Raw genomic sequence first — 57,485 nt, 5'->3', positions numbered from 1 at the left:
CGGCGCTCGTGAGCCTGCCGCGCGAAGTCCCGGGCCACGGAGCCAGCTTCTCCTGCTCGTAGCGCGCGAGCAGGGCGCCGAGCTCCACGGCCTTCTGGGAGACCTCGGTCTGGCGCGGAGGCGGCACCGTGGGCGCCAGCTCCGGGAAGGGGCCGTTGACGGCCAGCAGGTTGTGGGACTCCAGCGGGTCCGTCTGCAGGTCGTACAGCTCCCACTGGTCCGCCTCCACGCCGTGCGGGTCGAAGTAGCGCGCCAGCTTCCAGGTGCCGCTTCGCACGCAGCGGATGTGGTTCGGTTGGCGCACCGGTCCTGGCGCCAGCTCGGGAACCCGCTCTTTGCGCAGCACCTCCACGACCTTGCAGAAGAAGGCGTAGTTCTCCAGGTCCTGGACGGAGTGCGGGTCTCCATCCGGCGGCAGGGGCTCGGTGATTTCGTCGTCCGTGGCGAAGAGCACGCCCGCGCGCTCCGAGCCGTCGGGCTCGCGGACCACGCTGTCCTCGCCCTTCACCACCGGGGTCAGGTCGGTGCCCACGAAGGGAGGCACCACCCGCTGCAGGCGCAGCTGCTCGCGGGCCAGGTCCAGGTTCTTGCCCTGGACGCCCATGAGGCCCAGGAGCGTGGGCACGAGGTCCACGTGGCTGGTCAGCGCGTCGACCTGACGGGGCGCGAGGTCCGAATTGAGGGATGGGTGACGGAACACCACCGGCACGTGCAGCGCCTCCTGGTAGGCCGCGTGCCACTTCTCCATCATCATGCCGTGGGCGCCGCCGTACTCGCCGTGGTCCGACATGAAGACGACGAGGGTGTCCTCCTGCAGGCCCACCTGCTCCAGCGTTTCGAGCACGCGGGCGATGTGCCCATCCACGACCTGGTGCAGGTACGCGTAGTACTGCACGAAGGCGGCGACGGAGTCCTCCGGGTTCACCGTCAGCTGGAACGGGATGTTGGACGCGAGCGTGACGCCGAGCGCGACGGCCTCGGGATTCTCGGGCGTCTTGCCGGCCGCCACGAGTCCCCGTAGCGCGCCCATGCCCGTCTTCGCGGCGAGCCCGAGCCCGACCTTGTAGGAGTAGTCGAGCTGGCAGGACGGCTTGTCGGGCCCGAGCGCCATCGCGGCCCGAGGCGGAGGCCGGGCGCACGTCGCGTCCATGCCAGCGGGGTTGAGCGGGTAGCGGAAGGTGCCGCCCGCGGGTGTGGTGGACAGCGTGTGCTTCGCGGGGATGCGCAGCGGTCCCACCGGCGCGGCATCGGGGTCCAGGGTTCGCGGCAGTGCCGGGTAGGTGGCGATGTCGTGGGGATTGGCGAAGGACACCACCGCCATCCACGGCGCCTGCTCCGAGGGAGGGGAGGGTTGCAGGGGCGCCCGCTCGGTCGCGACGGCCTGGACCCTGTCGACACCGACGGCCAGGGCCTTGCGCCTCAGGAAGGTGCAGGCCAGGTCGGCGCAGCCGAAGTCCCGGTAGAAGGCCAGATTGTTGGGGCTGGAGCCGTGCGGCTCGGGGTAGCTGAGCTCCCAGTCCTCGAAGCCGTAGCGCGTGAGCGAGTGCTCCGGCGGGTTCGACACGTGCCACTTGCCGAAGTAGTGCGTGCGGTAGCCGGCGGCGCGGAACCAGTGGCCCAGCGTGGGGATGCCGTCGGGCCGCAGCCAGGGAAAGGCGGCGGCGTCGCCGCTCTTGAACAGGCCATCCGTCTGCGTGACGCCCGTCCGCGTGCCGTACTGCCCCGTCATGATGGCCGTGCGGCTGGGAATGCAGGCCGAGGAGGCGATGGTGTGGTTGCGCAGCACGACGCCGTGCCGCTGCAGCTTCACGAAGCCCGGGAACATCGACGCGTAGGGGTTGTCCTCGCGGAGGGGCTGGAAGCCGAGCAGCTCCTTGAGGGGCTCCGCGAAGCCTCCCTCCGGCCCGTAGGGGAAGCGGGGGAACCGCATCTGGTCGACCATGATGACCAGGAGGTTACGGGGCGGTGACGCGGGCTTATGACGCATGGGGACGGAGCCTCCAGGGCGGAGCACGGGTCCAGCGGGAAGGTGCGGCGCGACGAGCATACGCCCGCGCCGCGCTCTTCCGCGAGGCGCCCCGGTACCTCATCTGCATCTGCAATCCATGCCGCGCTGTGTCTGGAACCACCCCAGGCGGAGCCGCGGTGCGGGGCGCTGAGGTCACTCCTGCCTGGACTGCGTTGCAGCCGTGCCGCTCAGCTCCTGCCCCAGGAACGCGCGCCAGTCCGCGATGAGCTCCGGCGACACGTCATGGCCGAGGCCCGGGTACGTGCGGAGGTCGACGGGCACGCCTCCCGCCTTCAGGGACTCCACGCGCGCAGCGGTCTTCCGTGTGTCGATGATGGCGTCGGCTTCGCCCTGGAGCACGCGCACGCGGCTCGACCCGGGCAGGGCCTGCGTCGGGTCCCCGAGCAGGCGCGAGCCCATGGGCACGGCGACATCGACCAGCTCCGGGTAGCGGATGGCGAGGAGCCAGGCCAGGTCCCCACCGTACGAGAAGCCCGTCACGCCGACGCGGCGGATTTCGGGATGGGCCCGCCGCACCTCACGGATGAGGTCCGCGACGCGCGCGGCCATCTGCTCCACGTCCGCGAGCTTCGCGGCCTCGTCCTTCTGCTCGTGGCCGGGGGCGAACCAGGTGAAGCCCTCTCTGCGCGGGAGCGGCCCCTGGGGGAGCAGCACGCGCACCGGCGCGCCCCAGTCCTTCACGTACTCGTTCCAGAACGCGGGCGTGCCCCCGGAGTAGTGCAGGGCGACGAGCAGCGCCGCGGGCCGCTCCCCACCCAGCGTGTACGTCTCGTGGACGAGCTGCTGCGACGTGTCCGCCGCCGTGGCCCCCGCCCGAGGGCCCGCGCACGCCATCAACAGCGCCATCATCACGAGGGGAGCAGCAAGGCCGAAGCGCTTCAGGGTGGAACCTCCTGGCGGGAATGAGGCCCGGAGGATACGCGCAGCCCGGCTTGGGCGCTGAAGCCAGTCATGCTTTGACTACGTGCCGCATGCCATTTCTGCTGACCCTGCCGGATGGCCGCCACGTCGCGCTGGAGAAGCCCGTGGTGTCCGTGGGCTCGGACCCCGCCTGTGACGTCGTCCTCCTGGAGGCCGGGCTGAAGCCCAGCCACGCCTTGCTCTTCCGCGACGAGCGCGGCTGGACGGTGTCCGCCGCCACCAAGGGCTGTGACGTGCGCGTGCGCGGCAAGCGCGTGGACGTGTCCCCGTTGTCCCCGGGGGACACCTTCGTCCTGGGACGGGCCACGCTCACCCTGGGCCACTCCGAAGAAGCCCCGGCGGTGACTCGCTCCGCGTCCGAGCCGGCCCCGGATGGCCAGCTCCGGGCCGTGCTGACGGGCTTCGCCTCGCGGCTCCTCGTTCAGCGTCCCGCCCCGGAGCTGCTGGAGGTGACGATGCGGGGGCTCGCGGAGGTGACGGGCGCCGACGTGGGCTTCCTCGTGTCGGTGGAAGGAGAGCGGCGCCACGTGCTGTGCGCCACCGGCCCGGTGCCGGAGGCCGCGGTGGTGGACAGCCTGGTGAACCAGGTGGTGGCCTCGGGTACGCCCGTGCTCGTGCCGGATGTGGCTGCGGACGCGGCGCTCGCCGGTGCGCCCAGCGTCGTGGCCCTGCGCCTCACCTCCGCGCTGGTGTTGCCGCTGCGCGTGGGCTCGGCGCCTCTGCGCGCCGTGTACCTGGGCCGGCGCCTGGGGCGCACGCCGTTCACCGCCGTGCACCTGGAAGAGGCGATGGCCCTCTCCTCGCTGGCCGCGCTGCTGCTGGCCACCTCTCACGAGCTGACCGAGCTGCGCACGCGCGTGGACAACCTCACGCAGCGCATCTCCGCGGCCACCTTCGAGGGGCTCATCGGTGAGTCGCCCGCCATGCGCGCGCTCTACCGCCACGTGGAGCGCCTGGGGCCCACGTCCCTCCACGTCCTCATCCAGGGTGAGACGGGCACGGGCAAGGAGGAGGTGGCTCGGGCCCTCCACCGTCGCAGCGGGCGGCGCGGGCGGCTGGTCGCCATCAACTGCGCGGCGCTGCCCGAGTCCCTCATCGAGCGCGAGCTGTTCGGCCATGCGCGCGGCGCCTTCTCGGGCGCGGGGGCGGACCGGGCGGGGCTGGTGGAGGCGGCGGACGGCGGCACGCTCTTCCTCGATGAAATCGGCGACATGCCCTTCGTCCTCCAGTCCCGGCTGCTGCGCGTCGTCCAGGAGCGCGAGGTGACGCGCCTGGGCGAGAGCCGTCCGCGCAAGGTCGACATGCGCGTCATCTCCGCCACGCACCAGCCCCTCAAGGAGCGCGTCGCGCAAGGCACCTTCCGCGAGGACCTGCTCTACCGGCTGGACGAGGTGCGCGTCGAGGTACCGCCCCTGCGCGAGCGCGGCGACGACGTGCTCCTCATCGCCCACCACGTGCTCAAGCAGGAGGGCCGGCGCGCGAAGGGCTTCACGCAGAAGGCCACCGAGGCCCTGCGGGGTCATCCCTTCCCGGGCAACGTGCGCGAGCTGGTGTCCCGCGTGCGGCGCGCGGCCATCCTCGCGCCGGGGGAGCTCATCGGCGTCGAGGACCTGGAGCTGGAAGCGGACCCGACGCCCCTGCTGCCGCTGGACGAGGCCCGCGAGGCCTTCGTGCAGCGCTACGTGCGCGAGGCCATCGCTCGCAATGGCGGCAGCAAGAAGGAGGCGGCGAAGGCGCTCGGCATCGGTCTGCGTTCGGTGTTCCGCTACCTGGGCGAGGAGGAGTGACGGACTGGCCTTGTGACCCTCACCCGAAGTACTCCTGGCCCCGCATGCGTCCCCCCGTCCCATGGTTCCTCGTGCCGCTCGCGCTGCTGGTGGTGCTCGGCTGCCCGCTCGACATCCAGGTTCGGCCCGACGAGACGGCGGACGCGGGCTGCCAGGGGGAGGACTGCGAGACGCCGTGCGTCGCGGACTCCGAGTGTCCCGACTCGCACCGCTGCGACGGCTTCGAGGAGCACTGTGTGCCGGGGCCTCGGCTCACGGAGGCGTGCACGAGCTTCGGCTCGTGCCAGGGGTTCGCTACCTGCCAGGACGGCCGGTGCGAGCTGCGCTGCGCCTATTATGACTGCCCGCCAGGCTACCAGTGTGGTCCGGACAAGGTCTGTGTCGAGACGTGCACCGCGGGCCCGCCGGAGACCCTGGGCGCCTTCTGTGACTCCTCCCTCGACTGCAACCGCTGCGGCTTCTGCGTGAGTGCCGGAGGCTCGAAGCGGTGCCACCAGCCGTGCAGCTCCGACCGGGACTGCCCTGGTGGCGTGACGGGCTCCTGCCTGCCCGTGCCAGGAGGCAGCCTGTACGTCTGCCGCCTGCCCTGAGCGGAGTCATTGCCCACCCCGGACGGCCTCTCTAGGATGCGCCCGCGATGAGCGACGAAGTGCTGGCGGGCCGCTACCAGTTGGAACAGGAACTGGGGCGAGGAGGAATGGCCACGGTCTTCCTGGCCATGGACCTCCGCCTGTCGCGCCGGGTGGCGGTGAAGGTGATGCACCCGAGCGAGGACACCCGCCGCACCGAGCGCTTCCGCCGTGAGGCCGAGCTGGCGGCCTCGCTCAAGCACCCCAACGTGCTGGAGGTCCACGACTTCGGCGAGGACGCGGTGCGCGGCCCGTTCCTCGTGTGTGAGTGGGTCCAGGGCGAGAGCCTGCGCGAGCTGGCGCGGCGACTCGCGCCCGTGCCGCCCGAGGTGGCGGCGGTGCTGGGCTGGGAGCTGGCCCGGGCGCTGGAGGCCGCGCACTCGCGCGGCGTGGTGCACCGCGACGTGAAGCCGGAGAACGTGCTGGTGTCGAAGGGTGGCCCGCTGAAGCTCGCGGACTTCGGCATCGCCGCGCTGGCCGACCAGGAGCGGCTGACGAGCACCGGCGCCATCACCGGCTCGCTGGCGTACATGGCGCCCGAGCGCATCGACACCGGAGCCTGGTCCCCAGCGACGGACGTCTACGCGGTGGGCGTCATCCTCTTCGAGCTGTGCACCGGCACGACGCCGCACGCGGGGCAGGGGAGTGCGCACCTCGCCGTCTCGGTGATGACCCGGGACGCGCCGCCCTTGTGCGAGGTCGCCCCGGGGGCACCGGCGCCCCTGGGTGCGCTGGTGGACCGGTGTCTTGCCCGCGACTCTCGCGCGCGGCCCGTGGATGGCGCGGAGCTGGCCGCGTGCCTGGAGGCCGTGGTGCAGCAGCTCGTGGGGCCTCCCTCCGAGGCCTCGCGACGGTTCTTCCATGGGCCGGAGGCGTATGCCGCCGGCTGGCGGGAAGCCCGGTTCCAGCGGCTGCTGCACGAGGGGCGCACGCTGCTTTCCGCGGGCGAGGGAGCGAGGGCCGCTCGGCTGCTCAACGAGGCCCTGACGCTCAAGCCGGGTTCCTCCGAGGTGCTGGCGCTCCTGCGCGCCCGCCCGAAGAAGGGACGCGCGAAGGTGCTCGGCGGGAGCGCCCTGCTGATGGGCCTCCTGGGTGCCCTCGCGCTCTGGGGATGGCGCTCGCGGGAGGACGCCCCGTCCGAGGTGGCGGCGGAAACCCCCTTCGTGCAGCCGCCCGCGGAGGCCGGGCAGCAGGACCCACCAGCCGAGTCGATGCTCCAGGACGCACGCCCCGATTCGCTGGAGCCCGCTCCGCCCGAGCCCCCGTCCTTCCCTCCGATTGCCGCGCGCGCCAGTCGAACGGAGACCATGAGCGGAGGAGTTCCCCGACGCGGGGCCACCGCCTCGCCCGCGGGAGTGAAGCGCACCCCGCCGCGTTCCGACCGGAGCCCGCCCGCGTCCTCCGGCTCCGAAGCCATGGCGCCCGAGCCCCCGACATCCGAGGCCCCGGGCCCCGCGACGCAAACCTCCCCGTCCACCGGGACACCGCCGTCCGGGGCGCGGGGGTATGCCACGCTGAGCGTGGTGACCCGCCCGTGGGCCGAGGTGTTCGTGGACGGGCAGAGTCGCGGCTACACGCCGCGCGTGCGCGAGGTGCGCCTGACGCCCGGCACGCACCGGCTTCGCTTCGACAACCCGCTGTGTGACGTGCTGGAGGAGGACGTCCACGTCACCGCGGGACAGACGGTGACGCGCGAGCTCGTCCTCCAGGTGCGCAAGGCCGAGGTGGTCATCTTCGCCCCCGAGGGCGCACGCGTCTTCGTCGACGGGACGGAGGTGGGCGTGGCCCCGCTGCGAGAGCCCGTGAAGCTCACGCATGGCAGTCATGTCTTCTCGGCCCGAGGGGCCGCGGGCGAGGTCATCCGAAAGGACTTCGACGTGGTCGCCGGTGAGCGGACGGAGGTGGACCTGGGGTGGGGCCCGTGACGGGCCTCCTCCTGGCGCTGGTGCTGGCGGCGTCCCCCTCGCTGGAGCCCGCTCGGGAGGCGTACCAGTCCGGGGAGCTGCCACGTGCACGCAGCCTGCTCGAAGCGCTGCTCCAGCCCCTCCAGTTGACGGACGCCGCCGAGGAGGCCGAGGCCCGGCTGCTGCTGGCCGCCACGTACCACGCGCAGGAGGACACGGAGCGCGCCGAGCCCGAGGTGGTGCGGGGCCTCGCCGTGAATCCGGACGCGAAGCTGGACCCGCTGGTGTACCCGCCGGACTTCATCGCCTACGTCGAGCGCGTGCACGTTCGCCACCAGCAGCGCATCTCCGAGCTGTCCGCGCAGCGCAGCGCCCCCGCCGTGGCGCCCTGGCATTCCACGGTGCCGCAACCCTCCCCGGTGCAGGTCGCACGCATCGCGGACCGGCCCGTGTCGCGAGGGTGGTACCTGGTGCCCTTCGGCGTGGGCCACTTCAAGCATGGCCAACGCACGAAGGGCACCGTCCTGGCGGTGACGCAGGGAGGAGCCTTCGCGCTCTCCGCCGCCTCGCTGGGCGCGGCGCTGGCGCTGCGCGGCCCCGACGGGCTGTACAGCGCCGATGACGCGCGCGCGGCCCGAGGCTTCAACGTCGCCTACCTCGTGGGGGCGTATACCTTCGCGGCGCTCTACGCGTACGGCGTCCTGGACGGGTGGCTCGCCACGCCGGAGCCGCTCGCGCCGCGAGGCCCTCAGGGCTGAGTCGGCGGCGCGGGGATGACGGTGAAGACCATCTGCCCGCCGCACGAGGTGTTCTCGAAGCAGCCGGCCCGCATCACGTAATGCCCGGTGCCGCAGGCCGGCACCCGGTAGCGGAGCTTCGAGCCCGAGCCCTTGCAGGCGTCGTCATTGGCGGCCACCTCCAGCCCATCCGGTCCCAGCAGGCGCAGGTAGGTGTCATTCGTCGCGACCGCCGTCGGCAGCCCGCAGGTGCCCATCTCCAGAATCTGTCCGGCCTGGAGGTAGATGGCCGTGTCCTTCGTCGCCAGGTTCGCGGAGTCCGTGCCCGTCGCGGTGTAGACGACGTACTTGTGGGTGGGGGGCAGGCTGGGGCGCTCGCAGATGTACGGGAAGTACTCGTTGCAGGGGATGTCGTTCCAGCCGCCTCCTGGGATGGAGCCGACGGGCGGCACGTTGTTGACGGCGCACTGCTCGATGCCGCCGGAGTTGTTGGGCTCGTACTGGCGCCAGTTGAGGTAGCCGCTCGGCGTGCCGTCCGCCCACGTCCAGGTGCCCGGCTGCGAGAGGTTGTTGTAGCCGATGAACGACGCGCGCCCGGCGGGCACCTGCTGCTTCAGCCAGGTGTCTTCCGCGCTGTCATCGATGGTCACCAGGTCGAAGCCCCGGCTCGTGCAGTCGTTGCGCGCCTGGGTCCAGGGCTTGCGCGTCCCGTGGAACGAGTAGTCGTGCCCGTTGAACTGCGCGTAGACCGGCTGGAGGCTCTCGCACACGAACGTCCGGGAGATGGAGCAGGGCGCGTCGTGCCACCCGCCCAGCGCATTGAGGAACAGCCCGCAGTCCTCCGTGGCCTGGCCGTTGTTCGGCTCCCCTGGATTCCAGTGGACGTAGGCGGACGGGTCTTCAGACCAGACCCAGGTGCCCTCGAGGTCGCGGTCGCTGATGCCGAGCCACCACTCCGTGGACGCCGTGGCCATCTGCCCCTTCAACCACTGCTCCTCCGCCGCGTCGTTGAGCGTCACCATGGCGTAGCCCATGTCGGCGCAGGCCTTCCGGGCATCGGTCCACGTCGCGGGCGACGTGGAGATGAAATACGCGTGGCCGCCGTAGTAGCTCAGCCCCTGCCGCGCCGTGCCCGAGGACTCCGGGCTGCCCGCCATCGACTCGGCGGCACCCAGGCTCTCGGTGCCGCAGCCGTACAGGGTGGCCACGCTCAACACCAGGGCGAAGCCCGACTTCACCCGTGAACCGCCGACCGCGCTGTTTCGCTCTCTGCTCATCGTCTTGTCTCCTGGGGTGGGTTCGACATTCGCGGACCGCTGCGAATGACCAACCCCAGGGCAAGGGCGGTGCCAGGAGCCTTCACGGGCCCGAAGCCACGCGATTCCGCGCGGTTGGGCCCGCGCCAGCGTCACGTCGCACAGCTCCCCGGAGGGAAACGTGCCAGGGCTGGCACGCGCGGGACGCCTCCACAGGGGACAGCCGTGTCAGTCCGCCTGCCGCCACTCGCCTTCGAGCAGCGAGAGGATGACGCTGTCACTGAAGCCGTCTCCCTCGACGAAGCTCTCGCGCAGCAGGCCCTCGCGCTGGAAGCCGGAGCGGGTGAGCACCCGCAGCGAGGCGGCGTTGCGCGGGTCCACCCGGGCCTCGACGCGGTGGAGCCGCATCTCCTCGAAGCCGAAGCGCAGGAGGGTGGGCATCACCTCCTTCATCACGCCCCGGCCCCACTGGTCGAAACGGAGCACGTAGCCCACCTCGGCGTGCCGGTCCGCCTGGCTCCAGTGGAAGAGCCCCGCGGAGCCGATGGGGGTGTCGTCGCCGCGCTCGCACAGCAGCCAGCGGAAGCCCTCGCCACGGGCCGCGGTCTCCAGGTCGCGCGCCAGCTTCTGCTGGGTCTTCTCGATGCCATCGCTCGCGGAGAACCCGATGTACCGCGACGTCTCCGGATGGCCGTAGATGCTGGCGAGCGCCGCGGCATCCTCCAGCCGGGGCTTGCGCAGCCGCAGCCGCTCGGTGGCCAGCTCCGGGTAGGTGTCGAAGTAGTGGGTCTGCATGGCGCGCACTCTATCCCGGGTTGCGCGGGGCCCGACGTGGGGATAGGGAAGGGGCCTCGTATGTCTGTGACCGCGGAGCTGCTCGAAGCCGTCCGGGAGGAAGCGCGCCCGGACACCTGGTCCGCCGGCATGGGGCTCGCTCGCGCGGGCGCCGTCTCGGTGCAGTCCGTCGGAGAAGAAGAGGCCGTGCTGCGCGTGCGCGTCGCCGGCCGGCCGGCGCCCCTGACCACGGTGCTCTACCCGGAGGACGACGTCTGGGAGTGTGACTGCCGCGGCAAGGTGGACCCCTGCGAGCACGTCGTCGCGGCGGCCATCGTCCTCCATCAGTCCGTGACTCAACGCGCGCCCCTGCAGCGTGCCGCGGCTCGGCCCACGGCGAACCGGCTCGCCCCCTCGCGGCCGCAGGCGGCGCAGGCGGCGGCCCCGCGCCCCGGTGCGGCGTCGAAGCCGGAGCGCATGGTGTACCGCTTCAAGCGGGAGAACGGCGGGCTCCAGCTCGAGCGACTGCTGGTGCGTCCGGACAACACCGCGCGGCTGCTCGCGCGCAGCCTGGCGTCCGTGGTGGCGAACCCGGTGGAGGCAGCGCGAATCCAGGTGGAGCCGTGGGACGTGCTCGCGGACAAGCTGCTGCTGAAGCCGACGAAGGGCGCGCTTCCGCCCGAGCGGCTCGACGCGCTCCTGCGCGTGCTGGAGCCCGCGCGCACCATCATCTTCGAAGGCACGCTGGTGTCCGTCGCCCGCGAGCCGCTCCTGCCGCGCGTCACCGTGGAGGACCGCGGCGAGCAGACGGTGCTCAAGGTGGAGAAGGACCCGCGCGTCACCGAGGTGGTCAGTCCCGGCGTGGCGCTGTGCGGGGACATCCTCTGCAAGCTGGGGGAGCAGGCCCTCACCGGCGCGTGGCTGGAGAAGCTGCCCCAGGAGCGCGTCTTCTCTCCCGAGCAGATGGGGGACCTCACCGGGAAGGTGCTGCCGGACTTCGCGCGCCGCATGCCGGTGGACGTGAAGAGCCAGCGGCTGCCGCCCATCGACCGCACGCTGAAGCCGCGCATCTCCCTGGAGCTGAACCAGCTCGACTCCGGCCTCTCGGTGCTGCCCACGCTGGTGTATGGCTCGCCGCCCGCGGTGCGCATCGACAACGGGCGCATGGTGTACCTGGACGGCGCGGTGCCCGTGCGCGACGAGGCCGCGGAGCAGAAGCTCGTCCACGGCCTGCGCGACGAGCTGAACATGGTGCCCGGCCGCCGCGTGACGGTGCAGGGCAAGGAAGCGGTGCAGCTCGCCGACAGGCTGCGGCGCTGGCGCGGCGGCCTCACCGGAGACGCGGCGCGCGTGGTGAGCCCCAACGTGAAGCTGCGCCCCACGCTGTCGGTGGACGCGGGCGCCACCGAGGCCGGCGTGCCGCGCGTGGGCTTCTCGTTCGACTTCCAGGTGGAGGGCGCGGAGCCGGGCGCGCCGCGGACGGTGGACGCGGGCGCGGTGATGCGCGCGTGGGAGGAGGGCCTGGGGCTGGTGCCGCTGGAGGGCGGCGGCTGGGCGCCACTGCCGGGCACGTGGCTGAAGGAGCACGGGCAGCGCGTGGCGGACCTGCTGGCCGCGCGCGGCTCGGACGGGCGGCTCGCCAACCACGCCATTCCCCAGCTCACCGGCCTGTGTGAAGCGCTGGAGCACCCGTCGCCGCCCGGGCTGGAGCGGCTGGCGCCCCTGGTGCAGGGCTTCGAGAAGCTGCCCGACGTGCAGCTCCCGAAGGACCTCACCGCCACGCTGCGCCCCTACCAGCTCCAGGGCGTCAGCTGGCTCACCTTCCTGCGGCAGGCGGGCCTGGGCGGCGTGCTCGCGGACGACATGGGCCTGGGCAAGACGCTGCAGACCATCTGCACGCTGGGCCCGGGCACGCTGGTGGTGGCCCCCACGAGCGTGCTCCCCAACTGGGAGGCGGAGGTGAAGCGCTTCCGTCCCTCGCTGAAGGTCTCCGTCTACCACGGCCCCGGCCGCGCCCTGGACGAGGCGGCCGACGTCACGCTCACCACCTACGCGCTGCTGCGCCTGGACGCGGAGGTGCTTGGTGCGAAGACGTGGGACACGGTGGTGCTGGATGAGGCCCAGGCCATCAAGAACCCGGACAGCCAGGTGGCTCGCGCCGCGTACGCCCTGCAGGCGCAGTTCCGCGTGGCCCTGAGCGGCACGCCCATCGAGAACCGGCTCGAGGAGCTGTGGAGCCTGATGCACTTCACCAACCAGGGGCTGCTGGGCGGACGCAAGCAGTTCGACGAGCGCTGGGCCCGCCCCGTGGCGGACAACCAGAAGGGCGCCGCCGAGAAGCTCCGCGCTCGCATCCGGCCCTTCGTGTTGCGCAGGCTCAAGCGGGACGTGGCCCCCGAGCTGCCGCCGCGCACCGAGTCCGTGCGCCACGTCACCCTCAACGAGCGTGAGCGCGCCGTCTATGACGCCGTGTACGCCGCCACGCGCGAGGAGGTGGTGTCGCAGCTGGAGGCGGGCGGCAACGTGCTGAAGGCGCTGGAGGCGCTCTTGCGGCTGCGGCAGGCGGCCTGCCACCCGGCGCTGGTGCCAGGCCAGCAGGCGAAGTCGTCCTCCAAGGTGGAGGCGCTGCTGGAGGCGCTCGGCACGGCGGCGGAGGAGGGCCACAAGGCGCTCGTCTTCTCGCAGTGGACGTCCATGCTGGACCTCATCGAGCCCGCCCTGCGCGAGGCGGGCATCGGCTTCATCCGGCTGGACGGGAGCACGTCCAACCGGGGCGCGGTGGCCGCTTCGTTCCAGGACCCGAAGGGCCCGCCGGTGATGCTCATCTCCCTCAAGGCGGGCGCCACGGGGCTCAACCTCACGGCGGCGGACCACGTCTTCCTCGTGGACCCGTGGTGGAATCCTTCCGTGGAGGCGCAGGCGGCCGACCGGGCGCACCGTATCGGCCAGCAGCGGCCGGTGATGGTGTACCGCCTGGTGTCCCGGGGGACGGTGGAGGAGAAAATCCTCACCCTCCAGGAAAAGAAGCGAGCGCTCTTCGAGTCCGCCCTCGGCGGCGCCGACGGGGCCGCGGCCATCACCCGGGCGGACCTGATGCAGCTGCTCGACTGACGCGGTTTCTGGCACTCCAGAACGAGCGAGCGGGGGCCGGAACCGGGTAGGATGCCCGACCCATGCGCCGCCTTCTTTTTCCATTGTGGCCCCTTCTGCTCCTTGCCGCCTGCAAGGAGAAACTCCCAGACGCGCAGCAGGCCGCCGTGAAGCTGGAGGTCTCCTTCGACTTCAACGCTGGCTGCATCGCCGTGCAGGCCGTCGACAAGGACGATCCGGGGCACACGAGTCGCGGGACGGCGCCAGTCCTGAACCGTGATTCGCGGAGGGCGGTTATCAGCGTCTACCGGAAGGACGACTGGGGCCGGACGCTGGAGCTCATCACCACGGCTCACGAGCAGACGTGTGAAGGGCCCGAGGTGGCGCGCGACTCGCGGCCCGTGACGCTGGACACGGCGGGCGTGAAGGATGTGTCCATCTCGTTGCACGCGGAGGATGTCGACGGTGACGGGTACATGCCCACGGCCGGAGGGGGCACCGACTGCGATGACACCAACGCCACAATCTCGCAGCGCACCTTCTACCGGGACGGGGATGGGGACGGCTACGGCGACGACAACGACACGAAGACGGGCTGCGTCGCACCCACCCAGTATGTGGCCCGGGGCGGTGACTGCGCCGATGGAAACCCCGAGCGGGCGCCGAGCAGGACAGAACTGTGCGATGGCGTGGACAACGACTGTGTCGGCGGCATCGACAACGGCCTGACCCTGGGCAGCTATTACCTGGACGGGGACCAGGACGGCGTGGGGGGAGGGCCGGTGGTGATGGCCTGTGTCGCGCCGGCCAACCACGTGGCTTCCGGCAATGACTGCGACGACAACGACAACCAGCGCAAGCCCGGGTTGGCGGAGACCTGCGACGACAAGGACAACGACTGCGACAACCTGGTGGATGACGGGCTGCCGGTGAGCACGTACTTCCGGGACGGGGATGGCGACGGCTTCGGCACGGCGTCGGACTCACGGCAGAAGTGCAGGGCACCGGACGGCTACGTGGCCACCAGCACCGACTGCAATGACGCCGCGATGGCCGTGAACCCCAACGCGCAGGAAGTGTGCAACGAGATCGACGACAACTGCGTCGGCGGCCCGGACGAGACCTTCAACAAGACGTGGTACCGGGACGTGGACGGAGACACCTTCGGGCGCCAGAGCGACATGCAGACCGGGTGCGACAGGCCCGCGGGTTATGTGGCGCCGACCGCGACCTTCGACTGCAACGATGACAACATCGCGGTGAAGCCCGGGGCCACGGAGCTGTGCAACGACGTCGACGACAACTGCGTGGATGGTGTGGATGAGCCCTTTACGAGCGGGACGACACGGAAGGGCAACGCCTGCGGCAGCCCCTGCTCGGGCATCTACGTGTGCAACGTGGGGCAGACCGCCACCACCTGCAACGCGCCCACGCCGACAAACTATTACACGGATGCGGACGGTGACGGGGACGGCAACCTCTCCCTCGCCGCCCAGGTCGTCTGCCCCGGTCAGCCCATTCCGGCCAACAGTGTGGCGGATCTGCACTCGGACTGTGACGACGTGGACAAGCACAACAAGGGCACCGGCACCGAGGTGTGCGACCAGCGTGACAATGACTGCGACAGCGCGACCGACGAAAACAACGTGTGCATGGGCGCGGGTTGGAAACTGCTGACGGACCCGGCGACCACCAGTCGCGACTGGAATACGGTGGCCATCAGCAAGGCCAGCACCACCGGCTACCCGGTGTGGATTGCCGGCGCGGGAGGCGCGCTGGCCCGCCGCGATAGCGCGAGCGGCACGTTCACGAGCTTCGACGGCGCGTGTGGCACCACCACCTGGAACGCAGCCTGGGTGAGCAGCGATGGAAGCGTGTTCCTCGCGGGCAATGGGGGGCGGGTGGCGCAGCACGACGGCACCACGTGCGCCCAGCAACACCCGCTGGCAGGCGGCGGCAACGCCACGGGCATCATCGGCTTCGACGCCACCCTGCCACTCCTGCCATCCCTCTACGTGGTGGACGACACTGGCCGCCTGCACGTCTGGATGTCAGGCACTGCGCCTACGGAAGTGGATGACAATGCACCAGTCTACCGAGACATCCACGGGCTTGACGCATCGCGCATGTTCATCGCGACCCAGGAGCCGACTGGACAAAGACGCCCTGTCATCGACACCTATACTGGTGGAACGGATACCAGCAACGGAGTCGTGCCGGGGCCGACCGACTCCAGCCTCCAGAGCGTCTGGATGATGTCGTCGGTGCTCGCATACGCGGTGGGAGACAACTCCAACATCGTGAGATGGAATGGCTCGGCCTGGCAGTCCATGCCTCCCCCTCCGGTGGCGGCCCAGTTTACGAGCGTCTGCGCGCCGGACCGCACGACGGTCTACGCTACGGACGCAGCAGGCGTCATTCGCCGCTTCACGGGGACGATCTGGCTGCCGTCGCTGTACATCTCGGCGCCTGCGGGTGTGATCAAGGACATCGCGAGCGTCGCCCCGACCAGCATCTGGGCCGTGGGCCCGGGTGGACGCGTCGTCCACTTCCCGGAGCCGCTGCCGTAGCGCTCCCCAGAAGTCCCTGTGATTCCGGGTGGTTGGAGAGGTCTCCGGGAAAATCGACCCCCGTGTCGATCTCCCGGAGCCTCATTCGTCGTCTCGATGAAACCAGGAACCCGAATCCCAGCGAAACCGAAGGGGAGCCCCCCATGACGACGGACACGACGCTCAGCGCGGATGCAGTGGCAGGCCAGACCTCGAAGTCCTTCACCCGGCACCTGCCGACGGTGGGGAGGGTGCTCCTCGGCATCCTCCTCTTCATCCCCGGGCTGAACGGCTTCCTGAACTTCCTGCCGCCGCCCCCGACGGCCCTTCCCGAGTTCGCCGAGGCGCTCATGAAGACGGGCTACATGTTCCCGCTCATCAAGGGCACCGAGGTCCTCGTGGGCGTGCTGCTGCTGACCAACCGCTTCGTGCCGCTCGCGCTGGCCCTGGCCGCGCCGGTGGTCGTCAACATCGTCGCCTTCCACGCCTTCCTGGCGCCGGAGGGAATGGTCATCCCCATCGTCCTCCTGGCCTTGAACCTCTCCCTGGCCTGGTCGTACCGGAAGCTGTACCGCCCCATGCTCGCCCTGCGCGCGAAGCCCGGGTAGGCCTCGCGACGCATCGGTCGGACTGCTCCCTAGTTCTTCGCGTCCGCGAAGCACGGGCCCAGCTCGCGCACCTCGACGGTGGCCCATTCTGCAGCGGGGCACTCGTGGGCAATCGCGAGTGCCTCCTCCCGCGTCTTGCAGTCGAGCAGGAAGATGCCGCCGACCATCTCCTTGGCCTCGGCGAACGGGCCATCATTCACGAAGCGCTTGCCGCTGCGAACCCCGATGCGCACCGCGGAGTCGTCCGAGCGGAGCGACTCGCCCGCCTTGAGGAGGCCGCGGGACGCCAGGTCCTGGCTGAAGCGGACCATCCGGTCCATGGCGTGCTGCGCCTCCTCCTGCGTCCTGCCCTGCCTCTGTCCCCGTGGCTCCAGGATCATCAACGCAAACCCCATTGCGCGCTCCTTTCAAAGGGGGCGGATCCTACCTCGCCGGTCTGACGAAACCTCGGAGTTCCGCAGGTCCGGCCCCCGAGGCACCCGGGCGCTCAGGCCTCCCCAGCGCCCTGGGCCAGCAGTCGGGAGAGCAGGGCGGACAACACCTCCAGCTCCGAGGGCTTCAGCCGGGAGAGCTCCTCGGGAGGGGCGTACAGCCCTTCCAACAATTGACGCTTCAGGCGCACGCCCTTCGCGGTGAGGACGACGGAGCGGACCCTGCGGTCCTCCGGCCTGGGCCGCCGCTCCACCAGCCCGCGCGCCTCGAGTCGGTCCACGATGAAGGTCGCGTTGGAGGCGTCGCAGTCCCAGGCCTCCGCGAGCGAGCGCATCGTGCGCCCCGTGGTCGCCTCCAGGCCGCTCAGCCCGCGTGCATCATTGGGGGTGAGCCCGAGCCGGCTCAGGAGGCGGTCCCGCCGCGGTCCCGTGCGCATGAAGAAGTCGAAGAACAGGCGCCAGGCCTGGGCCTCCAGCTTCACCTGCTCTCCATCCCCCGAACGTGGCATGGGCGCTGTCTCGCAAGTTCCCGGGGAGAGCGCCAGCGACATGTTTCTCGATGACAACCATGGTTGAAGTACTTCAAGCAGATGCCGGAGCCACGGGCCGGATGGCGACCGCGGGGTTGCGTCTCACCGCGCCCGGGGACACGCCGATGAAGCGCTTGAACGCACGGCTGAACGCGGCCTCGGACTGGTAGCCGAGACGGCTCGCGAGCTCACCGAGCCCGGCCCTGTCCTCCCTGAGCCACGTCACCGCCACGTGCATCCGCCAGCGGGCGACGTAGTGCATCGCGGGCTCACCGACGAGCTCGGTGAAGCGCGCCGCGAAGGCCGAGCGCGACATCGCCACCTCCTTCGCGAGCGAGGCCAGCGTCCACGCGCGCGCCGGCTCCCTGTGGATGAGCATGAGGACCCGGCCCAGCTGCGGGTCCTGGAGCGCGCCAAGCCACCCCTTCCGCGCGGCGGGGTCCTGCTGAATCCACGAGCGGATGGCCTGGACGATGAGGATGTCCGCGAGCCGGGTGATGACGGCCTCCACGCCCGGGCGCAGGGCCTTCGCCTCGGCCGCCATCAGCCGCAGCGTGCTCTCCATCCAGTCCACGTGGGGCGAGCTCGCGGCGTCCAGGTGAATCACCCGGGGCAGGAGCCGGACCACCGCGTGGGCCGCGGGATGCTCGAAGCGGACGGCGCCACAGATGAGCGCGCTCGGCGTGCCACCGCCGCCATGGCGGAGGACGGAGTAGCGCTCGCTGACCTGCTGCTGCGGCAGCTCATGGGCCAGGGGCGTGGGGACGCGGGGCCCGGTCCAGAGGCGATGCCCCTCGCCGTGTGTCACGAGCGCGAGGTCCCCCGGCCGCAGCCCGACGGGCGCGGCGCCCTCGACTTCGAGTGAGCACGCGCCGGAGGTGATGACGTGGAACCACATGCACCCGGGCATGGGCGGCAGCGCGAGGCCCCAGGGCGCGGTGAGCTCCGACTGGCAGTAGAAGCTGCCCGTCATGCGCAGGAAGTGCAGCGCCTCGCCGAGCGGGTCCACGGGGGCCCAGAGCTGCTTGTCCACCATGGGCGGAGCATGCCCCTGGCGGGACGAGAGCGTCCAGCGCCCCGCCTGGACGAACGAGCATGAAACCGCGACTGCCGGTCATTGAGAGCCGCGGGCCCGGACGACATGTTGTGCGCAGGCAATCAAGCCGGAGGGAGTCGTGATGAAAGTCCTCGTGGTGGGTGCAACGGGAGGTTCCGGACGCGCGGCAGTCGAGGTGCTGCTGTCCGAGGGGCATGACGTGACGGCCTTCGCCCGCAGGCCGGAGGCGCTTGGCGTCTCGTCGCCGCGGCTGGCCGTCGTCACCGGGGACGCGACGCGTCCCGGGGATGTCGAGCGCGCGGTGCAGGGGCAGGACGCGGTGATTGTCACGCTCGGCATCCGTGAGAATCCCGTGACGGTCCGGATGCGCGGCAGCGCGCGGACGCCCATGGACGTGCGCTCGGTGGGGACCCGGAACGTCATCTCCGCCATGCGAAAGCACGGCGTCCGCAAGCTGGTGGTGCAGACGACGTACGGAGTGGGGGAGACGCGGGGCCGGCTGTCGCTCAAGTGGAAGCTGCTGTTCTCGCTGCTCCTGAAGCCGCAGATTGCAGACACCGAGCAGCAGGAGCGGGAGGTGCGCGAGAGCGGGCTCGACTGGGTGCTCGCGCAGCCCGTGGGCCTGACGGATGAGGCCGAAGCGGCGGCCCCCTTCGCCTCCCCGGCGGGAGAGGCCCGGGGGATGAGCGTGTCGCGGAGGAGCGTCGGCCGCTTCCTCGTCGAGGCGGCGCAGAGCGCGAAGTACATTGGCAGGTCGGTGGCCCTCTCGGCCGCGTGAGGTCCTCCATGTCTCCAGGTGTCCTCCTCACATTGACGTGGCTGTCGGCGCTCGGCTCGGGCGTGGTGGCCGGGGTCTTCTTCGCGTTCTCCTCGTTCGTGATGAGGGCCCTCGCCCGCCTGCCGCCCGCGCAGGGCATCCTCGCGATGCAGTCCATCAACGTCGTGGCGGTGACTCCGGCCTTCATGGCCGTGTTCTTCGGAACGGCGGTGGCCGCGCTGGCGGTCGCCGTCTCGGCGCTGTTCTCCTGGGAGAAGCCCGGCGCGCCGTACCTGCTGCTGGGCGGCGCGCTGTATGGGCTGGGCGTCTTCGCGGTGACGGCGGTGTTCAACGTGCCGAGGAACAACGCACTCGCGGCCTTGGACCCGGCCCGGGCGGACGCGGCCCGCCTGTGGGCGCTCTACGTGTCGGGCTGGACGGCCTGGAACCACGTGCGAACCGCCGCGGGGCTTGCCGCCACGGTTTGCTTCATCCTCGCGCTCCGGGTCCGAAGCTCAGGGTGACGGGGCGAAGCGGACATCCACCCAGTAGTTGGTGTCCTTGTAGCTGCTCGCGGGGAAGCCACCCGCGCCGTAGGCATAGACGCCGTTGCCTCCCACGCTCGCGCTGGCGGGGGCCGTCAGGTTGCCGCTGGTGACGGCGCTCGCGAGTCCCGAAGGGTCCCTGGCGAAGAGGCCATTCGACGTGTGGTACGAGACCACGTAGAGCGTGTTCGCGCTGATGGAGACGGGCGTGGGCAGGACGGCCTCCTGCCACCCGGGGATGCGGCCGTCGCTCACGGAGACCTGGGCGAGCAGGGTGCCCGTGCCGGTCCAGAGGCGGGCGACGTAGCCGCTCACGTTGCCCGTGCCCCGGTAGAAGCGCAGCGCCTGGATGGTGCCGGGGACGTTGCTGCGGAAGCGCACGCCCACCTCGACGGCGCGGGTGTCCGCCTCCTCCACGGCGTTGGCGGGCGCGCGGTCGCCGAAGAGCGTCTGGCTCCAGGGGAGGATGAGCGTGGCCACCACGGGCCGGTGGTCCGACTGCGACGTCGCCCCCACCACGGCCGCCGTCACGGGCGACGTCCACGCGGAGCCGAGCATCACGTAGTCGATGCGGCGCGTGGGGAAGCTCGCGTCATGCGTGTAGCCGCTGCCCGAGCCGCCGCGCGTCCAGGCGTCGGAGAGCAGTGTCTTCAGGCTGGTGATGCCGGACTCGGAAGGGGAGGCGTTGAGGTCGCCGCCGAGCAGCGCCCACGGCTTCCCCGCCAGGGCCGCCTTGACGTCCTCGGCCTGGTTGAGCCGCTCCGTGGCGCCGGTGGTCCCGAAGTGGGTGACGGCCACGGGCACCACGTGCGTCGCGTCCAGCTCCACCTCCACCAGCCCGAGCACGCGCTGCTCGGCGGCGGAGCGCAGGGGGATGCGCTGCGAGGAGCGGATGGGGTAGCGCGACAGCACCGCGAGCCCGTACTGCCCGCCGTCGTAGCTGAGCAGCGACGGGACGAAGGCGGAATGGAGGCCCGTGAGCTGCCCCAGCCGCGTGGCCTGGTCCACCTTGCCGGAGCGGTGGGTGAGGACGTCCACCTCCTGGAGCACGACGAGGTCCGGCGACTGGCCCTTGATGACGTTGGCGATGCTGTCCAGGCTGCTCAGCTCACCGTGCTTGATGTTGTACGTCATGAACCGCAGCCCGCCGCCCGGCGTCAGCGGCTGGGAGGACTCGCCGGTTGGAAGTGCCTCGCCCGCGGCCTCCGGTGGCGCGCACCGGGGCAGGACGGCGAGGAGCAGGACGGCCAGGACGGACGCAAGGGATTGCCGGAGGCGCATGGTCAGGGCTTTCAAGGGGGCTGGCATTGGCCCGGGGGTCGGGGGAACCCCACGAGAGGACCGCGGCTGCGAAGGATAGCCGGGCGGAAGAAAGTCACACCGTCCGTGCGACATTTTCGGCGCACTCCCGTTTTCCCGGGGAGCACATCCTCGAGGGGGAGTCACAGACATGAAGGCATGGATCCTGGCCGCCACGCTGGCCTACGCGGCGCCGTCCCTGGCGCAGGGCTTCGCGTCCAAGCAGGTGAGCCACCAGTGGAACACGAAGAGCGACGTCTTCGCGTCCGTCAACGTCACCGCGCCCGAGGGCGCCATCGGTGAGATTTCCCGGGGTGGCAAGGTGGTGTTCCGCGCGGAGATTCCCTTCCGGTGGGAGCCGCGCGACCTCGGCCCCTACCAGTTCACCGTCACCAGCTCGAGCGGAGAGACCTGGTCCAAGGAGCTCAACGTCGAGGACAGGAAGTCCCACCAGCTGCGCGTGCAGATGACCTCGTCGTCCTCCGGGCGCGGCGGTGGCTCGGCGCCCGCGCCCGCCGCGAGCGCTCCGGCGCCCGCGGATGCACCGCCCACCGCCAACGTCGCCATCGGCCCGGAGACCTTCACCTGGGACGTGAGAAGTGACGTGACGTGCACGGTGAAGGTGCTGGAGCCCGAGGGCGCCACCGGCGAAATCTGGGCCGGCAACCGGCTGGTGAAGCGGCTGGAGATTCCCTTCCTCTACAGCCCCAGCGACGTCGGCTTCTACAAGTTCGTCGTCCGCACCGCCGACGGGAAGGTGTGGGTGAAGAAGCTGGAGGTCGAGGGCATGAAGATGCACAAGCTCACGGTCAAGGCCCTGGGCTCCGCCCCTGCCGTGCCCCAGGAGCCCGCGCCCCGTGCCCAGGCCCCCGCGCCGGCTCCGGCGCCCGCGCCCAGGGCCGAGGCTCCGGCACCCGCGCCGTCCCCCGGGCACGTCCCCGGGGCGGTGAGCGATGAGGACTTCGAGCAGCTCACCGAGGTCATCAACGACCAGTCGATGTCCGACGACAAGCTGCGGGTGGTGGAGATGGCCTCCCGCCGCGGCCGGTTCTCCGTCTACCAGGTGGGCCAGCTCGTGGACCTGTTCTCCATGTCCGGCGACAAGGTGAGCGTCGTGAAGCTGCTGCACGCCCGCATCGCGGACCGGAAGAACGCCTACCAGCTGATGAGCAAGTTCACCTTCTCCGGTGACAAGGAGCAGGTGCAGAAGCTGCTCGCGGGTAACTGACCGTCGAAGCCCTTCACGCGTGGAAGGCTCGCGGCGGCCCGTCTTCCGCGAGCGCCTCCAGCAGGGTCCGGGCCTCGCGGAGGTCCGGCGAGTCGCTGTGGCTGGCCAACCGGCCATACACCGTCGCGAGCATGCGCGAGGCCGCACTCTTCTTCCCGACGTCCTGGAGCAGCCGGCACAGGCTCACCGTCGCGCGCAGCTCGAAGAGGTGGGCCTGCTGCTCGCGAGCCACGGCGAGGGACTGGAAGAAGCAGGCCCGTGCCTGCTCCGTGCTCCCGAGTCGCCGCAGACACTCTCCGCGCAGGCGGTGCAGCTCGGCCTCGTAGAAGCGCTCGCCTGAAACCGAGATTCGTTTCAGCGCGGCCCGCACCGCGGCCAGTCCTTCCTCCAGCTGCCCCAGCTTCAGGTGTATCTCCGCCAGCATGGCGTAGCAGTGGGGCATGTAGGCGCGGATGCCCGACCCATGCCAGTGCGGGAGCACCATCCTCATGCGGACGAGCGCCGCCTCGGGCTGGCCGAGCTCGGCCAGCGCCCAGCTTCGCAGTGGCATCACCCAGGCCAACCACAGCCGGAAGCGATGCTCGCGGCAGAGCGTCTCGCACGCCTCCGCCCACCTCGAGGTCTCCGGGCCCTCATGCCGGAACTGGCTGACCAGCGTGCGCGCGCACAGCACCGACGCCAGCCCGTAGGGCTGACCAATCCTCTCGGCCAGGCTCATGGCCTCCTGCTCGTAGCGGCGGGATTCGTCGGGCTGGCAGGCCACCGCGGCCAGGAGGCTTCCATGGACGAAGGCGGACACCCTCGAGTCGGTCCAGTTCCTCGCGGCCATCGCCTGGCGCTGCGCGATGTCGACATCGGGTTCCGCGAGCACCTCGTCGACGAGCCTCCGTGCCCCCACGTTGTCGCCCATGACGGACAGGCAGCGGCACAGGGCCATCTTCAACCCCAGGCTCTTGTGGGTCGGCCTCCCGGCATGCTGGCGCTGCTCGAGCGCCAGGTAGCGCTGGACCAGCTCCACCACGACCTCGAACCTTCCCCGGATGAGGTAGTACGTGGTGAACCCCCAGAATGGCAGCCGGAGCCGGGGCAGCTCGTCCCCCACCTCGCGGAGCAGCTCGCGCACCCGCTCGTAGAGCCGCGCCAGCTCGGGGGCGTTGTAACGCCGGACCTGGGACATGGGGGTTCCCATGTCCATCAGCAGGTGCAACTCCCGGCGCTCGCGCTGGGCCGCATCCGGCAGGCCGGGGAGCAGCTTCAGCGCCAGGTGGAAGTAGGTGAGGGCTTCCTGGTTGTCCGAGCGCCGGCTGGCGCGCTCTCCCGCCAGCTGCCAGGCCCGGATGGCGGACTCCAGGTCTCCGGCCTCCGTGTGGTGGTGGGCCAGCAGCTCGGGCCTCGCCTCCACCAGCTCGGGGAAGCGCTCCTCCAGGACGCCGGCGATGAGCTGGTGGTGCTTGCGTCGCGTGCCGCGCGAGAGTGACTGGTAGGCCGCGTCCTGGATGAGCGCGTGGCGGAACTGGAACACGGTCGCGTCCGCACGCGGGGGCTCCTGGAGCAGTCCCGCCCTCACGAGTCCAGCCAGCTCGCGCCGCAGGGTGGTCTCGTCACGCCTCGTGAGGGGCTCGAGCAGCGCCAGTGAGAACTCGCGGCCCACCACCGAGCAGAGCTGGACCAACGCCTTCAGGCGCGAGGGCAGCGTGTCGAGCCGGGCCAGCAGCAGCTCGTGCAGGGTGACGGGAATGGAGCGCAGGCTGTGGCCCGGGCTCGCGCCCGCGGAGGCCCGCTCCAGGACCATGCGCGTCATCTCCTCGATGAACAGCGGGATGCCATCCGTCTTCCGGACCAGCTCCCGCACCGCATCCGCCGGCAGGCCGTGGCCGTGCGACACCTCTCGCACCAGGTCCTCCGCGAGCTCGGCCGGGAGCCGGTTCAGCGCCATGGCGTGGAGCCAGGGACGGGGAGACCAGGCGGGCTGGAAGTCCGGCCGGGAGCTCACGATGACGAGCACCGGCCGTTGCTGGACCTCTTCCAGCAGCAGCTCCAGGAAGCGGAGCTGCGACGCGGTCGCCCAGTGCAGGTCCTCCACGATGGCGAGCACCGGGCGCTCCCCGGCGAGCTCCAGCACCAGCGCCATCAACACCTCGATGGTCTTCTCCTGGCGCCAGTCGAGCGAGAGCCGGTGCGCCGGTGCGCTCGCGGGGACTGGCAGGGACAGGAGCAGCGCGATGAGGTGCACGTGCGTCTCCGAGAGCCCCAGGCACCCCAGGTGCTCCTGGATCCGCCGGAGCTGCTGTTGCGGAGGGTCCTTCGGCGAGAGATGGAGCAGGTGCTGGATGAGGGCGGTGGCCGGGTGCCGGATGTTCGTACTGAACTGGGACCAGCACTGGAAGCGCAGCAGGTGGACCGGCTCCGTCGCGACCCGCTCGCTCAGCTCTTGAAAGAGGCGGGACTTGCCGATGCCGGCCTCGCCGCTCAAGAGCACGAAGGCGCCCCGCCCATGCCGCGCCTGCTCCCAGTGCTCCAGGAGCAGTCGCAGCTCGCGCTGCCGCCCCACCATCCGCGACAGGCCCCCCACGGCCAACGTGCGCTCGAACCGGGACGGAGCCTCCCGCTCGTATTGCACCCTGCGCACGTCCAGGGCGCGCGGCCCCGCCAGTCCCTCGAAGACGCGCGGCCCCAGCTCCTCCGTCGCGAATGCCCCCCGGACCAGCTTCCAGGACTCGTCGCCCAGCACCACCTCACCCGGCCCGGCCTGCTGCGCCAGCCAGGATGCAATCCTGGGCGACTCGCCCTGGAGGGTGAGGTGCCCGCCCCGCGAGTCCGGCGGCTGCGCGCACAGGGACATCAGGTCCGTGAAGATGCCGACCCGCACGCCCATCCCGGAGATGGAGAGGTGCGGCAGCCTGCGTTGGAGCTCCACGCGCGCGTCCCGGGCGAGCTGGAGTCCCGTATGGACCGCGCGGTCCGCGTCGTCCTCTCGGACCTGGGCGCAACCGAAACAGCCGAGCACCTCGCCCGCCAGGTACTGGGTGGCGGAGCCGCCGTGGTGCTCGATGAGCTCCGCGCACGTGCGATGGAAGGCGAGGTCCAGCTCGCCCATGTCCTCGCTGTCGAGCGGCTCCGTGAGGCTGGAGAGCCCCATGAGCTGGCAGGACACCAGCGTCACCTGCCGCCGCTCGGGCGTGCAGGAGCGCAGCGCGTCGGGCTCGGGCGTCAACCGCCGCTTCAGCTCGCGGACCTCGTCGCACAGCTCGTGGGCCGAGGAGAGCCGGCGGGCCGGGTCCTTTGCCAGCAGGGTGGCCACCAGGGTCTCCAGCTCGGGCGGCACGTCCGGATTGCGCGCGCGCACCGGGGGCAGGGGCTCGGTGGACGTCACCCTGGCGCGGAACTCGGCGAGCCGCTTCAGCGGCAGGGGCAGGGCTCCGGCCAGCATCTCGTACAGCACCATGCCCGCCGCCCAGAGGTCGGTGCGTGCGTCCTGCGGTTCATCCCGCCACTGCTCCGGCGCCATGTAGGCCGGCGTTCCCTCCGTGAGCAGGTGCAGCTTCCGCGGGGCGTTGGCCCCCCGCAGGTGCGACAGCCCGAAGTCGAGCAGCTTCACCCCGTCCCGCCGGGTGAGGAAGACGTTGCTGGGTTTGAGGTCTCGATGGATGACGTGGTGCTCGTGCGCGTGGGCCAGCCCCGCGGCGATGCCCTCGAGGATGTCCAGCGCGCGGGGCACCCCCAGGGCGCCCTCCCGCCGCAGCATGGTCGCGAGGGACTCTCCCGACAGGTATTCCATCACGAGGAAGGGAATGCACGGCTCCTCGGGGGAGGCGCACCACTCGGACACGTCGAAGATGTGGATGATGTTCTCGTGATTCAGTCGGGCAATGGCTCGCGCCTCGCGCAGGATGCCCTCCTCGCGTCCCCGGAAGGACAGGAGGAACTTGAGCGCCACCACGCGCTGCAGCTTCGCGTCGTGGGCCCGGAAGACGACGCCCATTCCGCCTTCCCCCAGCCACTCCAGGATTTCGAAGCGGCGGCCCTCCTGCCCTCCGAGCCGGTCTCCAGGTGCTGGCAGGCGTGGCGGCGGCTCGTCCCGGAGGACCTCGCGCAGGAAGGAGTCATCGGACTCCTGGACGTCGTCGAGCATGCTCTGCCGTCCGTCAAAGCTCTCGCCCACTTCTCTCCTCCCAACGAGACCATGGAACAGCCGACTCCGAGGTAAAGGTGGGGAGCCATCGCCGAACCGAGGAGCCCCGGGTCCCGGTGGCGCAATCCGATGATTCTCTGGCGCGATCGGATTGGCGTGGAAGGGAGCCGCCCGTGACTCTTGGCGCACCGAATTTCCGGTGCGTCGAAGGATGGTTCCCATGTCGAAGGTCTGGCTCATCACTGGTAGCTCCCGCGGCCTCGGTCGCGACCTCGCGAAGGCCGTGCTGGCGGCCGGCCACCGCCTCGTGGCCACGGCACGCAAGCCGGAGCAGCTGCGGGAGCTCGTCGAGCAGTACGGCGAGCGGGTGCTTCCCGTCGCCCTCGACGTCACGGACCCGGCGGCCGCCCGGGCGGCCGTCGCCGCGGCGACCTCCACCTTCGGCCGCCTGGACGTCGTCGTGAACAATGCCGGCTACGCGAACGTGGCCTCCATCGAGGACGTGGCGGAGGACGACTTCCGCGAGCAGCTCGAGACGAACTTCTTCGGGGTCATGCACGTCACGCGCGCGGCGCTGCCCGTCATGCGCGCGCAGCGTGATGGGCACATCATCCAGATCTCCTCCATCGGTGGGCGCGCGGGGAGCCCCGGGCTGGCGGCCTACCAGTCCGCGAAGTGGGCCGTGGAGGGCTTCTCCGAGGTCCTCTCCAAGGAGGTGGGGCCGCTCGGCATCCGCGTGACGCTCGTCGAGCCCGGGGGCTTCCGCACCGACTGGGCGGGCGCTTCGATGCGCGTGGACCCCGTCAGCGACGCGTACGGGCCGACCGTCGGCGCCTTCATGGAGAACGTCCGCAAGCACGCCGACGCCGGCCGGGGCGACCCGGCGAAGGCGGCGCGGGCCATCCTCCAGATTGCCTCGGAGAAGCAGCCGCCGCTCCGGCTGCTGCTCGGCTCCGACGCGGTGTTCCTCGCGGGCACCATCGCGGTGCAGCGTGCGGAGGAGGACGCCCGGTGGAAGGCGCTGAGCCTGTCGACCGATTACGATGGCATGGTGGACTTCGCCGAAACCCCCGTCGCCAGGATGCTGGTCGCGAAGAGGAGCTGACGTGACGGCCGATCTCGTCCCCATGCCGAGCGTGCTGCTCGACCGCCTCGCCACGCTCGGTGTCGACGTCGAGCGGTTGCTGCGGCACGCGGGCCTCCTGCTCTCGCGGTTCCAGGAGCCCAGGGCCCACCTGACGACCCGCGAGTTCATGGCGTTCTGGCACGCCGTGGAGGCCGTGGGAGGGGGACGGGAGCTCGGCCTGCGCATCGGCTCGGAAGCGAGGCCCCACCAGTACGACGTCGCGTCGATGGCCGCGCTCCACTCACCGGACCTCGGCGAGGCGCTGAAGAAGCTCGCGCGGTACAAGCGCGTCGTCTGCCCGGAAGAGGTCGTGAACGACGTCTCCCACGGCGAGGCCCGGGTCCGCTTCCACTGGCTGCTCGCCGAGGGGCCGCTGCCCATGTTCCTCGTCGATGCGACGTTCGCCTCCACCCTGGCGCTCGCCCGCCGCGGCACGGGCAAGCCGCTCGTGCCGCGGCGCCTCGAGCTCGCGCGGCGGCGCTCCGACGCGGAGCTGCTCACCCGTCACTTCGGGTGCAAGGTCCGCTTCGACGCGCCGGTCGACCTGCTCGTCTTCGACGAGAGCGCGCTCGCCGAGCCCTTCGTCACGCACAACGCCGACCTGCTGTCGCTCCTCGTGCCCGGCCTCGAGGGGGCGCTGAATGAGCGGTTGGACCGGCGCAGGCTCGCGGACGACGTGCGCACGGCGCTGCGCCGCCGCATGCACGGCGAGCGCCCCTCCGTGGAGAAGCTCGCGAAGGAGTTGCACCTGAGCCCCCGCACGCTCCAGCGGCGGCTCGAGGAGGAGGGGACGACCTACCAGGGCCTGCTCGACGAGGTGCGCCGCGAGTCCGCGCGCAGGCTGCTGGCGAGCACCGACCTGGATGCCAGCGAAGTGGCGTTCCTGCTGGGCTACGAGGAGCTGAACTCGTTCATCCGCGCCTTCAGCGGCTGGGAGGGCACGACTCCCAACCGCTGGCGTGGAGCCGAGCGCAGCCGTCCCCACACGGCCTCCTGACGCGTCCATCCGCGCCAGGAAGGCCCTCGTGTCGGGGCAGCCGTGGAGGGTGACCCCGTGCGCGGTGCCCCCCGGGGGCGCCGTCACAGCTCGTCGAAGATGAGCAGCCCTCGCGAGGAGTCCACGACGTACACCTGGCCGTCGCCCGGCACGCGGATGCCGTAGGCGCCCTCGAAGATGCTGTCGCCCCGGTGCGGGTCTGTTTCCCGGAAGGTGTTGTAGTGCGCCACCTGGCGCGGCCGGGTGGGGTTGGACACGTCCAGCACGCGCAGCCCCTCGTGGTACCAGGCCACGTAGAGGAGGTTGCCGCGCAGAATCAGGTTGTGGATGGACGTGACGGGCCGCATGCGGAACTCGCCAATCTTCACGATGCGGGCGGGGTCGGTGACGTCGAGCACGCGCAGGTGGGAGCTGTGGAACTCGCCGCCCTCGAAGGCGAGCGTGCGCCCGGCGAAGGTGCCCACCGCGCTGTGGTGCGCGAAGCCGAAGTCCGGGCGGAGGAAGAGTCCCAGGTGCCGGACGTCGTCCAGGTTGCTGACGTCCATGACGAAATAGCCGCCGAACGCGTTGCTGATGTACAGGCGGTCCCCATACGCGAAGGCGTCATGGGGGCCACCCTGCGCGACTTCTTCGGGCATGGAGATGATGGTGCGCAGCACCGGGTTCAGCGGCTCGGAGACGTCGTAGACATGGGTTCCGGTGTTGGGGACCATGGCATACAGGCGGTCGCCGTCGACGAGCACCGTATGGGCGCCGAAGTCCCCCGTCGGCAGGCTGCGCACGAAGCCGGGCGTGGCGGGGTTGGAGATGTCATAGACGAGCGTTCCCGAAGCACTGCTGGCCACGTAGAGGGCGTCGCCCTTGGCCCAGACCCCGTTCCAGAAGTTGTCCTCGGGCAGGCTGATGGACGTCGTGAGGACGGGGTTTCGTGGGTCTCTCACGTCGAAGACGGTGAGCCCGCCGTAGCGCCCGAAGCGCGGCAGGGAGACGACGTAGGCATGGCCCTTCGTGACATAGACATCCACGGCCTCGCCCGTCGCCGCGGGGCGCTCCGAGAGCAGGCTCAGCCCGCCCGAGGACTCGGGCTCTTGCGCCGACCGGGCGACACGGTGCGCTTCGAAGGTGCCCTGGAGGGAGAGCTTTCCCCGGCGGCAGTAGGCGAAGCAGCCGGTGATGATGTCGGGAGCAGGCGTCTGACACCCCACCATGGCGATGGTGACGTTGGTCCGCGGCTGATGGCCGATGATTGAGAAGTTCCCGCCCTGCGTGTCGCGGTGGCGGAGGGGCTCGTCGTACATCGTGCTCGTGCCTCCGTCGCCGCGGAGCTGGAAGCCGACGGGGCCACTGGTGATGCTGACCCCGCCATCCGCCAGCGGCCGCTCCTCCCGGATGTTGGCCAGGTAGATGCCCTCCTGCGGTACGGCGGCGAGCGCGTCCGGGGCGCACTGAGAGACGTCGAACCGGGACAGCTCCTCGCAAGCCCCGGTGGAGGCTCCCACCGTGTCGAAGGTGCACGGCGCGAAGCGTCCGGGGTCCACCCAGTCCCCGTGCTCCTCCAGCTCGGTGTAGGTGCCATCCCAGACATAGGGGCCGGCGTCGGGTATCCCCGCGTCGGTGGATGGGCGCGTGGGTGCGTCATCGCACCCGGAAAGGACCTGGAGCAGCAGGAGGGCGAGAATCGTTCCAGTGGAGCGGAGGGAGACTGTCATGGGGATCTCACGGGAAGGTGCCATGCGGAATATTCGAATGACATCCATCTGGAACGTCCCTGGCACGTGTGGTCCCTCCCGCCTCCGGGAATAGTTGCGCCGTGAGGGGTATCTGGCGCGCCCGATTTGAAACGGCGATTGGGATTGATTTCCACGAAAGTGAGCTGGCGCATCAGACACATAAAAAGCCGTCAATAACGGACTTGCATGACTTACATTGATTAATTGTTTTGATGAGGAGTAAGAGATGGTTGGCGCGCTCGTGCGCCCAGAGCCTCCTCCGAGAGGAACCATGCTCAACAAGAAGCTGCTACTTGCGAGCCTGCTGATGTCTGGCGCGGCCTCGGCCTCATGGGTTGACCGGCCCGTGACGCTCATCGCCCAGCAGTACGACCAGTGGTGCCATGCGGCGTCCATCGACATGGTCGCCACGTACTGGGGAGACAGTTTCTGGACCCAGTGTGACATCGTGAAGAAGGAGTTCGGCTCCACCACCTGTCCCAACTCGCCCACGGCCTCCATCGACCAGACGTGTACGGGCCTGCAGGGAATGGGCTACCTGTGCAGCGTCGCGTACGCGCCGCTGACGTTCGCCCAGTCGTTCTCGGACGTGTACACGAACAACCGTCCCTTCATCCCGCGCATCGGCTGGACGAGCGGTGGCGGTCACATCATGGTGATGCGCGGCGTGGACGACGTGGGGCAGTACGTCAAGTACAACAACCCGCTGCCGGTGGGGACGGGCTCCACCTCGGCGTGGGTGACGTACACGTACTTCAAGAACAACAGCAGCTGGAACTGGACGCACACCGTCTGGAACATCCGGAAGTAGCCCCTTCAGGCAACCACAGGTGAATCCCATGAACGCGATGAAGTCTTTCGTTTCGACGTGTGTGGCCCTGGTCCTGCTGGCGGGCACCTCCTCCCTGGCGGCCGACGCCGACCAGGCGCGCATCGACGAGCAGGTGGCCTTCGGCCTCAAGGAGGTCCAGCGCATCCTGGAGCGTGAGTCCGCGGGCCTCGCGGATTTCGGCATCCAGGACCGCGGTGAGCTGCAGAAGCTCCAGGTGGGCGCGCCCATCGAGGCCTTCCGGTTGGACCCGCGGGGCCTGGAGGCGTACACGCCGGGCAAGAAGATTGCCCCGCTGCTCACGCCGATGGAGGAGCTGTACTACCCGGTGCTGGTGAACGGGAAGGCGCGGCTGGTGATGTGGCTGGCGAAGCTCGACGGCATCTGGCAGTTCGCGGGCTTCGGGCAGGCCGACCTCGGCCCGGCGCTGTCCGGGCTGACGGCGCGGCACCTGAAGGCGGGCGCCCGGCTGAAGGTCGTCATCCAGGCGCAGACGCAGGCGAAGCTGCTGCTGGTGGAGCAGGGCGGCTCGGAGAAGGTCTTCTACCTGTCCAGCCACCCGTGGAGCTTCAACGCCGCCATCCGCAGCGACATGACCGAGCTGCGTCAGCCGGAGCTGATGGAGCAGCTCAAGGAAGCCACGCGGCAGATGCTGCGCAACTGATGGCGTGACGTCTGACTTCGAGTGCCCGCGGCCCGCCCGGAAGTCCTCCGGACGGGCCGCGGTGTTTTTCGACGTGTCGTGGGGGGCCGGTGTAGACAACACCCATGGTCCTCCTCACGGAGAATGGCGCCCGGCGGGGCCCGAAGGTGCGCTGTCCTTCCTGCACGCGCTTCAACGTGCCGGGCCTTCCGTGTCCGGAGTGCGGCTGCGGCCCCGTGCCACCCGAGCGCCATGGCGCCGCCCGGATGCTGTTCCACGCCGGCGTGGACCGCTTCGCGCTAGCCGAGCGGCTCGAGGCGCTGGCGCCGTCGCAGGTGGAGCAGCTGGAAGGCCAGTACGCCACGCTGTGGGCCGGGGTGCTCCGCCTCCTGGAGGAGGTGCGCCGCCTGGAGTCCGACCTGCTGCTCGAAGGCTTCTCGGAGGAGGTGGAGGACCTGTGGGCGCGGCAGCTTCCCTGGCGGGTGCCTTCCCTGGAGGCCGGTGAGTCCTGGGGCTCCCTCGACGAGGTGTACTGGCTCACGGCGCTCTCGGCGCTGAACCGGGGCGAGGCTTCGTCGGCCCACCTGTCCACCGCCCTTTCCTGTCTGCATGACGAGGGGCGCTTCGGTCTGGAGGCGGCGCTGGCCCTGACGCGATGGCGGGTATGGCCGTATGTCCGGCTCTCCCGGCAGGCGCGGGAGCGCATCCAGCAGAGCGCCCGGGTCATCGCCGCCAGGCACCCGGAGCACGAGGCCCGCGCCGCCGTGTCCTGGGTGCGCGCCGCGGGGCGGGAGCCGGAGGTGGACATCCTCTTCACCCTGCGAAAGGGGCTGCACCACCCGGATGTCGACGTGCGCTTCGAGTGCGCCCTCTGCCTGGATGACGAGGATGGGCTGCTCTCGGCGCTGGACTCGCCCGACGCGAGGGTGGCGACCGAGGCCCGCCACAGGCTGGCGGGGCAGGGCTCCGCGAAGCTCCTGGAACGCCTGGCCGCGAGCGGCGACGCGGACTTCGCCCGCGACGTGCTGAAGCGGCTGCCCGCGTCCGCGCCGCCGGGCGCGCTGGGCGTGTTGCTCTCCGTGTCGGCCCGGGTGAAGGGCGGGCTCGCCAGCGAGCTGCTCGGCTGGGCAAAGGGGACGCCCTTCGCGGAGCTGCCGGCGGAGGCGCAGGCGCGCTGGGCCGCGTGGGCACGGAGCACCCTGCGCGAGCTGCCCGCCGAGGACGCGCTGCGCTTCCTGGACTGGGCCGCCGCCGCGCCGGACGCCGGGGACTCGGACGCGGTGCGGGCCTTCGAGTCCGCCGCCGCCGAGGCGCTCGCGCGGGCGATGCCCTCCGAGCGCGCACGTCTCTTCCGGGACTCCGACTTCGTGCGGTTCCTCTCGCTGGCGGGGCCCGGGGAGAGGGTCCTGCTGCACATCTGGTCCCGCCAGGAGGCCTGCGCGGCGCCGCTGCTCGACACGCTGGCGTCCCTGACGGGCCGCATGGACCGGTGGGGGCGTTCCGCGAACGGGCAGGCGGCGCGGCTGCTGATGGCCGTATGGGCACCGCCCGCGCGCGAGCGGCTGCTGGGCCCGCTGGCGGCGGCGGTGCGGTCCTGGAGCGGCATCTCCGGCCGCGAGGAGCTCATCGAGGCCGTGTGGCGGCGGTTCCAGGAAGCGCCGGAGGAGCGCGCGGACCTGCTGGCCACCTTCGGGCCCTGGCGGCGCGAGCTGTGGGAGCGGCAGCTCGCGGAGGAGCCGGACCCCGTCGCGCGCTTCGACGCGTGGTGGCACGTGGATGCGCCCACGCTGCTGCCGGAGCGGGTGAACGACCTGGTCCGCGAGTCCCCCATGCAGGTGGAGGACCTGCCCCGGCGCCTCGCGCGCGTGTGGGCCGCCGCGGAGTCGCGCGTGGAGGCGTGGCCCCGGTCCACGTCCCTGGCCGTGTCGTACGCGGCGGCGGTGCTGTCCGGCGAGCTGCGCAATGGGACGGACGCGCTCGCTCCGGAGGCGGAGCGCTTCCTGGCCTGGTTCCCGGACTTCGAGCGCCGCGTCCTCGCGGCGCCGCCAGCGGAGGGAGAGTCGCGCTACCACCGCCACTTCCTGGAGGACGTCCACGTCGACGTGCGGATGATGCGGGAGCGGCTCGAGCGCCTGCGTGAGGACGCGGAGTGGGAGCGGGAGGAAGCGCTGCGACTGAAGGTGGAGGAGTCCCGGCGGAGGGACGAGGAGCGACGGGCGGAGGCGGCCCGGCTCGACGCCGAGCGACGGGCCGAGGAGGCTCGCGAGCACTCCGCGAAGCTCCAGGCCTCGCTTCCGCCCGTGACGACAGTCCTTCCGCATCCAGGGGTGCCGGGCCTGCCCATCGACGAGGAGGTCGTCCTGGAAGGCGCACGGCTCTCCACGCTGATGGCCTACGTGCGGCTGCTGAAGGCCATGAGCGGCGGTGCCGACGTGCTGGCGCTGTTCGCGGCGCACGGGCTGACGGTGGAGACCTGGACCGTCGAGTGCAACGCCTGGGGGCAGGTGATGCTCCGGCGCCCGGACCTGGCCATGCGCTTCGGTGCGCTGATGGCGGCGCCCTGGGCCTGAGCGTCCCCGGAGCTCGCTTCACAGGCGCCCGTGTCCACCGTCAGGAGGGTGGGGGCGCGCTCGGGTCCCCTGGAACTTCTCTCCAGCAAGGACTGACGTCATGGCTCCCACGCTCGCCCCCAGGCAGTATCCGTTCACCGTCGTTGGTGTCCTGGAAATCTTCTACGAGGACGACGGCGTGCTGAAGAAGTGGGTCGGCACCGGGTACCTCCTGAAGACGGCCAGGTACCCGGTACGCAGGGACGTCGTCCTCACCGCCGCGCACAACCTCGTCTACCTGCGCAAGCCGAAGCTTCAGGAGGTGCACTTCACCGTCTACGGAGACCGCGACGTCTACTCCATTGCGTCGCGCGAGGACGGCACCCTCCGGTATGCGATTCCCCCGGGCTACGACCAACAGCCGAACAACCCGGCGTTCGACTTCGCGGTGATGATCCTCCAGGAAGGGGCGAAGGGGGCGAATGCGCCCCTGTCGCTGACCGTCGTCGGCGACACGCTCCGGGTGGCCGCGACCATCGCCGGAGGCCTGAGCGCCCGGGTGAAGGAGGGGGACCGCGCGGTGTATCGCACCGCCGTGATGGCCGAGAAGGAGAAGAACACGCCCCTGTATTACCCGCTGGAAGCCACCGCCCACGGCATGAGCGGTGGCCCCGTGCTCGTCGAGGGGAACGCCGGGTGGACCTCCATTGGCGTCGTCACCGGGACGGGGGACGTGAAAGACACCCTCCGGGGAATCGCGGCGCCCATCTTCGCGGAGACGGCGCAGATCATCGACACGCTGATCGAGCTGTCACTCGCCGGGTGAGTCCCTGCGGGAGCGCCCGCACCGCCGATTCGTTTCGAGGACTCAGGTCAGGGTGCCGCACTCGGCGATTCGCTGGACCCGCAGCGCGGCCAGCCGCTCCAGCGGCGCCGCGGCCTCGTTCCCTTCGAGCAGCGCCACCGCGCGAGCAATCGCATCCAGCGTGGACATCCCGGAAGGGTGTGAGGGCTCGCGCAGGCGGAGCAGCCCGGGCTCGGGCGGCGGGAGCACCAGCCGGGGAAGCGTCCGGAGCACGGGGTGCCGCTGGGTCATCCGCCGGGCTTGAGACCAGCTCGCGTCCAGCACCACCACCTGCGCTGGCGCCGGAGCGCCCGGCGGCGCGGTGGGGCCGTCCGGGTAGAGCAGACACGTTCCCGGCTCCAGGAGCAGGGCGGGGTCCAGGTACTCCGCCGGGGAGCCGTAGGTGAGCACCCGGGCATTCGCGAGGGCCAACGCGGCCACACGTCCGGTGTTGCTCTTCTTGCCCGCCTCCATCACGTGCTGGAGCAGGAGGAACCGGGTGCGCGTCTCCACCCGGGGAATCTCCTCACACAGGCACAGGTGCTCCGGAAGGTTGCAGCGCTGGCAGCGGGGGCGGCGGTAGACGCGGTGAGACATCTCCCGCACTCGTACCTCACCGCTTCGAAAGGTGCGAGGAGGCTTCCGTTGCCAGGGCTTCGCGGCGCGGGCTTCACTCAGAGTGCAGGGGCTCTGACTCGAAGGCCACCGATACGCTCAGCCACCCCGTGCTCCCCATGGGGGCGTCGTCGAAGGGCGACCGCCCCGGGGACGTTCCCCGGGGCGCTCCAGGGCCCCGTCGGCGTGTTACTCGCCGTCCAGCTGCCGCACCTCGCACTCGACGTTCCACTCTTCGCCGTGCACCTCGAGGAAACGCCGGGTCAGCTCGAGCGCCTCTTCCATCGAGTCGGCCTTGAGCATCGCGTAGCCGCCGACCACTTCCTTCGTCTCGGTGAAGGGCCCGTCGGTGCGGCTGAGCTTGCCGTGGTTGCTGCGCAGCCGGACGCCCTCGGAGGTGGGGCGCAGGCCGGCGGTATCGAGCAGCACGCCCCTGGCGGTCATCTCCTCGATCAATTTCCCCATGTCGGCCATCAACTTCTCGCTGGGCATCTGGCCGCTGTTCTCCTGGATGCGAACCATGGACAGGAAGCGCATGTGGGTCTCCTTCGTCGGTGGGGTGGATGAATCCGGGCGGAAATTGCCCGTTTCAGGCAGGGCGACGAATGACCGGGAGCGGAATCGACACGGCCTTTCCGAAATTCCGGCCCCCCAGAAACCACAGGGGTGGCGGGAGGGGAGGGCGCCAGGGCTCCGCGAACCCGGGCCCCCTCACTTCTGGATCTTCACTTCCTCGTAGTCGTCGGGGTTCAGGCCGAGGCTGCGCAGGGAGTCCAGGTCCATGCGGATATCACCGCCCAGGTACGTGTGATCCCGCTTGTGCATGAAGTACCGCTGATAGCTGCCGTCCACCTGGTACGTCTTGCCGTTCGAAGCGACCACCGTGTTCTCTTCGTTGACGTAGTTCAGGAAGTTCCGGTGCTGGGCGTCGCCAGCGGCCATGCGGTCGTAATAGCTCTTCATGCTGGCGTCGCCCTGCTGCTGGATTGCCTCCATCCGCTGCTGGTGTCGCTGGGCGCTCTGCTGGATGGCGGCCATGTTCCGGTGGTGCTGGGCGGTCATCTGCCGTCCGAACTCCTGGATCTGCGCCATGCGCTCCTGGTGCTTCCGGTTCTGCTCCGCCTGCCAGGCGGGGTTCGTCTGGTGGGAGCGTCCCATGGCCTCGATCATCGGGATGTACTGCTTGGGGTCGCCCGAAGTGGTGATGCCCGTGACGGTGACAATCCAGAACGGCCCGCTGTCGGTCGTCGTGCCGATGACCAGCGCGTTCAGGGGACGGCCACCGTCCGTGTAGCTGAAGGCGACATTCGCGACGGTGGCGTGCACACGGTGGCCCGCCTCGGCGAACCGCTGTCGCAGCTTCTGCTCGGATTGGGCATCCGCCTCGGTCGACAGGAGCTTGAAGTCCGGCAGTCCGCCGAACTTCCGCTTCACGTAGGCGGGGAAGTACTGCGTGGCGGGTACGAATGGCTCGATCTTCATCCGGGGATGGAACCGGGCCATGTCGTAGTGGATGGGAGTCGCCGCGGCCGGGCTCCAGTACTGGGGGATGCTGGGGTCGCCGCTGAAGATGAGGACGCTCCCGTCCGGGCTGACCGTGGTGGTCACCATGCTGTGGATGTCGAACACCCGGACCGAGTAGGTCCGGTTGTGCCAGCCCTTCGGCATCCCCAGCGAGTAGGCGTTCTCCACCGGGTCGCGCATCGTCACGAGGTCGGTGGTGGGCGGCGTGCTCTTCGGTGCGCTCGTCATGGCGGGCTTCTTCGCGTCGCCGCCCCCGGCGGGGGTGGCCTCGTTGGGTTTGGAGCAGGCGGTCGTCAGGGCGAGCGCGAGGATGGCGAAGTGACGGCTCGAACCCATGGCATGACTCCTTGAAAGCTTCCGGCCCCTGCGGACTGCACCACGGCCAGTCGTGAGCGCGAGTGATACGTGGTTGCGATGGTCATTGTCGAGGGGGTGACCTGGGATGGAGGTCCGCCTACCGCTGCGACGATTTCTGTCGGAGGATGGAAGAATGAAAGAATCGGCAATTACACCTCCGTTCTACATCACGGCGGACGAAGAACAGCGGCTTCGCATCGCCGCGGCGCGGCTCTCACCCTCCCTGGTCATCCAGCCCGCGACTTCTTTCGACGACTACGTCCGCCAACTCATGATTCCGACGACGGTGATGGAGCTGGCGCGCAAAGCCGCGCAGCTCCGGCTGTCGACCTGGGAAGCGGAAGGCATCCGGGCGTTTCTCGCGCCAAACGGCGGCGGAATCCTCCGCTACATCCTCGAGCAGAAGGCGAAGAAGGATCCGTCGCATCCGCCCTACATCCGTGTCGCGTGCACGGGCAAGGGCGACTACGACGACGACGCGTCGAGATTTGGTTATCGCGGCCCCGCGGGCGATGAGCACAGGGGCGACTTCGGGTCGCCCGTCGTGCTCGAGATCTGGCCCGCACAACACTACTCACCGATGCATTCGCATGGCGATACGACCGGCATCATCTATTGCCTCTACGGTCAGCTCGACGTGATGGCGTACGCGACGTTGGACTGGAGCGCAGAGAAGGTGGGCCTGCTGACGCTGACGCCCGGACAGTGCGCGTGGCTCGCGGGCGAGCGCTTCGCGGTGCACAAGGTCTACTGTCCGACCGACGGCGGGGCGAAGCCGGTCGGACCTGACAATCTCCTCAACGACAGCAGCAACTTCGGCGCGTCATTCCACGTGTATCTCAACGAATCCGAGCTGCCGCTGGTGCGCATGGCGGCGAAGGAGCCGGAGCCACACACGCGCGACATCTTCAACTTCGTCGACGAGGCTCCGCCGCACGAGGTGAAGGCGTTCGATACGTACTCCGACCTCTCCTGGAGCGTGCTGCGCTGGTTGCTCGCGGAGCATGCGGCGAAGTCGGGGTTGTAGGCGTCGAAGTTCCGGTACAGTCGCCGGTCCGCCGCCTGGGAGGAGCACCCCATGTCGATGTCCACGCTGAAGCTCGTACCGTGCCTGTCACTCGTGTCCGCGTTGCTGCTCGGGGCCTCGCCGGCCCACGCGGATGACGCCATCCACTCCATTGTCGCCGTCACCACGGAGGGTGGCTGCGCGAGTGCGCTCGGCTACGTGGTGGAGGTGGGTGAGCCCCACGCGGCCAGGAAGGAAGCCGAGGCGAAGGCCCGGGCGCAATACCCGGCGCTGAAGCGGCTCCACCACAGGAACAACTTCAAGAAGACCACCAACCTGGGGCGGCACATGGTGGTGGTGTCCGCCGGCGTGAAGAAGGAGGGCTGCACCGGGCGCGCCATGGGCGTCGGGTTCGGCGCAGACGAGGCCTCGGCCCTGAAGGATGCGAAGAAGAACCAGGGGATGAACTTCCCGTTCAATGACGGGGTGCTGAAGGTCGAGCACAGCCAGCGCTATTGATGTGGCGGGGGGGCATGGCGGTGGACTCCTCCACACCGCTGGGAGGCGCGGCGCACGCGCCTCCCAGCTTCGGGAATCAAGGCGACTTGGGCTCGTAGTACGAGTTGTTGCTGACACGGACCACGGTGCACTCGCCCGTGGAGTCCCACTGGAACTCGAGCTCCGAGTCACCCTCGAGGCTTCGCACCGTGTTCACGATGGCCGGGTCGCTCGAAAAACAGGAGCCGAAGAGGCTGCTCGCGTCATTCGCATAGCAGAAGGCATCCGCTCCTCCACCCGCGCCGGGAGCATAGGTGTAGGTGGTGCAGCCAATGTATTCCACCGAGTTGGCGCTGTTTCTCGCGCTTCCCAGCGGGCCCGAGGCAAAGCCACTGCCGCCCAGGTTGAGGGTGATAGAGACACCGGTGCTGACCTTGGCTCCCGCCCACGCGGTCATCCCGACGAGTCCCGCTACAGCGATGCCTGCCCACTTCGCGTTGCGCTTCGTCATGCGTCCTCACAGTCGGAGTTGCGGAGGGGACTGTACCGTGGGCGCCTCGGCAATCGTCACGGCGCCAGCTCGCGGTTCAACGCCTCGGCCATTCGCGAAACCGCCCCCGGCAACGAGTCAAGACTGTGGGTGCCGCCGTCGTACTCGAAGTAGGTGAAGGCATTGCTCGGGGAAGCACGCCCGGCGTCCGCCATCGCAGCGGCGAGCGCGCGCGAGTATTGGACGGACGCCGTGGTGTCGGCGGTTCCATGGTGGACCTGCGTCGCGGGCAACCTCGACGGCGCGGCCAGCGCGCTCGTGGCCGCCATCCGCCGCCGCATCTCCACGTAGCCGGCCTCGGTGATGAGCAGCCCGGCATCGGGATTCACCGTGACTTCAGCGACCGGGATGAGTGAGCGCAGCAGCAGCGTCGCCGGATCTCCCGGATTGGCCACCGCGCCAGCGACAGCCGCGCCGAAGAGCTCCGGTGTCACTCCGGCGAGCGCCACCCTGAAGTCCGTGGGGCCGAAGGCGTCGATGACCAGGTCGAAGCGGTCGTCGACGGCCCCCAGCGACAGCGCCACCATTCCACCGCGGCTCTCCCCGAAGATGGCCACGCGGCTGCTGTCCGCGAGCGGCGTCGTGGTGAATACCGCGGACAGGAGCGCCGCGGTATCCGTCAGGTCGGTGGTGCCCAAGAGCGTGTCGCCACCGGAGCCGTACGTCGTGTTGGCGATGCGGAGCCGCTCACCCCTGTAGGCGGGAATGACGTAGATGAGCCGCTCCCTGAGGGGCTGCCCCGGAATCCGGAATGCGAGCTCCTCCACGGTGAACGGCGGCAGTCCGCCATCTCCCGTGTAGCCGCCATGCGTGTACACGAGCACCGGCGCGGGCGCGGTCAACGCGGACGGCACCAGCACGACGCCGACGTGGCGTGCGCCGCCGACGAGGTGCTCGAGCACCCGGTAGGCCATCGGGACGGTTCCCAGGGTCACCGTCCCACTCGCGAGCTGCGTGACGTCGCGCGCCGTGATGTCGCGAGCAGCCCACTCCTGCTCCACGAGCTGCAGCTCCGCGGGCGTCACGGGCGCCAGCAGGTCCCCGAGCACGAGCGGTCGAGGCGTCCCTGCATCGGCCTCATCCGGGATTTCGCCGCCGCCCGCCGGCGAACTGCTGCAAGCGACGGAGGCGCCGACGATTCCAAGCACCGCGGCTCCGAGCGCCGCCAGCATCCGTGTCTGTGTGCTCATGGGTGGAGTCTCCTGTGCCGCCAGTCGCGATGCCCGACCCCGGTCGTATCAGGAGCCTTGGAACGAAGGGGTGCTGCTCAGGGCCTGGCAGGAAGGGACGTCATGGAAATGACCGGGCGCGTACAGAAGCTCCTCGGCGTGCTGACGAACCCTCCATGAGCCCCACGCGGCCCTGGAGGCCGCTGGCGCCTTCCAGCCGCGAAGTGTGCTCCCGGCGGCCCCACCGGCTTTTCCATGAAAGCTGCGTTGACCGCGTTATCAAGAAAAGCTAATTCCACGGTCTGTGCGAGGGCTTCCGAACCGGTGCCCGCACGTTCCCCGAGAGGCCGAATGAAACTGAAACTGACGCAGGTGGTGGGTGCCATCTCCCTGCTGGCCGCGGCCTGCGGCCCGATGCCCGAGGCCCAGGAGTCCGACACCGAGCAGCTCGGTCACACGGCGCAGATGGTCCGCCGTGCCCGTGCCGTCCCCAACGAGTACATCGTCGTCCTGCGCGACTCCACGCAGGAGGTCCGGCAGCAGGGGGCGGTGAACATCGCCCGGGAGCTGGTGGCCCTCAACGGGGGCAGGGTGCTGCGGACCTACGAGCACAGCATCCACGGCTTCCTGGCCAACATGAGCGAGGCCGAGGCCCGTCGCCTCCTGTCCGACCCTCGCGTGGAGTTTGTGCAGGAGAACGGCCTCATCCACGTGTCGGCGACGCAGACCAGCGCGACCTGGGGACTCGACCGCATCGACCAGCGGGACCTGCCGCGCAACAGCTCCTACACCTACAACGTCGACGGCACCGGCGTGCATGCGTACGTCATCGACACCGGTATCCGGCTGACCCATACCGAGTTCACCGGCCGCACCGGTAACGGCTACGACTTCATCGACAACGACAGCGACCCCACGGACTGCGATGGCCATGGCACGCACGTGGCGGGCACGGTGGGCGGCACGACCTGGGGCGTGGCGAAGAAGGTCACCCTCCACGGGGTGCGGGTGCTCGACTGCACGGGCTACGGCAACGACGCGCAGGTCATCGGTGGCATCGACTGGGTGGCCGCCAACCACATCAAGCCCGCGGTCGCCAACATGAGCCTGGGCGATGTCGGCATTCCGGCCATCGATGCCGCGACGGAGCGGTTGATTGCCGCGGGCGTCACGACGGTGGTCTCCGCCGGCAACGAGAGCAGCAACGCCTGCAACTACTCGCCGGCCCGCACGCCCAACGCCATCACCGTGGGCTCCACCACCAGCAGCGACGCCCGCTCGTCGTTCTCCAACTACGGCACGTGCGTGGATATCTTCGCGCCGGGCTCGAGCATCACCTCGGCCTCGAACTCCGGCAACTCGTCGAGCACCTCGATGAGCGGCACGTCCATGTCCTCGCCGCACGTGGCCGGCGCCGCGGCGCTCTACCTGAGCGCCAACCCCACCGCGACGCCCGCGCAGGTGCGCGACGCGCTGGTGAACAACTCCACGCCGAACAAGGTCACCAGCCCGGGCACCGGCTCGCCCAACAGGCTGCTGTACACGCTCTTCATCACCGGCGGAGGCAGTGACACCACCCCGCCCACGACGTCCATCACCTCGCCCGCGGGCGGCGCCACGCTGAGCGGCACCGCGAGCCTCTCCGCCAGCGCCTCCGACAACGTGGGCGTGTCGCGCGTGGAGTTCTACGCGGGCACCGCGCTGCTGGGGACGGCGACGAGCGCGCCGTACAGCTTCTCGTGGAACACGACGACGGTGGCCAACGGCACCTACGCGCTGACGACGAAGGCGTATGACGCGGCGAACAACGTGGGCACGTCGGCCACGGTGTCCGTGACGGTGAACAACGGCACGGGAAGCTGCTCCATCTCCGAGCAGCTCCTGGCCAACGCGGGCTTCGAGAGCGGCAACACCGGTTGGACGACCTCGTCGGGCGTCATCGACGGCACCACGTCGGGCAGTGCGCCTCGCACGGGTACGTACAAGGCCTGGCTGAACGGCTACGGCGCCACCCGCACCGAGTACGCCTACCAGCAGCTCACCATCCCCTCCACGGCGTGCAGCGCCACGCTCAGCTTCTGGGCGCGCATCACCACGACGGAGACGACGACCACGACGGCCTACGACAAGCTGGCCATCCAGATCCGCAACAGCGCGGGCACGGTGCTGGCGACGCTGGCCACCTACAGCAACCTGGACAAGGGCACGGCCTACGTGCAGCGGACGTTCGACCTGGCCGCGTACAGGGGCCAGACCATCCGCGTCTACTTCAACGGCACGGAGGACTCGTCGCTGGGCACGAGCTTCTTCCTCGATGACACCGCGGTGAACATCGTCCGGTAGTCCTCGGGGCAGCACGGACGGTCCTCGAGGCCGTCCGTGTCGCCCTGCTCGCGGCGAGCCTCGCCTCGACCTTCACACGGGGCCCGCGGCGGCGCCGCGTCGTGGAGCCGCACTCCCTCCGCCCCCATTTCTGTTGGGGGCGTGACGGGCCCCTGCGACAGGGGGCCGGGAGGCTCCGGGCCGGTGCTCATGCGACGCTGGGCAGTCGCATGAGCGACTCCTCCCAACCTCCGCCCGACGAGTCCTCCAGGCTCGCGCTCGACAACACCCACATGGCGGCGACGCGGACCCTGTTCTCGCTGGTGAGGACAGGCGCGGCGATTGCGGGTGGAGGCGCGCTCGTCACCGACCTGCTCATCAAGGGGTCGCCACGCTGGGTGGTCCTCGCGCTCTCCTCCGCCTTCGTCGTCCTCGGCTACTCGCTGATGTGGTCGGCCTTGAAGACGGGCAGGCGCCTTCGCGCGCAGGTCGAGGAAACGCAGCACGGAGAAGCGTTCCTGTTCCCGCTCCGCAAGGTCACCGCCTGGACGCTGTCGCTCCAGTTCCTGATCGTGACGGTGCTGGTGCTCTATTTCCTCGGCTGACGCCCCTCCCTGGGAACGCCCCCCTGGCCAGGAGGTCTCACGAGCGGGGCAGGGCGGTCACGACGGGTGACGGCGAGCCTCGTGCCGACCCATTCCGTCGTGTCCCGTGCTCATCCCCGCTGGAGGGGCACACCTGGGCACTTGCGGACCCAGGGGGCAACCCGCTCCCGGACGCGAGCGGGTCAGGACCGAGGCGGCGGATCGTCCAGGCGGAAAACCTACTTTCCGCTTTCGCGGATAATCCAGCACACTTGTAGGGCTGCAGTAGCGACAGTCCAGGGAGCAGACACGCATGAGACGAAGCATCAGACGAACGGCGGCCGGCGCACTCGCGCTGGCCTCCGTGGCGGTGGGGTGTAGCTCGGGAGATTCCTCCACGGACCCACTGAAGGACGCGAAGCAGGGGCTGGGAGGCCCCGACTTCGTGGTGACGGCACTGAGCGGCCCCACCAGCACGACGCCGGGCAGCTTCTTCAACGCGACGGTGACGGTGTGCAACCGCGGCGACATGGGCGGCGGAACGGAGGTGGCGCTGGTGCTGTCGGATGACAGTAACCTGTCCATCTCCACGGACTTCTGGGGCGCGAGCGAGTACCTGGGCTATCTGCCCGCCGGCGTGTGCGACACGCGCACCGTCCCGGTGAGCCCCGCGCCGTCGGAAGGCGCGTGGTACCTGGGGGCGCTCGCCGACCCCTACGAAATCGAGTTCGAGTCCGACGAGAGCAACAACTCGCGGCTCAGCGGCCCCATGGGCGTGGGTTACGGGCCGGACTTCCTCGTCACCGCAGTGGAGGGCCCCACCAGCGCGCAGTCCGGCCAGAGCCTCGCGGCGCGGGTGACGGTGTGCAACCAGGGCACCAGCCCGGGTGACGCCCAGGTGGAGCTGTACCTGTCCGCCGATGAGTTCATCCAGCCCTCCGGAGGGCCGGGGCCGCAGGAGGACATGTTGGTGGGTGGCGCCGCCTCGGGCTGGCTCTTCCCGGGCCGGTGCGCCACCGTGCAGGTGACGGGCCCGGCCTGGCTGCCGCCCCCGGGCACCGACGGTGCCTACCACCTGGGCGCCGTGGTGGACCCGCAGCACGTGCAGGACGAGCTCATCGAGGACAACAACACCTCGTCCGGCTACCGCATCGGCTTGGGCTACGCGCCCGACTTCGTCGTCACTGCCGTCACCGGACCCGCCAGCGTCCAGGACGCTCAGCCCCTCACCGCGCAGGTGACGGTGTGCAACCAGGGCACCCAGCCGGGTGACGCCCTGGTGGAGCTGTACCTGTCCGAGGATGGCTACATCCAGCCCAACACCGGGCCGGGGCCGATGGAGGACTCCTTCGTGGGCGGCGTCCCCTCGGGCTGGCTGATGCAGGGCCAGTGCGCCACCGTTGCCATCCAGGGCTCGGCCTGGCTGCCGCCCCCGGGCACCGACGGTGCCTACCACCTGGGCGCCGTGGTGGACCCGAACAGCTACCACCCCGAGCTCATCGAGGACAACAACACCTCGTCCGGCTACCGCATCGGCGTGGGCAGCGCGCCCGACTTCGTCGTCACCAGCGTGAAGGGCCCCGCCAGCGTCCAGGACGCTCAGCCCCTCACCGCGCAGGTGACGGTGTGCAACCAGGGCACCCAGTCGGGTGAAGCCCAGGTGGATCTCTACCTGTCCGCCGACGCCACCATCCGGCCTCACACCGGGTCGGGGCCCATGGAGGACTCCATTGTGGGCGGCGTCCCCTCGGGCTGGCTGATGCAGGGCCAGTGCGCCACCGTCCCCATCCAGGGCTCGGCCTGGCTGCCGCCTCCGGGTCTCCAGGGTGCCTACCACCTGGGCGCGGTGGTGGACCCGAACAACAACCACCCGGAGCTCATCGAGGACAACAACACCTCGTCCGGCTACCGCATCGGCGTGGGCAACGCGCCCGACTTCATCGTCACCGGCGTGAAGGGCCCCACCAGCGTCCAGGACGGTCAGCCGCTCACCGCGCAGGTGACGGTGTGCAACCAGGGCACCGTGTCGGGTGAAGCGCTGGTGGAGCTGTACCTGTCCGCCGACGCCACCATCCAGCCCAACACCGGGCCGGGGCCGATGGAAGACTCCTTCGTGGGCGGCGTCCCCTCGGGCTGGCTGATGCAGGGCCAGTGCGCCACCGTTGCCATCCAGGGCTCGGCCTGGTTGCCGCCTCCGGGCCTCCAGGGTGCCTACCACCTGGGCGCCATGGTGGACCCGACCAACAACCGCCCGGAGCTCATCGAGGACAACAACACCTCGTCCGGCTACCGCATCGGCGTGGGCAACGCGTCCGACTTCGTCGTCACCTCCGTCACCGGCCCCGCCAGCGTCCAGGACGGCCAGCCCCTCACCGCACAGGTGACGGTGTGCAACCAGGGCACCCAGTCGGGTGACGCCCAGGTGGAGCTGTACCTGTCCGCCGATGCCATCATCCGGCCCTATACCGGGTCGGGGCCCATGGAGGACTTCGTTGTGGGCAACGTCCCCTCGGGTTGGCTGATGCAGGGCCGGTGCGCCACCGTTGCCATCCAGGGCTCGGCCTGGCTGCCGCCTCCGGGACTCCATGGTGCCTATCACCTGGGTGCCGTGGTGGACCCGACGAACAACCGACCGGAGCTCATCGAGGACAACAACACCTCGTCCGGCTACCGCATCGGCGTGGGCAACGCGCCCGACTTCGTCATCACCGGTGTGAAGGGTCCCACCAGCGTCCAGGACGCGCAGCCGCTCACCGCGCAGGTGACGGTGTGCAACCAGGGCACCCAGTCGGGTGACGCCCTGGTGGAGCTGTACCTGTCCGCCGACGCCACCATCCGGACCAACACCGGGCCGGGGCCGATGGAAGACTCCTTCGTGGGCGGCGTCCCCTCGGGCTGGCTGATGCAGGGCCAGTGCGCCACTGTTGCCATCCAGGGCTCGGCCTGGCTGCCGCCTCCGGGCTTCCATGGTGCCTACCACCTGGGCGCGGTGGTGGACCCGAACAACAACCGCCCGGAGCTCATCGAGGACAACAACACCTCGTCCGGCTACCGCATCGGTGTGGGCAACGCGCCCGACTTCGTCATCACCAGCGTGAAGGGCCCCGCCAGCGTCCAGGACGGTCAGCCCCTCACCGCGCAGGTGACGGTCTGCAACCAGGGTACCCAGTCGGGTGACGCCCAGGTGGATCTCTACCTGTCCGCCGACGCCACCATCCGGCCCCATACCGGGTCGGGGCCGATGGAGGACTCCATTGTGGGCGGCGTCCCCTCGGACATGCTCTTCCCGGGCCGGTGCGCCACCGTTGCCATCCAGGGGTCGGCCTGGCTGCCGCCTCCGGGTCTCCAGGGTGCCTACCACCTGGGTGCCGTGGTGGACCCGAACAACAACCGCCCGGAGCTCATCGAGGACAACAACACCTCGTCCGGCTACCGCATCGGTGTGGGCAACGCGCCCGACTTCGTCGTCACGTCTGTCACCGGACCCGCCAGCATCCAGGATGGTCAGCCGCTCACCGCACAGGTGACGGTGTGCAACCAGGGCACCCAGTCGGGTGAAGCGCTGGTGGAGCTGTACCTGTCCGCCGACGCCACCATCCAGCCCAACACCGGGTCGGGGCCGATAGAGGACGCCTTCGTGGGCGGCGTCCCCTCGGGCTGGCTGATGCAGGGCCGGTGCGCCACCGTCCCCATCCAGGGCTCGGCCTGGCTGCCGCCTCCGGGCCTCCAGGGTGCCTACCACCTGGGCGCCGTGGTGGACCCGACGAACAACCGCCCGGAGCTCATCGAGGACAACAACACCTCGTCCGGCTACCGCATCGGCGTGGGCAACGCGCCCGACTTCGTCGTCACCTCCGTCACCGGGCCCGCCAGCATCCAGGACGGTCAGCCCCTCACCGCGCAGGTGACGGTGTGCAACCAGGGCACCCAGTCGGGTGACGCCCTGGTGGAGCTGTACCTGTCCGCCGATGCCACCATCCGGCCCCATACCGGGCCGGGGCCGATGGAGGACTCCGTTGTGGGCGGCGTCCCCTCGGGCTGGCTGATGCAGGGCCGGTGCGCCACCGTTGCCATCCAGGGCTCGGCCTGGCTGCCGCCGCCGGGACTTCAGGGTGCCTATCACCTGGGTGCCGTGGTGGACCCGATGAACAACCGCCCGGAGCTCATCGAGGACAACAACACCTCGTCCGGCTACCGCATCGGCGTGGGCAACGCGCCCGACTTCGTCATCACCGGCGTGAAGGGTCCCACCAGCGTCCAGGACGGCCAGCCGCTCACCGCGCAGGTGACGGTGTGCAACCAGGGCACCCAGTCGGGTGACGCCCTGGTGGAGCTGTACCTGTCCGCCGACGCCACCATCCGGACCAACACCGGACCGGGGCCGATAGAGGACGCCTTCGTGGGCGGCGTCCCCTCGGGCTGGCTGATGCAGGGCCAGTGCGCCACCGTCCCCATCCAGGGCTCGGCCTGGCTGCCGCCTCCGAGCCTCCAGGGTGCCTACCACCTGGGCGCGGTGGTGGACCCGAACAACAACCGCCCGGAGCTCATCGAGGACAACAACACCTCGTCCGGCTACCGCATCGGTGTGGGCAACGCGCCCGACTTCGTCGTCACGTCCGTCACCGGGCCCGCCAGCGTCCAGGACGGTCAGCCGCTCACCGCGCAGGTGACGGTGTGCAACCAGGGCACCCAGTCGGGTGACGCCCAGGTGGATCTCTACCTGTCCGTCGACGCCACCATCCGGCCCCATACCGGGTCGGGGCCGATGGAGGACTCCATTGTGGGCGGCGTCCCCTCGGGCTGGCTGATGCAGGGCCAGTGCGCCACCGTCCCCATCCAGGGCTCGGCCTGGCTGCCGCCTCCGGGACTCCAGGGTGCCTACCACCTGGGCGCGGTGGTGGACCCGAACAACAACCGCCCGGAGCTCATCGAGGACAACAACACCTCGTCCGGCTACCGCATCGGCGTGGGCAACGCGCCCGACTTCATCGTCACCGCCGTGAAGGGCCCCACCAGCGTCCAGGACGGTCAGCCGCTCACCGCGCAGGTGACGGTGTGCAACCAGGGCACCCAGTCGGGTGACGCCCTGGTGGAGCTCTACCTGTCCGCCGACGCCACCATCCGGACCAACACCGGGCCGGGGCCGATGGAAGACTCCTTCGTGGGCGGCGTCCCCTCGGGCTGGCTGATGCAGGGCCAGTGCGCCACCGTCCCCATCCAGGGTTCAGCCTGGCTGCCGCCTCCGGGTCTCCAGGGTGCCTACCACCTGGGTGCCGTGGTGGACCCGACGAACAACCGCCCGGAGCTCATCGAGGACAACAACACCTCGTCCGGCTACCGCATCGGCGTGGGCAGTGCGCCCGACTTCGTCATCACCTCCGTCACCGGCCCCTACAGCGTCAAGCCCAACACGTCCTTCAGCGCGAGCGTCGTCTTCTGCAACCGCGGCCAGCAGAGCGGCACCGTGGACGTGGACCTGTACCTGTCCGCGGACAGCGTCATCCGGCCGCCAGCGCCTCCGCTGCCGCCCGAGGACTTCTATCTGGGGACGGTGCCGGGGGTGACGCTCAGCGCCGGCCAGTGCGTCAGCAGGAGCGTGAGCGCCACGTCGCCCGTGGTGATGGACGGCGCGTACCACCTGGGAGCGATGGCGGACCCCCGCAACAACTCCCTGGAGCTCATCGAGGACAACAACCTCCTTACGGGCAACCGCATTGGCGTGGGCAACCTGCCGGACTTCGTCGTCACGTCCGTCACCGGGCCGTCCAGCGTCAGGCAGGGCAACACGTTCAGCACCAGCGTCACCGTGTGCAACCGGGGGCAGCTGAGCGGCCCCGTGGACGTGGACGTGTACCTGTCCTCGGACAACACCATCCGTCCGCCGGCTGCGCCCCTGCCGCCCGAGGACTTCTACCTGGGCACGGTGACGGGCTTCTCGCTCAACGTGGGCCTGTGCGCGAGCAGGACGCTGACCGTGACGGCGCCGTCGGTTCCTGACGGAGCCTGGTTCCTGGGCGCGGTGGCGGACCCCACCGGCAGCCGCGCGGAGCTCATCGAGGACAACAACACCCTGGCGGTCAGCCGCATCGGCGTGGGCATCAAGCCGGACCTGGTCATCACCTCGGTGACCTCCGCCTCCAGCGTGCGGCTGGGGGCGGCGTTCACCGTCAGCTTCACGGTGTGCAACCGGGGGCAGACCGCGGCCGTCACGGACGTGGACCTCTTCTTCTCCTCGGACAACGTCATCCGCCCGCCGGTGCCGCCACTGCCGCCCGAGGACCCCTACCTGGGCAATGTGACGGGGGTGTCGCTCAACGCGGGCCAGTGCGTCACCCGCTCCCGCTCGGTGAACGCCAACGCGCCGACCAACGGCTCCTGGTACGTGGGTGCCTCGGCGGACACGTACGGGGCCATCTCCGAGTTCATCGAGGACAACAACACCCTGGCGGGTACGCTCGTCTCCGTCACGCCCTGACGGACAGTCAGCTCCCCAGGTCACGGCCCGGCCCGCGGCGCCCCTCGCACAGGGGCGCCGCGCGCGCCGGGCCGCGCTGTTTCCGGAACCCTTGGCGAGCATGGGGCGGCCCCGCTGCCGCCGAGCCAGGGATGGCGCCCTGAGCCGGTTTCCGCGCTCTACGTCCCCTCGGCGTGAAGATGCCGGCCATCCTCGTGGAGACGGCCTTCCTGTTCAGGGCGAGTGACAGTTCCAGGGGGCTGGGGTGTTTGACATCCCGATACGGCCCCACGGGCGACCGCCGTCATTCCGCCATGAAAGGGGGGACCTCCATGTTTCCTGAATCCGGGCTCAGCAACCTCGCCGCCATCGCGCTGATGACCGTCGCGACCCTGGCCTCCGCGGCCGGGGCGCCCCTCCCATCGCAGTCCGCCTTCTTCCTGTCCCGCAGCGAGAACCGGAACCAGGTCCACTACGCCCTGCGCCTGGACGAGGCCTGCCGCCCCGTGGGGACACATCCCGTGCAGGTGTACTGGCGAATGTTGGAGCGCGGGGAGTCGGAGGTGGAGGAGCTGCTGGGGGTCGAGCAACCCGTGTACGGACTGGAGGGCCCGCAGCCGGTCGACGCCACCGCGGAGGGCTGGCGAGTGCGGGTGCGCCTGCGGGCCTTTCCCTCGCGCCCCATCGACATCACCACCGTGCGGGTCGACGGCGAATGCCAGGTCCAGGCGTGGACGAAGCTGGGCAACAGCGTCTCCCGACTGGAGCACGTCTTCGTGAAGACGTCCTGGCCCTTCTCGGTCGACTTCGTGCGGCTGGATGGCGTGGGTCCGGAAGGGCAGCCAGTCCATGAGCTGATTCGCGGGTGAGGTGAGATTCCTTACAGTTCTACAGGTGCAACTCCATGGCGGAATGGGCGCATATCGTGATTCGATACCGCTCAACCCCTCAAGGAGAGACACGCCATGAAGAGCTTCCTGGGTGTGCTGACGGTGCTCGTCGTCCCGGTGCTGGTGGCCTGTGGTGGATTGGAACCTGTCGAGGCGCCGGAGCTGGGGCAGGAGTCGAGCGCCCTCGTCACGTGCTCACTGACCTGTCCGAATGGCTCGACGGTGTCTTGTGAGGGGAACACCTGTTCGGTGCATGCGGACTCCGTCGAGTGCGATGGCCTCCACAACATCTGCTTCACGCCCACCCCCATCTGTACACTGACCAATCGCTGCAGCAGGCTCGCGGGGACCCCGTGCTCGCCCGTTGGAGGGTCGCGGAGCTGCTGTCTGCCGGGCCACCCCAATCCCAATTGCTACTGCACGCCCCTTGGCATCTGGGCCTGCAGCGCGTTGTGACGCGGCCGGTGCGCCACCACGCCCCCATCCGCGCACCGGCTTCACCCGCACGGTGTCCGCGAGGACGCAGGTGATTGGCTGTGCCTGAGAGTAAAATCCTGGCAGCCTGCGGGAGAAACCCTCTTGAAGGAGCACGGCATGATGAAGCGAGTCCTGATGACCCTGGTGGTGGGCCTGTGCGTGGGCGCGTGTGGCGGAGTGATGACGGGCGAGGAGCCGGTGGCGGAGGAAACGCCGTTGGAGCAGGCAGGCCAGCCGGCGCGCTGTGGCTTCTGCGGCGACGACTACTGCTGTCCGGGAGTCGAAACGAGCGCCACCTGCCCGAACGACTGCGGGCAGCCCTTCTGCGGTGATGGCGTCTGCAATACCAACGAGTCCAGCGCCACCTGCCCCAGCGACTGCGGTCCCGCGTATGTCTGCGGTGACGGTGTCTGCAACGGGGGAGAGACTGGCGGCACCTGCCCTGCCGACTGCGGCGCTCAGCCCTACTGTGGCGACGGCATCTGCAGCACCGGGGAGGGCAACATCAGCTGCCCCGCCGATTGCCCCTGCGGACTGGGGAAGTGCTGGTAGACGCACGGAGTCTGCGCCCGGGGCCCGGAAGCTCGGAGCCCGGGGCGCTCCAGCCTGATGCGCCTTCACGGGTTCGCGCGCAGGATGGCCCACTCGTCCTTCTGGAACGTGATGCGCGCCTCGTGCAGCACGTCCGGAGCGAAGAGTGCATCCGCGTTCCTCTCCGGCTCGGCGGGCCCCGCCACCACCGCGCCTCGCCCCCGACCGGGCGGGACCGCGACTCGAAGACCGGGCCCTGCCAGGGGCTCGGGCGTCCACTGCGGACCCGGGCGCAAGCGGGGCGACTTCGCTTGCGCCCGTTCCTCCCGGCGCGGCGCACTCAGGGCGTGCGAAGGATGCCCGTGAAGGCGTACGCGTAGGCGTTGGGGAAGTCCTGGCGGAAGAGGTACCTGCCCAGGTCCACGTTCCCCTCGCGCAGGGAGCGGATGCGCACCACGTACGTCGCTCCCGGAACGAGGGCGCCCGGCGGCACCGTCAGCTCCCGCGAGGTGGTCCGGAAGGAGACCGCGCCCTGGGTCCGGGTGCGCGTGCCGTCCTCGACCACCCGGAAGAACGTCACCGTGTAGTCGCCAGGGCGGCCCACCGCCGGCGGGGACCAGCGCAGCGTGGGCGTCAGCGAGCCGAGCACCTGGTCCTCGTCGGCGGACACGCCATCCACCCGCACGTCACGCACCGGGCTCATCAGGGGCTCGATGCGCTGGTACGCGGACCCGGACAGCTCGGCGGTCGACCCGATGACGCCCGTCGTCACCCACGGCTGCGTCCCATTGAGGGAGTACGAGACGGTGCTGTAGCTCGAGACGGCGAGCACGAGCGGCCAGTCTCGCGGGTACGGGTTGCCGTAGGTCATGGGCACCGGATGCCCCTCCTTCAGCGGCGCGGCCAGCACGTCCGGGATGGCGCTCGCGTAGTACCCGTGCTTCGCCGTATAGGGCGCGACGCTCACCGTGAGAAAGGGCGCGAGGGACGCCGAGGGCACGGCGCGGGGGTGGACGTCGGCACGGTGGACGTCGTAGCTCGCCGCCCGGTAGTCGTAGGCGAGCAGCTCCCGCTGGGGCACGTCCTGGAAGCTCCCGTGGAGGGCCGTCTCCTGGCCCGGCACCATCGTGAAGGGCAGGGGACGGAAGACCTGCGTCACCGCCTGGTAGGACTTCGTCCCGGACACCTTCGCCGACAGCCGCGTCACCAGGGCCGTGTCGCCCTTCGTCCCGTCGATGAGCGTCCCGAAGGGCTGGGTGGAGAAGTCCACCAGCGCGCCTTCCAGGCGGGTGTCCCCCTCCGCTGGAGCCCCCACTTCGAAGGAGTCCTGCACGTCGAACAGCGCGGTGGCGGCCCCTCCGGAGAAGAGCTGGAGGCTGTCACCCGCTCGCCATGGCGTCAGGCGGTCCACGTTGAAGGTGAGCGCCGTGGGCTCGGAGGGCGCGGCCGCGTCCGGACGCCCGAGGTACTCCCGGCTCAGGTCCAGCTCGCGCTCGGTGCCGACGACGTAGAAGTCGCCCACCCACAGCGCGTACGTGGCGCCCCTGGGCACACCCGCGACGGTGAAGGTGCCGTTCGCGGCCCCCTGGCCCTCGTAGTACGCGAAGCCGCTCCCCGTCTGGACCCACGCGTAGATGGAGACCGCGGACAGGTCCTGGGGAAGCTCCACCCGCTCCCTGTCCTTCAGGTAGATGGAAAAGCGACGGCCTCGGATGCCGGACTGCTCCCTCGACGTCTCCGGATGGGAGCCTTCCACCTCCGCCCCCACGGCGTACGCGGGTGCGGCGGAGAGGAACAACAGGCCGGCGGCCATGACACCACTGCATGAGCGAGCTCTTCGGTTCATATGCGGCCGGAACGCAAGGCGGTTCGCCGCATATCCGTCCCCCCGGAAAGTGGTTGCCGGGTGATGCCCAGTCACGGGCCCTGGGGGCGTCGGGCGGCTGCCGGCTCACCGGCCGCGCGAGCAGTCCGCCACTTCGGGAGAGAAGTGCAGCCGCACGTCGCCGTCCCGCTCCAGCAGGAACCGGTAGGTCCCCGCATGCAGGTACTGGACTGGCGACAGCGTCCACATCATGAGCGCCCGCGCCGTGGTTCCACGGGCCGGAAGGATGGCCAGCTCCGGTTGCCTGGAGACTGGCTGCAGCGTGCCGAAGGTGAGCGCCTGCACGCGAGGCGGCGGCGCCTCGGGATCCTCCGCCATCCGGAGGTCTGCCCAGCCCAGTCCCGGGGCTGCCTGCTCCTCCGCCTCGACGGTGACACACGCGGGCCGCGCTCCTCGGGCCCCGAGCTCCGGCGTGAGGGTGACGGTGGTCCCCTGGTCGCTCGCGGAGTGGAAGTACCTGGAAGCGCGAAGCTGGTAGCGATGACCGGGGAGCAGCGGCACCCAGTCCTCGCGTGTATGGACACCGTCCATGTCCTTCCAGCGCATCCACAGCCGCACGGCACGCGAGGGCGGAACATCGACGGTACGGGTGGTGACGCCCTGGAAGGACGGCGTGGGGCAGCCAGGGCACAGGATGCGCCGGTCATCGAGCCAGACCTCCTCGAGGGCGCCTTCCATGCGCTCATTCCCAGCGGGCACGATGCGCAGCTCGGCCTGCCCGATGGACGGACCGGGCCTGGGCGGCGGGCGCAGGCGAGCGGCCCACGCGCGTCGCAGGGGCACCCAGAGAGGCTCGACGCCAGTGTCCACCTTGACCCGGGATAGCGCTTCGAGCCTCCGCGCCTGCTCCGCGCGCTTCGGGTCCCTCGGGTCCAGCGGGTCGTTCAGGTCACGGCTGATCAGCTCGAGGACGAGCTGTCGCCAGGCGGGCGAGACCTGCTCCGGCGGAGGCGCTTGCAGGAGCTTTTCCCACGCGAGCCCGAGACTCAGGAGTGAGTCGACGAAATCGTCGTGGGCAGGGAGGAAGTCGGGGTCAGGTCGTTCGAGGAGCGCGATGGCGTCGCGCGACGGCCCGAGCAGGATGCGGATGTCCGCCGGGGCATTGGAGCCAGGGAGCGGAGGCTGGGGAACAGAGAGGATTCGCCGTGCCTGGGGCTCGTCCTCGCTGTAGTGCAGCGCCCGGGCCTCCCAGGTGACGTCCAGCACGGGGATGCCCGCGTTCTTCACCCGGGCGCGAAGTCGCAGCGGCGGGTCTTCCATCATCAAGCTGAGCAGCCTGGGCGAGTCCGGGTCCGTGGTGAGAGACACGGGGATGCAGGCAAACCCCTTTCGCCTCAGCACCGCAGGGGAGAGCGTCATCGTCAGCTCGCCCGTCAATGGCGGCGGCAGTGACAGCGGCGCGCGGAAGCCAGGGGGCTTGCCAGCCAGCGAGTGGACGGCGACGAAGGACGGCTCCATCCCGTCGTCGTAGCCGGCCCCCGACGCGTCCTGACGGTAGGAGGCTCCCGCGAACCATCCCCGCCAGAACGGGTGGCGAAGGAGAGCCTCCTCGTCGATCCGCTGGAAGGAAACCCGCTCCTCACACGGCGCCAGGGCCTCCTTCGCGGGAGGCTCTGTGGCCAGGAGGGCCAGCAGCAGGACACGGGCAAGCATTCAGGCCTCCAGCAGGCGAACACGTCCAACGCACCGTGTCCACCGCGATTCAAACCTCAAGGAAGCAGTTCCACCTTCGCGCAATCCTGTCGCAGGTACACGTGTGCCGCCCGGAGTCGTCGCAGCAGTACGTCGTGGTCTGGTACATCGCCTCACAGCGAACGTTATGCACGTCCCGGCAGAAAGGGTCATTCTCTACGCACAGCTCCATGGCGCTGTGCGTGTCCTCCTCCGCTCCGGCGGGTGGCGCTTCCTCCAACACTCCGCCACACGCCGACAGCCCGAGTGTGAACAACAACGCCGCGAGGGTACGCCGCATGGGTGCCTCCTGAGCACGTGAGTCCTGGAGGATGGCTACCGCATCTGGCACACCTCCGCCATGGGCGGCGACCCGGTGTGGGCGACATTGAACGGCCAGCAGAGTGGCCTGTTCGGGTACACCGCCGCCCCCATCACCCCCGATACCGAGCACTCGGACCAGGGTGCCCCAGGTCGCGGATTCGCACGCCCGAGATGGGATGAGCCGTCATCCAAGACGTTGTGATCCTCTACCTGGCTCGTCACACGCGTGAAAGGCCGCACGGTGAGCGGCCTGTTCCAGGGGCTACCGGAGTCGGCCCGGCGTCGGGCCCACGCTCGTGTCCGTGTCCAAACAGGGGGTGTGGACGACGAATGCCCAGGGCGCCATCGTCCGGACGTGCTCCACCTGGGGTGGCTACACCGGGCAGCAGATGGAGCAATACGCGGGTTGGGGATGGCTCTCCGCCATCCATCCTGAAGTACGGCGCCGGGACGCCGGTGGACATCCAGCTCTCCGGAGACGAGGCCCACGTGCGCATCGTCGTGAAGGACGCGGGCATTGGCATCGCCCCCGAGTACCTCGGCCTCGTCTTCGAGCTCTTCGGGCGCGCGGTGAGCGATCGCCACTACGGCGGGCCTGGCCTCGGGCTCTACATCACCCGGCGGATTGTCGAGTCCCACGGCGGCGAGGTCTGGGTGGACAGCAGCCCCGGACAAGGCAGCCGCTTCGAGGTCGTCCTGCCGCGCTGAGGCTCCGGGGGCTCCCCCGAGCCTCTCAGCAGCAGGCTCCCTCAAGCAGGTGCGGTGCCTGGGCCGGAGGAGGAGAGCCCCGCCTGTGCCGCGACGGTGGAGGAGCCGAGGAAGGAGAGCACACCCTGGTTGGACCAGGCCGGGCTGCTGGGCTGGGCAGGTGTGTGTCTGCTGGAGATGAAAGGCTTCTGCGCCGGCTCGGCGTGCGGCTCATGGGCTCCCGTCAGCGTCTCTCACCTCCCGCTCAGCTCCCACCCGCTACGCCCAAGAGGGTTCCTGTCCTTCCTATGCTCCGCCCGGAAACAGCGACACGTACGTCAACCCGACGAACCCGGCGGACACCACGCTGTCCGCGGGGGACCCGCCACACCTTGAGCACGGTAGTGGCCGCGAAGGGGTGACAGCTGGCACTGCCAACGCGGTGGTCCCCGGTTGAACGACAGGGCTCGAGCGTCTCACCTGGGTTGGCTGTGGTGATGAATGCCCACTCAAACCGCACTGACGACTTCAAGACAGTGGAACTCCCAGTAATCAGACGATTACCTGCGCCGCCTCCACATTCAGGGCCCTTAGGCGTGCATAAAATGATGGCGCCATTAAAATAAGACTGACAGATGGGCGCCACAGTCCGCTCCCATCGATCGTGAGTGAGGCTTCGAAATGCTCGCGCCACATTGGTCTCCGGAGTTTCGGACCATGGCAGAGCTCGGCCAGGGGAATTGGGATTGATCCTGCTTGTCGCAATCCTTGCCACTGTAGCGGGCCTCGCACTCTGGGGTCTGCTCCTCAACAGACATCCAAGCCCACCTCCATCGCCGCCACTTCCAGGCGACAACGAGTTCAACGAACTGTTCGGTCAGCCGATCGTACATAGCAGCGTGACTGATCTTCACTCTCGCGACGAGAGTAGCCCCTTTGGGAGCACCGAAGTCCCGCAGG

The 57,485-nt window shown here is 69.9% G+C and carries 42 protein-coding genes (1 of these 42 running past the window's edge); 24 read left to right on the top strand and 18 right to left on the bottom strand.

What is annotated here, in order from left to right:
• Together ACX9TP_RS27760 and ACX9TP_RS27755 are read right to left on the bottom strand one after the other, a co-directional pair.
• Positions 1-1,987: the 5' portion of a sulfatase-like hydrolase/transferase gene (locus ACX9TP_RS27760; protein WP_482973641.1), read on the bottom strand. The gene continues 8 nt to the left of window position 1, outside the view; 1,987 of the gene's 1,995 nt are visible here — the first part of the coding sequence; its start codon is at positions 1,985-1,987; its stop codon lies beyond the left edge, outside the window.
• Between the two features lie 174 nt (positions 1,988-2,161).
• Entirely contained in the window at positions 2,162-2,878 is a 717-nt protein-coding gene (locus ACX9TP_RS27755) for an alpha/beta hydrolase (protein WP_482982233.1), read from the bottom strand.
• A gap of 122 nt (positions 2,879-3,000) precedes the next feature.
• On the opposite strand from ACX9TP_RS27755, the gene ACX9TP_RS27750 reads away from it, so the two are divergent.
• The 4 genes from ACX9TP_RS27750 to ACX9TP_RS27735 are packed head-to-tail and all read left to right on the top strand — an operon-like array spanning position 3,001 to position 8,028.
• A complete protein-coding gene (locus ACX9TP_RS27750; protein WP_482973640.1) occupies positions 3,001-4,737 on the top strand; it encodes a sigma 54-interacting transcriptional regulator in 1,737 nt (578 codons plus the stop codon).
• Positions 4,738-4,781: 44 nt separating this feature from the next.
• Complete coding sequence (locus ACX9TP_RS27745) at positions 4,782-5,327, top strand: latent transforming growth factor beta-binding protein (protein WP_482973639.1); 546 nt, start codon at positions 4,782-4,784, stop codon at positions 5,325-5,327.
• A gap of 47 nt (positions 5,328-5,374) precedes the next feature.
• Positions 5,375-7,291 (top strand): serine/threonine-protein kinase, encoded by a 1,917-nt coding sequence (locus ACX9TP_RS27740; protein WP_482973638.1) that lies wholly within the window; start codon positions 5,375-5,377, stop codon positions 7,289-7,291.
• Positions 7,288-8,028 carry a hypothetical protein gene (locus tag ACX9TP_RS27735; protein ID WP_482973637.1) on the top strand — a complete coding sequence of 247 codons (741 nt, stop codon included), beginning with the start codon at positions 7,288-7,290 and terminating at the stop codon, positions 8,026-8,028. The genes ACX9TP_RS27740 and ACX9TP_RS27735 overlap by 4 nt, the downstream gene beginning before the upstream one ends.
• On the opposite strand, the gene ACX9TP_RS27730 is transcribed toward ACX9TP_RS27735, so the two are convergent.
• Entirely contained in the window at positions 8,019-9,284 is a 1,266-nt protein-coding gene (locus tag ACX9TP_RS27730; RefSeq protein ID WP_482973636.1) for a lectin-like protein, read from the bottom strand. The genes ACX9TP_RS27735 and ACX9TP_RS27730 overlap by 10 nt on opposite strands.
• Positions 9,285-9,491: 207 nt before the next feature.
• Positions 9,492-10,058, bottom strand: a complete 567-nt coding sequence (locus ACX9TP_RS27725; RefSeq protein ID WP_482973635.1) for a GNAT family N-acetyltransferase — start codon at positions 10,056-10,058, stop codon at positions 9,492-9,494.
• 60 nt (positions 10,059-10,118) lie between these two features.
• Here ACX9TP_RS27725 and ACX9TP_RS27720 point away from each other — a divergent pair, with 60 nt between their 5' ends.
• From ACX9TP_RS27720 to ACX9TP_RS27710, 3 genes are all read left to right on the top strand, one after another.
• Positions 10,119-13,148: an SNF2-related protein gene (locus tag ACX9TP_RS27720; protein WP_482973634.1), complete on the top strand. Its 3,030-nt coding sequence runs from the start codon at positions 10,119-10,121 to the stop codon at positions 13,146-13,148.
• A gap of 62 nt (positions 13,149-13,210) precedes the next feature.
• Positions 13,211-15,697: a putative metal-binding motif-containing protein gene (locus tag ACX9TP_RS27715; RefSeq protein ID WP_482973633.1), complete on the top strand. Its 2,487-nt coding sequence runs from the start codon at positions 13,211-13,213 to the stop codon at positions 15,695-15,697.
• 143 nt (positions 15,698-15,840) lie between these two features.
• Positions 15,841-16,284 carry a DoxX family protein gene (locus ACX9TP_RS27710; protein ID WP_482973632.1) on the top strand — a complete coding sequence of 148 codons (444 nt, stop codon included), beginning with the start codon at positions 15,841-15,843 and terminating at the stop codon, positions 16,282-16,284.
• Positions 16,285-16,313: 29 nt separating this feature from the next.
• On the opposite strand, the gene ACX9TP_RS27705 is transcribed toward ACX9TP_RS27710, so the two are convergent.
• The 3 genes from ACX9TP_RS27705 to ACX9TP_RS27695 all read right to left on the bottom strand — a co-directional run bounded on the left by ACX9TP_RS27705 (position 16,314) and on the right by ACX9TP_RS27695 (position 18,281).
• The gene (locus ACX9TP_RS27705) at positions 16,314-16,604 is read right to left on the bottom strand and encodes a YciI family protein (RefSeq protein WP_482973631.1); all 291 of its coding nucleotides are present in this window, start codon (positions 16,602-16,604) and stop codon (positions 16,314-16,316) included.
• A 167-nt stretch (positions 16,605-16,771) separates the two neighbouring features.
• Positions 16,772-17,224, bottom strand: a complete 453-nt coding sequence (locus tag ACX9TP_RS27700) for a MarR family winged helix-turn-helix transcriptional regulator (protein WP_482973630.1) — start codon at positions 17,222-17,224, stop codon at positions 16,772-16,774.
• A 73-nt stretch (positions 17,225-17,297) separates the two neighbouring features.
• Entirely contained in the window at positions 17,298-18,281 is a 984-nt protein-coding gene (locus tag ACX9TP_RS27695) for an AraC family transcriptional regulator (protein ID WP_482973629.1), read from the bottom strand.
• A gap of 142 nt (positions 18,282-18,423) precedes the next feature.
• Between ACX9TP_RS27695 and ACX9TP_RS27690 the strand changes: the two genes are divergently transcribed.
• Together ACX9TP_RS27690 and ACX9TP_RS27685 are read left to right on the top strand one after the other, a co-directional pair.
• Positions 18,424-19,080 (top strand): NAD(P)-dependent oxidoreductase, encoded by a 657-nt coding sequence (locus ACX9TP_RS27690; RefSeq protein WP_482982232.1) that lies wholly within the window; start codon positions 18,424-18,426, stop codon positions 19,078-19,080.
• Positions 19,081-19,088: 8 nt separating this feature from the next.
• On the top strand, positions 19,089-19,583 hold the full coding sequence (locus ACX9TP_RS27685; RefSeq protein WP_482973628.1) for an anthrone oxygenase family protein: 495 nt from the start codon (positions 19,089-19,091) through the stop codon (positions 19,581-19,583).
• Here the strand turns inward: ACX9TP_RS27685 and ACX9TP_RS27680 are convergent.
• On the bottom strand, positions 19,575-20,885 hold the full coding sequence (locus tag ACX9TP_RS27680; RefSeq protein WP_482973627.1) for a DUF4082 domain-containing protein: 1,311 nt from the start codon (positions 20,883-20,885) through the stop codon (positions 19,575-19,577). The genes ACX9TP_RS27685 and ACX9TP_RS27680 overlap by 9 nt on opposite strands.
• A 169-nt stretch (positions 20,886-21,054) precedes the next feature.
• On the opposite strand from ACX9TP_RS27680, the gene ACX9TP_RS27675 reads away from it, so the two are divergent.
• On the top strand, positions 21,055-22,131 hold the full coding sequence (locus ACX9TP_RS27675) for a proline and serine-rich protein 1 family protein (RefSeq protein WP_482973626.1): 1,077 nt from the start codon (positions 21,055-21,057) through the stop codon (positions 22,129-22,131).
• 13 nt (positions 22,132-22,144) lie between these two features.
• Here ACX9TP_RS27675 and ACX9TP_RS27670 read toward each other — a convergent pair whose 3' ends face one another.
• Positions 22,145-26,263, bottom strand: a complete 4,119-nt coding sequence (locus ACX9TP_RS27670) for a protein kinase domain-containing protein (RefSeq protein ID WP_482973625.1) — start codon at positions 26,261-26,263, stop codon at positions 22,145-22,147.
• A gap of 220 nt (positions 26,264-26,483) precedes the next feature.
• Here ACX9TP_RS27670 and ACX9TP_RS27665 point away from each other — a divergent pair, with 220 nt between their 5' ends.
• Together ACX9TP_RS27665 and ACX9TP_RS27660 are read left to right on the top strand one after the other, a co-directional pair.
• A complete protein-coding gene (locus ACX9TP_RS27665; protein WP_482973624.1) occupies positions 26,484-27,368 on the top strand; it encodes an oxidoreductase in 885 nt (294 codons plus the stop codon).
• 1 nt (position 27,369) lies between these two features.
• A complete protein-coding gene (locus tag ACX9TP_RS27660; RefSeq protein WP_482973623.1) occupies positions 27,370-28,386 on the top strand; it encodes an AraC family transcriptional regulator in 1,017 nt (338 codons plus the stop codon).
• A gap of 83 nt (positions 28,387-28,469) precedes the next feature.
• On the opposite strand, the gene ACX9TP_RS27655 is transcribed toward ACX9TP_RS27660, so the two are convergent.
• The gene (locus ACX9TP_RS27655; RefSeq protein ID WP_482973622.1) at positions 28,470-30,095 is read right to left on the bottom strand and encodes an LVIVD repeat-containing protein; all 1,626 of its coding nucleotides are present in this window, start codon (positions 30,093-30,095) and stop codon (positions 28,470-28,472) included.
• A gap of 292 nt (positions 30,096-30,387) precedes the next feature.
• Between ACX9TP_RS27655 and ACX9TP_RS27650 the strand changes: the two genes are divergently transcribed.
• From ACX9TP_RS27650 to ACX9TP_RS27635, 4 genes are all read left to right on the top strand, one after another.
• A complete protein-coding gene (locus tag ACX9TP_RS27650) occupies positions 30,388-30,927 on the top strand; it encodes a papain-like cysteine protease family protein (protein WP_482973621.1) in 540 nt (179 codons plus the stop codon).
• Positions 30,928-30,964: 37 nt separating this feature from the next.
• The gene (locus ACX9TP_RS27645; protein WP_482973620.1) at positions 30,965-31,609 is read left to right on the top strand and encodes a hypothetical protein; all 645 of its coding nucleotides are present in this window, start codon (positions 30,965-30,967) and stop codon (positions 31,607-31,609) included.
• A gap of 104 nt (positions 31,610-31,713) precedes the next feature.
• Positions 31,714-34,158, top strand: a complete 2,445-nt coding sequence (locus tag ACX9TP_RS27640) for a hypothetical protein (RefSeq protein ID WP_482973619.1) — start codon at positions 31,714-31,716, stop codon at positions 34,156-34,158.
• Positions 34,159-34,258: 100 nt separating this feature from the next.
• Positions 34,259-34,963: a trypsin-like serine peptidase gene (locus ACX9TP_RS27635; protein ID WP_482973618.1), complete on the top strand. Its 705-nt coding sequence runs from the start codon at positions 34,259-34,261 to the stop codon at positions 34,961-34,963.
• A gap of 42 nt (positions 34,964-35,005) precedes the next feature.
• Here ACX9TP_RS27635 and ACX9TP_RS27630 read toward each other — a convergent pair whose 3' ends face one another.
• From ACX9TP_RS27630 to ACX9TP_RS27620, 3 genes are all read right to left on the bottom strand, one after another.
• Positions 35,006-35,578 (bottom strand): tRNA-uridine aminocarboxypropyltransferase, encoded by a 573-nt coding sequence (locus ACX9TP_RS27630; RefSeq protein ID WP_482973617.1) that lies wholly within the window; start codon positions 35,576-35,578, stop codon positions 35,006-35,008.
• 207 nt (positions 35,579-35,785) lie between these two features.
• Positions 35,786-36,133, bottom strand: coding sequence for a YciI family protein (locus tag ACX9TP_RS27625; RefSeq protein ID WP_482973616.1), 348 nt, complete (start codon positions 36,131-36,133; stop codon positions 35,786-35,788).
• A 174-nt stretch (positions 36,134-36,307) separates the two neighbouring features.
• A complete protein-coding gene (locus ACX9TP_RS27620; protein ID WP_482973615.1) occupies positions 36,308-37,456 on the bottom strand; it encodes a hypothetical protein in 1,149 nt (382 codons plus the stop codon).
• A 154-nt stretch (positions 37,457-37,610) separates the two neighbouring features.
• On the opposite strand from ACX9TP_RS27620, the gene ACX9TP_RS27615 reads away from it, so the two are divergent.
• Together ACX9TP_RS27615 and ACX9TP_RS27610 are read left to right on the top strand one after the other, a co-directional pair.
• Positions 37,611-38,504, top strand: coding sequence for a cupin domain-containing protein (locus ACX9TP_RS27615; protein ID WP_482973614.1), 894 nt, complete (start codon positions 37,611-37,613; stop codon positions 38,502-38,504).
• A 51-nt stretch (positions 38,505-38,555) separates the two neighbouring features.
• A complete protein-coding gene (locus ACX9TP_RS27610) occupies positions 38,556-39,002 on the top strand; it encodes a hypothetical protein (protein ID WP_482973613.1) in 447 nt (148 codons plus the stop codon).
• 76 nt (positions 39,003-39,078) lie between these two features.
• On the opposite strand, the gene ACX9TP_RS27605 is transcribed toward ACX9TP_RS27610, so the two are convergent.
• The gene (locus ACX9TP_RS27605; protein ID WP_482973612.1) at positions 39,079-39,492 is read right to left on the bottom strand and encodes a hypothetical protein; all 414 of its coding nucleotides are present in this window, start codon (positions 39,490-39,492) and stop codon (positions 39,079-39,081) included.
• A 56-nt stretch (positions 39,493-39,548) separates the two neighbouring features.
• Entirely contained in the window at positions 39,549-40,721 is a 1,173-nt protein-coding gene (locus ACX9TP_RS27600; protein WP_482973611.1) for an alpha/beta hydrolase family protein, read from the bottom strand.
• 330 nt (positions 40,722-41,051) lie between these two features.
• Between ACX9TP_RS27600 and ACX9TP_RS27595 the strand changes: the two genes are divergently transcribed.
• The 5 genes from ACX9TP_RS27595 (at position 41,052) to ACX9TP_RS27575 (ending at position 51,979) form a co-directional block, all read left to right on the top strand.
• Positions 41,052-43,043 (top strand): S8 family serine peptidase, encoded by a 1,992-nt coding sequence (locus ACX9TP_RS27595; protein ID WP_482973610.1) that lies wholly within the window; start codon positions 41,052-41,054, stop codon positions 43,041-43,043.
• Between the two features lie 209 nt (positions 43,044-43,252).
• Positions 43,253-43,627 carry a DUF202 domain-containing protein gene (locus tag ACX9TP_RS27590; RefSeq protein ID WP_482973609.1) on the top strand — a complete coding sequence of 125 codons (375 nt, stop codon included), beginning with the start codon at positions 43,253-43,255 and terminating at the stop codon, positions 43,625-43,627.
• A gap of 292 nt (positions 43,628-43,919) precedes the next feature.
• Positions 43,920-50,081 carry a CARDB domain-containing protein gene (locus ACX9TP_RS27585; protein ID WP_482973608.1) on the top strand — a complete coding sequence of 2,054 codons (6,162 nt, stop codon included), beginning with the start codon at positions 43,920-43,922 and terminating at the stop codon, positions 50,079-50,081.
• 311 nt (positions 50,082-50,392) lie between these two features.
• On the top strand, positions 50,393-50,929 hold the full coding sequence (locus ACX9TP_RS27580; protein ID WP_482973607.1) for a DUF4833 domain-containing protein: 537 nt from the start codon (positions 50,393-50,395) through the stop codon (positions 50,927-50,929).
• A gap of 615 nt (positions 50,930-51,544) precedes the next feature.
• A complete protein-coding gene (locus ACX9TP_RS27575; RefSeq protein WP_482973606.1) occupies positions 51,545-51,979 on the top strand; it encodes a tenascin-X in 435 nt (144 codons plus the stop codon).
• 319 nt (positions 51,980-52,298) lie between these two features.
• Here the strand turns inward: ACX9TP_RS27575 and ACX9TP_RS27570 are convergent, their stop codons facing one another.
• From ACX9TP_RS27570 to ACX9TP_RS27560, 3 genes are all read right to left on the bottom strand, one after another.
• Positions 52,299-53,771 (bottom strand): fibronectin type III domain-containing protein, encoded by a 1,473-nt coding sequence (locus ACX9TP_RS27570; protein ID WP_482973605.1) that lies wholly within the window; start codon positions 53,769-53,771, stop codon positions 52,299-52,301.
• Between the two features lie 138 nt (positions 53,772-53,909).
• Positions 53,910-55,496: a hypothetical protein gene (locus tag ACX9TP_RS27565; RefSeq protein ID WP_482973604.1), complete on the bottom strand. Its 1,587-nt coding sequence runs from the start codon at positions 55,494-55,496 to the stop codon at positions 53,910-53,912.
• A 49-nt stretch (positions 55,497-55,545) separates the two neighbouring features.
• Positions 55,546-55,815, bottom strand: coding sequence for a hypothetical protein (locus ACX9TP_RS27560; RefSeq protein WP_482973603.1), 270 nt, complete (start codon positions 55,813-55,815; stop codon positions 55,546-55,548).
• A 479-nt stretch (positions 55,816-56,294) separates the two neighbouring features.
• On the opposite strand from ACX9TP_RS27560, the gene ACX9TP_RS27555 reads away from it, so the two are divergent.
• Positions 56,295-56,546, top strand: coding sequence for a sensor histidine kinase (locus ACX9TP_RS27555; RefSeq protein WP_482973602.1), 252 nt, complete (start codon positions 56,295-56,297; stop codon positions 56,544-56,546).
• Positions 56,547-57,485 lie beyond the last annotated feature (939 nt).

It is taken from the genome of Pyxidicoccus sp. M15 (genome assembly GCF_056858435.1).
Note: the sequence above shows the minus strand (reverse complement) of the source record. Positions and strands in the feature narration are given on the sequence as shown.

Excerpts from the sequence above, each read along its gene's own strand:
- ACX9TP_RS27625 (WP_482973616.1), bottom strand. The coding sequence starts at position 36,133 with ATGCGCTTCCTGTCCATGGTTCGCATCCAGGAGAACAGCGGCCAGATG.
- ACX9TP_RS27575 (WP_482973606.1), top strand. The coding sequence starts at position 51,545 with ATGATGAAGCGAGTCCTGATGACCCTGGTGGTGGGCCTGTGCGTGGGC.
- ACX9TP_RS27615 (WP_482973614.1), top strand. The coding sequence starts at position 37,611 with ATGAAAGAATCGGCAATTACACCTCCGTTCTACATCACGGCGGACGAA.
- ACX9TP_RS27560 (WP_482973603.1), bottom strand. The coding sequence starts at position 55,815 with ATGCGGCGTACCCTCGCGGCGTTGTTGTTCACACTCGGGCTGTCGGCG.
- ACX9TP_RS27600 (WP_482973611.1), bottom strand. The coding sequence starts at position 40,721 with ATGAGCACACAGACACGGATGCTGGCGGCGCTCGGAGCCGCGGTGCTT.
- ACX9TP_RS27590 (WP_482973609.1), top strand. The coding sequence starts at position 43,253 with ATGAGCGACTCCTCCCAACCTCCGCCCGACGAGTCCTCCAGGCTCGCG.
- ACX9TP_RS27700 (WP_482973630.1), bottom strand. The coding sequence starts at position 17,224 with ATGCCACGTTCGGGGGATGGAGAGCAGGTGAAGCTGGAGGCCCAGGCC.
- ACX9TP_RS27605 (WP_482973612.1), bottom strand. The coding sequence starts at position 39,492 with ATGACGAAGCGCAACGCGAAGTGGGCAGGCATCGCTGTAGCGGGACTC.
- ACX9TP_RS27675 (WP_482973626.1), top strand. The coding sequence starts at position 21,055 with ATGAAGGCATGGATCCTGGCCGCCACGCTGGCCTACGCGGCGCCGTCC.
- ACX9TP_RS27685 (WP_482973628.1), top strand. The coding sequence starts at position 19,089 with ATGTCTCCAGGTGTCCTCCTCACATTGACGTGGCTGTCGGCGCTCGGC.
- ACX9TP_RS27725 (WP_482973635.1), bottom strand. The coding sequence starts at position 10,058 with ATGCAGACCCACTACTTCGACACCTACCCGGAGCTGGCCACCGAGCGG.
- ACX9TP_RS27570 (WP_482973605.1), bottom strand. The coding sequence starts at position 53,771 with ATGGCCGCCGGCCTGTTGTTCCTCTCCGCCGCACCCGCGTACGCCGTG.
- ACX9TP_RS27670 (WP_482973625.1), bottom strand. The coding sequence starts at position 26,263 with ATGCTCGACGACGTCCAGGAGTCCGATGACTCCTTCCTGCGCGAGGTC.
- ACX9TP_RS27585 (WP_482973608.1), top strand. The coding sequence starts at position 43,920 with ATGAGACGAAGCATCAGACGAACGGCGGCCGGCGCACTCGCGCTGGCC.
- ACX9TP_RS27680 (WP_482973627.1), bottom strand. The coding sequence starts at position 20,885 with ATGCGCCTCCGGCAATCCCTTGCGTCCGTCCTGGCCGTCCTGCTCCTC.
- ACX9TP_RS27655 (WP_482973622.1), bottom strand. The coding sequence starts at position 30,095 with ATGACAGTCTCCCTCCGCTCCACTGGAACGATTCTCGCCCTCCTGCTG.
- ACX9TP_RS27705 (WP_482973631.1), bottom strand. The coding sequence starts at position 16,604 with ATGGACCGGATGGTCCGCTTCAGCCAGGACCTGGCGTCCCGCGGCCTC.
- ACX9TP_RS27755 (WP_482982233.1), bottom strand. The coding sequence starts at position 2,878 with ATGATGGCGCTGTTGATGGCGTGCGCGGGCCCTCGGGCGGGGGCCACG.
- ACX9TP_RS27650 (WP_482973621.1), top strand. The coding sequence starts at position 30,388 with ATGCTCAACAAGAAGCTGCTACTTGCGAGCCTGCTGATGTCTGGCGCG.
- ACX9TP_RS27750 (WP_482973640.1), top strand. The coding sequence starts at position 3,001 with ATGCCATTTCTGCTGACCCTGCCGGATGGCCGCCACGTCGCGCTGGAG.
- ACX9TP_RS27740 (WP_482973638.1), top strand. The coding sequence starts at position 5,375 with ATGAGCGACGAAGTGCTGGCGGGCCGCTACCAGTTGGAACAGGAACTG.
- ACX9TP_RS27610 (WP_482973613.1), top strand. The coding sequence starts at position 38,556 with ATGTCGATGTCCACGCTGAAGCTCGTACCGTGCCTGTCACTCGTGTCC.
- ACX9TP_RS27715 (WP_482973633.1), top strand. The coding sequence starts at position 13,211 with ATGCGCCGCCTTCTTTTTCCATTGTGGCCCCTTCTGCTCCTTGCCGCC.
- ACX9TP_RS27665 (WP_482973624.1), top strand. The coding sequence starts at position 26,484 with ATGTCGAAGGTCTGGCTCATCACTGGTAGCTCCCGCGGCCTCGGTCGC.
- ACX9TP_RS27620 (WP_482973615.1), bottom strand. The coding sequence starts at position 37,456 with ATGGGTTCGAGCCGTCACTTCGCCATCCTCGCGCTCGCCCTGACGACC.
- ACX9TP_RS27580 (WP_482973607.1), top strand. The coding sequence starts at position 50,393 with ATGTTTCCTGAATCCGGGCTCAGCAACCTCGCCGCCATCGCGCTGATG.
- ACX9TP_RS27595 (WP_482973610.1), top strand. The coding sequence starts at position 41,052 with ATGAAACTGAAACTGACGCAGGTGGTGGGTGCCATCTCCCTGCTGGCC.
- ACX9TP_RS27630 (WP_482973617.1), bottom strand. The coding sequence starts at position 35,578 with ATGTCTCACCGCGTCTACCGCCGCCCCCGCTGCCAGCGCTGCAACCTT.
- ACX9TP_RS27720 (WP_482973634.1), top strand. The coding sequence starts at position 10,119 with ATGTCTGTGACCGCGGAGCTGCTCGAAGCCGTCCGGGAGGAAGCGCGC.
- ACX9TP_RS27645 (WP_482973620.1), top strand. The coding sequence starts at position 30,965 with ATGAAGTCTTTCGTTTCGACGTGTGTGGCCCTGGTCCTGCTGGCGGGC.
- ACX9TP_RS27640 (WP_482973619.1), top strand. The coding sequence starts at position 31,714 with ATGGTCCTCCTCACGGAGAATGGCGCCCGGCGGGGCCCGAAGGTGCGC.
- ACX9TP_RS27710 (WP_482973632.1), top strand. The coding sequence starts at position 15,841 with ATGACGACGGACACGACGCTCAGCGCGGATGCAGTGGCAGGCCAGACC.
- ACX9TP_RS27745 (WP_482973639.1), top strand. The coding sequence starts at position 4,782 with ATGCGTCCCCCCGTCCCATGGTTCCTCGTGCCGCTCGCGCTGCTGGTG.
- ACX9TP_RS27730 (WP_482973636.1), bottom strand. The coding sequence starts at position 9,284 with ATGAGCAGAGAGCGAAACAGCGCGGTCGGCGGTTCACGGGTGAAGTCG.
- ACX9TP_RS27695 (WP_482973629.1), bottom strand. The coding sequence starts at position 18,281 with ATGGTGGACAAGCAGCTCTGGGCCCCCGTGGACCCGCTCGGCGAGGCG.
- ACX9TP_RS27635 (WP_482973618.1), top strand. The coding sequence starts at position 34,259 with ATGGCTCCCACGCTCGCCCCCAGGCAGTATCCGTTCACCGTCGTTGGT.
- ACX9TP_RS27565 (WP_482973604.1), bottom strand. The coding sequence starts at position 55,496 with ATGCTTGCCCGTGTCCTGCTGCTGGCCCTCCTGGCCACAGAGCCTCCC.
- ACX9TP_RS27690 (WP_482982232.1), top strand. The coding sequence starts at position 18,424 with ATGAAAGTCCTCGTGGTGGGTGCAACGGGAGGTTCCGGACGCGCGGCA.